The following is a 57,671-nucleotide window of genomic DNA, read 5'->3' on the forward strand; positions in this document are numbered from 1 at the left end:
GTGACGGGGGCCATGGGCGGATGCTACCCCCGGTTCGTGGTGCTGCCGCCACTCGTCGTGACCGGCCCGGGCCGGTGGCGTTTGGCCGGGACGGGCGCGGGTACCCGCCGGGGCCGACCGTTGTGGGCGTGGTGCCCACCGGCGGCGGCGAGGGGAGGATGGGATGCGGTTCCCCCTGTTCGTCGAGGCGGTGGCGCGGCGGGCCGAGTTGCCCGCCGACGAGGCCGCCACCGTCTCCCGGGCGGTGTTGCAGACCCTCGCCGACCGGATCACCGCGGACGAGGCGACGGACCTCGCCGCGCAGTTGCCGGACGACGTGGGCGGCTATCTGGAGCCCGGCGGCACCGCCGCCACCGGTGGCGCTGTGGACTTCCTGTACCGGGTGGCCGAGCGCGCGGCGGTGGACCCGGCGGTCGCCGAGGTGGGCGCCGTGGCGGTGCTCGCCACGCTGCGCGACACGGTGACGGTGGGGGAGTTCCACGATCTCGTCGCGCAGCTCCCGAAGGGCTTCGACGCCATGGTGGACCCCATTCCGCGACCGCCGTACGATGTCTGAGCAGGCTCCCCGTGATCCGGGTCGAGCTGCGGCACCGAGGCCGTCTGCGGCGAAGATTCCACGGCCTGGAAGTATTCTCTCCGTAAAATAGTTTGTCAGCGGTCACCTACGCTGCAAATCGTCTACGCGCTAGAGGGATGATCGGACGAATTCCTCCGTCCGAGGTTCCACGGTGCCGTCCCCTCTTCGGTTCGAGCCTCGTCGCTGCTCTTCCGGCGCACGGATCGAGCCATATTCTGCTTCCAATGTGAAGTCCTGGGGGGGATCAATGATCGCATTCGTCGATCGCTGCGTGCCTGTCCTCGGTGGAGCGCAACCCGTTTCCTGACATGGCAGAGACGATGATCATCAATCGTTTCGGCGCGATCGCGGCGGTACACGGCGGACGTCCGGCCCTTCTCGGTGAGACCCACGAGGTCACCTACACCGAGCTGGCCGGGGCGGCCGGCGGGCACGCTGCGGTGTTCGCCGCCGCGGGCCTGCGCGCCGGAGACCGGATCGCGCTGCTCACCGCGCACGGTGCGCCCACCGTGGCGGCGCTGCTCGGCGCGCTCGCGGCCGGGTGCGCGTACGTGCCGCTGGACCCGGGCTTCCCGGTCGCGCGGCTGCGCCACATGGTCGACGCTGCCGGTGTCATCGCCCTGGCCTGCGCCGCCGAGCACCGCGACCTGGCGTCCACGCTGGCCGGTGACCGGCCGGTGGTGCCGCTGGACGACGTGCCGCCGGCTCCGCTGCGCCCGGTACCGGCCGACCCGGACGCGCCGGCGTACGTGCTGTTCACCTCCGGCTCCACCGGCGTGCCGAAGGCGGTCGGACAGACCCACCGCAACCTGGCCCACGTCGTCGACAACCAGATCGCCGCGCTCGGTGTCGGCCCGGACGACCGGCTCAGCCTGCTCGCGTCGTTCAGCTTCGACGCCGCCATCCCCGACCTCTATCCGGCGCTGCTCACCGGCGCCGCAGTGGTCCCGGTCGACCTGCGCCGCCACGGGCTGGCGCACACCGTCGAGCAGCTCGACCGGCACCGCGCCACGGTGCTGCACTGCACGCCCACCGTCTACCGCTTCCTGCTCGACACACTCGGCGCGCGCCGGCTGCCCACGGTGCGGGCCGTGCTGCTCGGCGGCGAGCAGGCCACCTGGGCCGACGCAGCCCGCGGCCGGGACCGGTTCGCCCCCGACTGCCTGCTCGTCAACGGCTACGGCGCCACCGAGATGACGTTCGCCGCCCGGCACGTGCAGCCGCTGTCCGAGGTGGACCCGGGCGCCCGGGGGCCGCTGCCGGTGGGCGTCGCGTTCCCCGGCTACCGGCTGGACCTCGCCCCGGACACCGGCGAGATCGTGGTCCGCAGCCGCCACCTCGCCCCCGGCTACCTCAACCAGGACAGCGACCGGTTCGGCGCCGACGCCGACGGGGTGCCGTCGTACCGCACCGGTGACCTCGGCCGGCTGCTGCCCGGCGGGGAACTGGTCTGCCTCGGCCGGCTGGACCGGCAGGTCAAGGTGCGGGGGCACCGGGTCGAGCTGACCGAGATCGAGGCGGTGCTGTCCGCCCAGCCCGGCGTCGCGGGCGTCCGCGCCGTCGTCCGCGACGGCGAACTGCTCGCGTACGCCCGCCGGGCCGGTGCCCGCCCGGACCCGGCGGCGCTGCGCGCGGCGCTGACCGCCGCGCTGCCCGGCTACGCCGTGCCCCGTGCGGTGGTGGTGGTCGACGAGTTCCCGCTCACCGTCACCGGCAAGGTCGACGAGCGGGCGCTGCCCGACCCGGTGACCGAGGTGCCCGCCGAGCAGGCACCGGCCACCGACACCGAACGCGCCGTGCACGACATCTGGTGCGCGGTGCTGGACCGCGACGCGGTCGCCCGCACCGCCAGCTTCTTCGACGTGGGCGGGCAGTCGCTGCTGCTGGGTCAGGTGCAGCAGCGACTCGCCGAGCGCTTCGGCGTACGCCTGCCGATGCTGCGCCTGTTCGACCACCCGACCGTCGCCGCCCAGGCGGCGCTGCTGCTGGACGCCCCGCCCGAGGCGGTCCGCGCCCCGGTGCTGCCCGCGCCCGCCGCGCCGGTGCGCGCCGCCCGCGAGTACACCGGCGACGAGATCGCCGTGGTCGGCGTCGCCGGGCGGTTCCCCGGCGCGCCCGACGTGGCCACCTTCTGGTGGAACCTGTGCACCGGTGTCGACTCGGTGCACGACCACACCGACGAGGAGCTGGCCGCGCTCGGCGTCGGCCCCGCCCTGCGCGCCGACCCCCGGCACGTCCGCGCCACCGGCCGGCTCGACGGGGTGGCCGACTTCGACGCCGAGTTCTTCGGTCTCGGGGCCGACGAGGCCGACCGTACCGACCCGCAGCACCGGCTGTTCCTGGAGACCGCCTGGGAGGCGCTGGAGGACGCCGGGCACGATCCGGCGCGTTTCCCCGGGCTGGTCGGCGTCTACGCCGCCACCTCGGCCAACCGCTACTTCCTGTTCCACCTCATGGACAACCCGGCGGTGGTCGGCGACGTCGACCCGGACGACTGGGAGGCCCGGCTCGTCGGCCGCCAGTTCACCGACCACCTGCCCGGGCAGGTGGCCTACCGGCTCGGGCTGACCGGCCCGGCGATGGCCGTGCAGAGCGCCTGCTCCAGCTCACTCGTCGCGGTGTGCGTCGCCGCGCAGAGCCTCGCCGACTACCAGTGCGACCTGGCGCTGGCCGGCGGGTCCACAGTGATGTGGCCCCGGCACCGGGCGGGCGGGCTCGCCTCGCCCGACGGCCGGTGCCGCGCCTTCGACGAGGCCGCCGCCGGCTCCGGGTTCGGCTCCGGCGCGGGCGTGGTGGCCCTGCGCCGGCTCGCCGACGCACAGGCCGACGGTGACCGCATCTACGCGGTCCTGCCCGGCTGGGCGGTCACCAACGACGGCCCGGACCGGGCCGGTTTCGCCGTGCCCGGCCCGGCCGGACAGGCCGCCGCCGTCGCGAACGCGCTCGCCACCGCCGAGGTCGCGCCCGGCGAGGTCCGCCTCGTCGAGGGCCACGGCAGCGGCACCCCGCTGGGCGACGCCATCGAGGTCGCCGCGCTGCACGAGGTGTACGCGGGCGCCGCGCCCGCCGAGTCCACCGCGCTCGGCTCGGTGAAGACCAACATCGGCCACCTCGACGCCGCGGCCGGCATCGCCGGGCTGATCAAGACGGTGCTGGCGGTACGGCACGGCGTGATCCCGCCGAACCTGCACTTCACCCGCCCGCACCCGGAGATCGACCTGGCCGCCGGACCGTTCTACGTGCCCACCAAGGCGCGGGACTGGCCGGACGACGCGCGCCGGGTCGCCGGAGTGAGCGCGTTCGGCCTGGGCGGCACCAACGCGCACGTCGTGGTGGAACAGCCGCCGCCCGCCGAGCCGGCCGATCCACCCGGAGAGGGACCGTGGCTGCTGCCGGTCTCCGCGCGTACCCCGGTGGCGCTGCGGGCCGCGCTGGCCCGCCTGCGCAGCCACCTCGCCGGAGCGGCCCCGGCACTGCCCGATGTGGCCGCCACGCTGGCGCTGGGCCGGCGCGCGTTCGCCCACCGGGCGGTGGTGGTCGCCGCCGACCTGCCGGCCGCGCTGTCCGCGCTGGACGTGCTGCTGGACACCGACGCCCGCGTCGCCGGTGACGGCGGCCCGCTGCGTGAGACGGCGGCCGAGTGGGTCGCCGGGCGCGACGTCGACTGGCACGAGCTGCATCCCGAGGGCACGGTCCGGCGCACCGGGCTGCCCACCTACCCGTTCCAGCGCCGCCGGCACTGGATCGACCCCGTGCAGAAAGGTCCGCGGTGAACTGGTTCGTCTCCGCCGGAAGCCGACCCGAGGCGCCGGTGCGGTTGTTCTGCCTGCCCTACGCCGGAGCGGGCGCCAGCGCGTTCCGGCGCTGGGCCGCCGAGTTCGGTCCGGGCGTCGACGTGGTGCCGGTGCAACTGCCCGGCCGGGAGAACCGGATCACCGAGGATCCGCGCTTCGGCGTGGCCGAGGTGGCCGACGCCATTGCCTCCCGCGCCGACCGCCCGTACGCGATCTACGGCCACTCGATGGGCGGACGGCTCGGCTTCGACGTGGTCCGCGAGCTGCGCCGCACCGGCCGCCCGCTGCCGCTGCGGCTCTACGTCGGCGGCGCCCGCGCGCCGCACGTCGCCACGCCCGGCCCGTTCGACGGGTTGTCCCGGGCCGGCGACGACGAGCTGCTGCGCCGCCTCGGCGAGGGCGGCGGCCTCCCCGCCGAACTGCTCGACCACCCCGAGCTGGTGGAACTGCTGCTGCCGCTGCTGCGCGCCGACTTCGGCCGGGTCGACGACTACCGCCATGTGCCGGGCGAGCCGCTGCCGGTGCCGATCGTCGTGTTCGCCGGCCGCACCGACCGGGCGGTCAGCCGGGAGCAGAGCGCCGCCTGGGCCGAGCACACCGCGGCCGGGTTCACCCTGCACGAGCTGGACGGCGGGCACTTCTTCCTGCACGACCGGCTGACCGAGCTGGCCGCGCTGATCCGGGCCGACCTGACCGCCGCGCCCACCGACACCCGCGCCGCCACGCCGGACGCGGGTCCGGACCCGGTGCGCGCCGCCGGTCGCGGGACCGCCGGCGCCGCGCACCGGGTCCCCCTCGGCGACACCGGCTGGTCGGTGTGGCGCGACGCGATGCTGCGGACCACCGGATTCCCGGCCGACGGGCTGGAGCTGTTCACCGCGCCCCGGGCCGCCGCGGCGGCCGACGAGCTGCTGGCCACCGGCGCCGGTGCGGACCGGTTCACCAAGGAGTTCGAGGAGGCGCTGCGCGCCGGCGCGCAGCGGTTCAGCGAGCTGGCCGCCGACCCGCTGCTGCGCGAGGCGGTCACCTGGCAGAACCGGGGCGCGCTCGTCGCGTTCGACGGGCTGGTGCGCGGCGGGGCCGACGCGGCCCGCAACGTGCGCCGCCGGGACCGGGAACGGGCGTTGCTGAAGTACTGGCAGCGCTACTGCGGCAAGAACGAGACGGTCGGCTTCTTCGGTCCCGGCTGCTGGGTCACAGTCGATCCCGCGCAGCCGGACGTTGCCCGGGTCGACCCCGGCGAGCGCCTGACCCGGCGGCGCTGGGTGTGGTTCGAGTCGTGGACGCTGTCCGCGTACGCCGCACGGATCGGCGCGGACCTGGCGGTGCGCCGGTGGTGGCCGCCGATGCTGCGGGCCCACCTGGCGGTCCGGGACCGCGACGTGCTGCGGCCCGGCCGCCCGCCGCTGACGCTGACCCCGGTCGAGGCCGCGCTGCTGCGCGCGGCGGACGGCCGGCGCGCCGCCGCCGACCTGGTCGCCGATCCGGCGATCGGACTGCGCCGCCCCGAGGACGGGTACGCGCTGCTCGACCGGCTGGTCGAGCGGGAACTGATCACCTGGGACGCGGCCCTGCCGGTGAGTCCGGACGCCGAGCGGGTGCTGGCCGACCGCATCGACGCGATCGGCGACGAGCCGGCCCGCGCCGCCGCCCGCGCCGGGTTCGACCGGCTGCGCGCCGCCCGCGACGACGTCGCCGCCGCAGCGGGCGACGCGGACCGGCTGCGGGCCGCCCTGGACGCGCTGGACACCACGTTCACCGAGCTGACCGGCGTGCCCGCGGTACGCCGAGCCGGGCAGATGTACGCCGGCCGCACGGTCTGCTACGAGGACAGCGCCCGGGATCTGGACGTGGTGTTCGGCGCGCCGCTGCTGGCCGAGCTGGCCGCCCCGCTGGACGTGCTGCTGCGCGCCGCCCGCTGGCTGGCCAACGCGCTCGCCCGCGCCTACCTCGACGTGCTGCGCGGCCTGTACGACGAACTGCGCGCCGAGTCCGGCGCCCCGGTGCCGCTGGCCGACCTGTGGTTCCTCGCCCAGGGGATGTTCTGGGGCGACGGGGAGCGGCCGGTCGACGCGGTGGCGGCGGACTTCGCGGCCCGCTGGGCCGGGCTGTTCGGCCTGGACACGCTGCCCGCCGGCACCACCGACGTGCGGCTGCGCGCGACCGACCTCGCCGGCCGCATCGACGCGGCGTTCCCCGGCGACGGTCCCGAATGGTCGAACGCCGCCATCCACAGCCCCGACCTGCAGATCTGCGCCACCGACGCGGACGCGCTGCGGCGCGGCGACTACACGGTGGTGCTCGGCGAGCTGCACGCCGCCTGGTCGTCGTTCGACTGCGCGGTCTTCACCCCGTCGCACCCGGACGTGGAGCGGCTGCGCGACGCGCTCGCGGCGGACATGGGGCAGCGGCGGGTCCGGCTGCTGTTCCCGGCCGACTGGCCGCGGCGTACCAGCCGTACCGCCGAGTCGCTGACCGGCCCGGCCGACCGGCACCTGGCGTTCCTCGACGCGCCGGGCGCCGACCCGGCCCGCGTGCTGCCCACCGTCGGCCTGGTCGTCGACGAGGTGGACGGCGAACTGGTCGCCACCGCCTCGGACGGTCAGCGCTGGCCGCTCGTCGAGATCTTCGCCGAGCCGCTCAGCGCGCACGCCGTGGACGGGTTCAAACTGGTCGCCGCCGCGCCGTACACGCCCCGGGTCACGGTGGACCGGCTGGTGCTGGCCCGGCAGACGTGGCGGACCACAGTCGGCGAGAGCGGCCTGGCCGTGCCGAACGGCGAACCGGACCGGTTCCTCGCCGTCCGGGACTGGCGCCGCCGCCTCGGCCTGCCCGAGCGGGTGTACGTCAAGCTCGGCACCGAGACCAAGCCCTGCTTCGTGGACCTGTCCGCGCCGGCGTTCGCCACCACGCTCTGCGCGATGGTGCGCGCCGCCCGGGTCGACGGCGGCGACGACGTGTCGTTCACGGTCAGCGAGATGCTGCCCGCGCCGGAGCAGGCATGGGTGCCCGACGGGCAGGGCCGCCGCTACTTCAGCGAGCTGCGCCTGCACATCACCGACGCCCGGCGGGAGGAGTACCGGTGAGCCACCTGCTGCCCCTGGGCGAGACCGGCTGGTCGGTGTGGCGGGACGTGGTCCTGCGTACCGCCGGTTTCCCGGCCGCCGGGCTGGACCGGTTCGCCGCGCCGGACTGCGCCGCCGCCGCGGACGCGCTGCTCGCCGGCGACACCGGCCCCGAGGTGTTCGGCAAGGCCCTGGCCGAGGCGTTCGCCGAGTCCTCGGCGGTGGCCGGCGAGCTGGCCGCCGACCCGCTGCTGCGCGAGGCGGTGACCTGGCAGAACCCGGACATGCTGATCGCGCTGGACGGGCTGCTGCGCACCGACCCGCAGGTCCGCAACGTGCGCCGCCGCAAGCGCGAGCTGAGCCTGCTGCGCTACTGGCAGCGCTACTGCGGCAAGGCCGAGACGATCGGCTTCTTCGGCCCGGTCTGCTGGGGCACGTTCGACACCACCCGGCCCGGGGTGCACACCGTGCCCGGTGACGCGCTCGTGCACCGGCGGCGGGTGTACTTCGAGGCGTGGGCGCTCATCGCGTACGCCGACCGGCTCGCCGACGACCTGGCGGTGCGCCGGTGGTGGGCGCCGGCCCTGCAACCGCACCTGACCGTCGCCGGGCGGGAGCTGCGCGCCCCGCTGCACCCGCCGATCGCGCTGACCCCGGTCGAGGCGCTGGTGCTCGGCGCCTGCGACGGGCGCACGCCGGCGGTGGAGCTGGCGGAGCGGCTGTGCGACGCCGGAGAGGTGCACAGCGCCGACGACGTCTACCTGTTGCTGGACCGCTGGGTCGAGCACGGCCGGCTCAACTGGGGTGCGAACCTGCCGATCGCACCGGACGCCGAGCGCGTGCTCGAAGCGCGGATCGCCGCGATCGGCGACGATGCGGTCCGCGCCGCGACGGCGGCCGAGTTCGGCCGGCTGTGCGCCGCCCGCGACGAGGTGGCCGCCGCGGCCGGCGACCCGGACCGGCTCGGCGCCGCGCTCGCCGCGCTCAACGCCGGCTTCACCGCCGTCACCGGCCGCCCGGCCACCCGGCGCAGCGGGCAGATGTACGCCGCCCGCACGGTCTGCTACGAGGAGACCGCCCGCGACCTGGAGTTCCGGATCGGTTCGGCGGTGATCGACGCGCTCGCCGAGCCGATGGCGGTGGTGCTGCGTACCGCCCGCTGGTTCACCGGCGAGGTGGCCGGCCTCTGCGGCGACCTCTTCACCGAGCTGCACGAGGAACTGGCCGCCGACGGCGGACCGGTACGGCTGGCCGACCTGTGGCTGCTCGCCCAGGGCACGCTCGTCGCCCCGGACGGCCCGATCGGCCGGGCCGGCGCCACGCTCACCGCCCGCTGGGCCGAGCTGTTCGGCCTGGCGGACCTGCCCGCCGGGCAGGCGGAACTGCGGCTGCGCGCCGCGGACCTGACCGAGCGGGCCCGGGAACTGTTCCCGGCGACGCGGCCCGGCTGGCCGTCGGCCCGGCTGCACAACCCGGACGTGCAGCTCAGTGCCGCCTCGCCGGAGGCCGTGGAGCGCGGCGACTTCCTGCTGGTGCTCGGCGAGCTGCACCCGGCCTCGGTCGCCTTCGACAGCGCGGTGCTCAGCCCGTTCCACCCGGACCCGGCCGCGTTGCGCGCCGACCTCGACGCCGACCTGGGTCCGGTCCGGCTGCGGGTGCTGTGGCCGGACAGCTTCCCCCGCCGCACCACCCGCACCACGTACGCGCTGACCGGCCCGGCGGACCGCCAGCTCGGCATCGACACCGCGCACGGCGCCGACGTGGACCGCCTGGTCCCGGCCACCGCCGTGCTGGTCGAGCGCACCGGCGACCAGCTCACCGCGGTCTTCCCCGACGGCGCCCGCTGGCCGCTGATGGAGGTGTTCGCCACGCTGCTCGGCTCGCTGCTGCTCGACGCGTTCAAGCTGCTCGGCGCCGCCGCGTACACGCCCCGCATCACCATCGACCGGCTGGTCGTGGCGCGGCGCACCTGGCGCACCACGGCCGGGGCGTGCGGGCTGGGCGGCCACTCCGACGAGTCCGCCCGCTACCTGGCGGTACGCCGCTGGCACGCCGAGACCGGCCTGCCCGAGCGGGTCTTCGTCAAGGTCGGCACCGAGATCAAACCCTGCTACGTGGACCTGACCGGGCCGCTGTACGCGCAGTCGCTGTGCGCCATGGTCGACGCCGCGCTGCGTACCGGGCCGGACGTGCCGGTGGTGGTCTCCGAACTGCTGCCCGCGCCCACCGAAGCCTGGGTGCCCGACGCCCGGGGCCGCGGCTACGTCAGCGAACTCCGCCTCCAGATCACCGACCCGGCCGAACCCCTTGGAGCACTCCGGTGACCGACACCCTTACCGTCAGCGCCGTCCACGGCCCGGATCTGCCCTGGCCGGACGCCACCCTCGCGGACCTGATCACCGAGCAGGCCGCCCGCACGCCGGACGCGGTGGCGGTGCGCCAGTGGGACACCCGCCTCACCTACCGCCAGCTCGTCGACCGGGCCGCCGGGGTGGCCGCCGCGCTGCGCGGGCACGGCGTCGGCCGGGGCGACCGGGTCGGTGTGTGCGGCGCGCGTACCCCCGACCTGGTGGCCACAGTGGTCGGCGTGCTGCTGTCCGGCGCCGCGTACGTGCCGCTGGAGCCGGGCGGCCCCCGGGCGCGGCTGCGCGGCATCGCCCGCGACGCGGGCGTACGGGTGGTGGTCGGCGACGCGGCAGCGGCCGAGTTCGGCGACGAACCCGGCGTGACGACGCTCGGACCGCCCGGGCCGGCCCCGCTCGCGCCCTGCCCGGCCCGCCCCGGCGACCCGGCGTACGTGCTGTTCACCTCCGGTTCCACCGGCCGCCCGAAGGGCGTGCTGAACACCCACCGCAACCTGGTCGAGTTCGTCACCGGCGTGACCGCGCTGACCGGCGCCGACGCCTCGGTGCGCAGCCTCGGCATCGCCTCGCTCGGCTTCGACGTGGTCGTCATGGACCTGTTCGTGCCGCTGACGCTCGGCGGGTCGGTGCAGCTGCTCGGCGCCGAGGACCGGGCCGACCCGGCGCGGATCGCCCGGTTCGCCGCCGCGCACGAGGTGACCTGGGGCTTCATCACCCCCACCGTGCTGTCGCTGCTGGACCCGGCCGGGTTTCCGTCGTGGCGGGTGCTGATCTGCGGCGGCGAGGCGGTCCCGGCCGAGCTGGTCGCCCGCTGGTCGCCCGGCCGGCGCTTCGTCAACGGCTACGGCCCGACCGAGACCAGCGTCCTGGCGGTCACCTGCGACCTCACCGACGCCGACACCGACCCGATGCCGATCGGCCGGCCACTGCCCAACCACCGGGCGTACGTGGTCGACTCCGACCTGCGGCCGGTGCCGGCGGGCCAGACCGGCGAGCTGCTCATCGGCGGGCCGGGCCTGGCCGACGGCTACCTCAACCGGCCCGGCCTGACCGCCGAGCGGTTCGTGCCCGACCCGTTCGGCGACGTGCCCGGCGAGCGGCTCTACCGCACCGGTGACCTGGTCCGGCAGGGCCCGGACGGCCGGATCGTCTACCTCGGCCGCGCCGACCGGCAGGTGAAGGTACGCGGCCAGCGCATCGAGCTGGGCGAGATCGAGGCCGTGCTGGCCGCCTGCCCCGGCGTCGAGCGCGTCGCGGTGGAGGCGGTACCCGGCCCGGCCGGCCCCGAGCTGGTCGCGTTCCTCACCCCGGCCGGCGCGCCGGACGACGACGAGCTGCGGGCGTACGCGGCGACACGGCTGACCACCGCGATGCTGCCGGCCCGGACGGTGCGGCTGGACGCGCTGCCGGTCAGCGCGACCACCGGAAAGCTGGACCGGCCGGCGCTGCGCGAGCTGGCGGCGGCCACCCCGGCCACCGTGGACGACGCGCCCGCCGGCGACGACCCGGTGACGGCCGCGGTCCGGCGCGCCTGGACCCGGCTGCTCGGCGCCGCGCCCGCCCCGGACAGCGACTTCCTCGCCGCCGGCGGCAACTCCATCGCCGCGATGCGGCTGGTCGCCGCGCTGCGCGCGGAGCTGGGCCGACAGGTGGACACGCGGGTGCTGTTCGCCGACCGCACGTTCGCCGCGCTCGTGGACCGGGTCCGCGCCGCCGACCCCGCCGACGCCGACGGGCTCACCACCGGCAACCCGCCGACGCTGTCGCCGCCGCAGCGGCGGCTGTGGTTCATGGACCATCTCGCCCCGTCCAGCGCGCCGTACAACATCGCCGTCGCGCACCGGCTGCGCGGGCCGCTGGACGTCACCGCGCTCGGCGCCGCGCTGCGGGCCGTCGCGGAACGCCACGACGTGCTGCGCTGGCGCATCCCGCACAACGGCGGCGTGCCGTACGCGGTCCGCGAGGAACCCACCGACGTGGCCGTGCCGGTGGTCGACCTGACCGGTGCGCCCGACCCGGACGCCGAGCTGGCGGGCATGCTCGCGGCCGGCGCCGGGCACGCGTTCGACCTGGCCACCGGGCCGCCCTGGCAGGTGACCGTGTACCGGCTCGACGCCGATGAGCACGTGCTCGCGGTGACTGTGCACCACGCGGTCTTCGACGGCTGGTCCGAGGCGTTGCTCTACGACGAGCTGGCGCTCGCGTACGCCCGCGCGCTCGGCCGGTCGGTGCCGGGCCGCCCGCCGCTGCCCGCCGCGTACGCCGACTACGCGGTGTGGCGCGCCGACCGGGACGGGCGCCGCGGCGAGACGGACCTGGCCTGGTGGACCGCGCACCTGGCCGGCGCTCCCACGGTGCTGGACCTGCCCCGCGACCGTCCCCGACCGGCTGTGCAGACGTACGCCGGCGCGGAGGCCGCGGTGCGGCTGGACGAGACCGCCGACCGGGCCGTGCGCGACCTGGCGGCCCGGCGCGGCACCACTGTCGCGGCGGTGCTGCTGGCCGCGTTCGGCGAGCTGCTGCGCCGGGTCACCGGCGGTGACGAGCACGTGCTCGGCGCGATCGTCGCGGATCGGCGGCTGGCCGCGTTCGACGAGGTGATCGGGTTCTTCATCGACACCGTGCCGGTGCGGGTCCGCTCCGGCGGCGCGAGCTTCGCCGAGCAGGTCGACCGGGCCGCCGCCGAACTGCACGAGGTCACCGCCCGCCCGGGCGCCCCACTGGAACGTATCGTCGAGGCGCTCGGCGTGGGCCGGGACACCTCCCGCGCCCCGCTGGTGCAGGTGCTGTTCAACGTGCTCAACTTCGTCGCGCCCCGGTTGGCGCTGACCGGCCTGACCGCCGAGCCGGTGCCGGTGCCCAAGCCCGGGTCGCCGTTCGACCTGACCGTCTACGTGGTGGAACGCGACGGGCGGGTCGGTGTCGAGGTGGTGCACAACCCGGACCTGTTCACCGCCGAGCGGATCACCGCGCTTCTGACCGACCTGGCCGCCCTGGTCGGCGCGCTCGCCGCCGACCCGGACGCCCCGGCCGCCGAGGTCGCGCCCGACCTGCCCCGCCCGGCGGTACGGGTCGCCGCGCTCGGCGCGATGACGGTGGCCACCGCCGAACCGGCCCGCGCGCCGCTGCCCGCCGGCTCGGACGCGCTCACCGCCACCGAGGAGCTGATCGCCGGGATCTGGCGGGACGTGCTCGGCCGCGACGCGGTCGGGGTCAGCGACAACTTCTTCGACATCGGCGGCCACTCGATGGCCCTCGCCGCGGTGCACGCCCGGCTCACCGAGGCCACCGGCCGCTCGATCACCATGCTCGACCTGTTCCGCCACCCGACCGTGCGGGCGCTCGCCGCCAGCCTCGACGGGGCCGCCGACCGGCCGGAACTGGCCCGCGCCGCGATGCGCGCCGCCGCCCGGCGGGGCCGCGCCCGCCGTACCCCGCCACCTCGCCGACCCCACCCGTGACGCGATCCCTTGTGAATGAGAGAACCCCCATGCAGAACGACATGCCCGCCGACGACGGCGTCGAGCCCATCGCCATCGTCGGGCTCGCCGCCCGCCTGCCCGGCGCGGCCGACGTCGACGAGTTCTGGCGCAACCTGGTCGACGGCGTGGAGTCGACGACCGAGCTGACCCGCGAGGAGCAGCTCGCCCGCGGGGCCCAGCCGCAGGAGGTCGACGACCCGGGCTGGGTCAACCGTGCCCCGCTGGTGGACGGCTACGACGAGTTCGACGCCGGCCTGTTCGGGATGACCGCCCGCGAGGCCGAGATCACCGATCCGCAGCACCGGCTGTTCCTGGAGACCTGCTACACCGCGTTGCAGAACGCCGGCTACGACCCGGGCCGCTACGACGGCGCGGTGGGCGTGTACGCCGGGACCGGCGGCAACACGTACCTGCACCGCAACGTGCTGCGCAACAAGCGGGTCGGCGGGAACCCGCACAGCACCGTCTCGCTGGCCACCGGAAACTCGCCGAACTACGTGGCCACCAACGTGTCGTACCGGCTGGACCTGCGCGGGCCCAGCATGACCGTGCACACCGCCTGCTCCACCTCCCTGGTGGCGTTCCACCTGGCCTGCGAGGCGCTGCGCAACGGCGAGTGCGACATGGCCCTGGCCGGCGGCGTCAACATCGAGCTGCCGCACGTCGGCTACCTCGGCATGGACGGCTTCACCTCGCCGGACGGGCGGTGCCGGCCGTTCGACGCCGGAGCGAACGGCACGGTGTGGGGCAGCGGCGTCGGCGTGACGCTGCTCAAGCGGCTCTCCGACGCGATCGCCGACGGCGACACCATCCGCGCGGTCGTGCTCGGCAACGCCATCAACAACGACGGCGCCGGGAAGGTCGGCTTCACCGCCCCCAGCATCGACGGGCAGATGGAGGCCGTCGCCCAGGCCGTCGAGCTGGCCGGCGTCGACCCGCGCAGCATCAGCTACGTCGAGGCGCACGGCACCGGCACCGCGCTCGGCGACCCGATCGAGGTCGCCGCGCTGTCCGCCGTCTACACCAAGGACACCGACGAGCGCGGCTGGTGCGGCATCGGCTCGGTGAAGTCGAACATCGGCCACCTCAGCCAGCCCTCCGGCATCGTCAGCGTGATCAAGACGGTGCTGGCGATGGAGCACGGGCTGATCCCGCCGACCATCAACTACGAGACGCCGAACCCGGCCATCGACTTCGCCGACACCCCGTTCTACGTGGCGAACACGCTGACCAAGTGGGACGCCGACGGCGGTCCGCGCCGGGCCGGCGTCAGCTCCTTCGGCATCGGCGGCACCAACGCGCACGTGGTGCTGGAGGAGGCACCGGCCGCCGGCCGGTCCGAGCCGCCGGCCCGCCCGGCGCACCTGCTCCAGGTGTCGGCGAAGACCCCGACCGCGCTGGACACCGCCGTGCGGCGGCTCGCCGACCACCTGGACAGCGGCAGCGACGTGGCGCTGGCCGACGTGGCGCACACGCTGCGCGTCGGCCGCCAGGTGTACCCCCACCGCGCCGCCGTCGTCGCCGGTGACCCGGCGTCCGCCGCCGCCGCGCTGCGCGAGCGGCGCAAGGGCCACCGGGGTGCCGCCGAGGGCTCCGCGCCCCGGGTGGCGTTCCTGTTCAGCGGCCAGGGCTCGCAGTACGCCGGCATGGGCGCCGAACTGTACGCGCAGGACAGCGCGTACGCCGCCGCCGTCGACGAGTGCGCGGAGCTGCTCCGCCCCGAGCTGGGCCTGGACATCCGCGACCTGATCCTGGGCCGCGACCCGGAGGCGGCGGACAAGCTCACGCAGACCCGCTGGACCCAGCCCGCCCTGTTCACGGTCGAGTACGCGCTCGCCGCCGCCTGGCGGGCCGCCGGGGTGACCCCGGCCGCGATGATCGGCCATTCCATCGGCGAGTACGTCGCCGCGACCGTCGCCGGGGTGATCGACCTCGCCGACGCGCTGCGCGTGGTGGCCGCCCGGGGTCGGCTCATGCACTCCCTGCCGGCCGGTTCGATGCTGGCGGTCACGCTCGACGAGTCGGAGGTGACCGGCCGGCTGCCCGAGGGCCTGTCGGTGGCCACCGTCAACGGCCCCGGCACCTGCGTGGTCGCGGGCGAGACGGCGCTGGTGGAGGAGTTCGCGGCGAGCCTCGGTGGCAAGAACAAGTCGAAGCTGCTGCGCACCTCGCACGCGTTCCACTCGCCGATGATGGACCCGCTCCTGGACGAGTTCACCGTGCTGATGGCCACGGTGCCGCTGCGGGCACCCGCGGTGCCGTTCGTGTCGAACGTGACCGGCACCTGGATCACCGAGGCGCAGGCCACCGACCCGGCGTACTGGGCGGCGCACCTGCGCCGCCCGGTCCGCTTCGGCGCGTGCGTCGCCACCCTGCTCGCCGAGGGCACCTGGGCGCTGGTCGAGTGCGGGCCCGGCCGGCAGCTGGCCAACCTGGCCCGGATGCAGGTCGCCAAGGCCGGTGCGGCGCAGCGGGCGCTGACCCCGCTGGGCAGCCTGCCCGGTCCCGGTGAGCAGACCGGTGACGTGGCCGCGTTGCTCGGCACCGCCGGCGCGCTCTGGTGCGCCGGGGTGCCGGTGAGCGTCCCCGCCGACCCGCACGCGCGACGGGTGCCGCTGCCCACGTACCCGTTCGAGCGGCGCCGCTACTGGATCGACCCGGAGCCGGAGCAGGAGCCCGCCGCGGCGCCGGTGGAGACCGGTCCCCGCCTGCTGCCGGAGTGGTTCGCGGTGCCGGTGTGGCGGCAGGCCGCCCCGACCCGGACGGCCGAGCCGCTGGGCCGCTGCCTGGTGCTGGCCGACGGCCCGCGCGGCGAGGCGCTCGTGGCCGCGTTGCGCGCCGCCGGCGACGACCCGGTCGAGGTACGCGCCGGCGAGGCGTTCACCGCGACCGCCAACGGTTTCCGGCTGCGCCCCGGCGTACGCGCCGACGCCGAGGAACTGGTCGCCGCGCTCGGCGCCGACCTGCCCCGGCGGATCGTGCACGCGTTCGCGCTCGACGGCGAGCCGGTCGGCACCGACGCGGCGGCTGCCTGGGCGGCGCAGGAGCGCGGCTTCTTCGGCGCGCTGCACCTGGTGCAGGCCCTCGCCGGCGCCGGTGTGACGGTCGACGAGGCGGGCGTACGCCTGGACCTGGTCACCGCCGGCATCGGCGACGTACGCGGCGACGACCTGACCCGCCCGGAGCACGCCACGCTGGCCGGCCTGGCCCGGGTGCTCCCGGCCGAGCTGCCCGGCCTGACCGTGCGGCTGCTCGACACCGACCCGGCCGCGCGTGGCGTCGCCGCCCTGGTGGCCGAGCTGCGCAGCCCGGTAGACGCCGAGCACCCGGAGGTGGCGCTGCGCGGCGACCGCCGCTGGCTGGGCGGCTACGAGCAGGTGAGCGTGGCCGCCGAGGACGTGCCGGGCGTGCTGCGCGAGGAGGGCCGCTACCTGATCACCGGCGGTCTCGGCGGCATCGGCGTCACCCTCGCCGAGGACTTCGCCGGCCGGGTCCGCGCCAAGCTGGTGCTGCTGGCCCGGTCCGGGCTGCCCGAGCGGGACGCCTGGGACGCGCACCTCGCGGTGCACGGCGGTACCGACCGGGCCGGGCGGGCCATCGCGGCGATCCGCCGGATGGAGGCCGCGGGCGCCGAGGTGCTGGTGCTCGCCGCCGACGTCACCGACGCCGACGACCTGCGCCGGGTCCGCGACGAGGTGGAGCGCCGGTTTGGCGGGCTGGACGGCATCGTGCACGCCGCCGGTCTGCCCGGCGGCGGCATGGCCGAGGTGAAGGAGCGCGACGAGGCGCGGCGTGTGCTGGCCCCGAAGCTGGCCGGCACCCTGGCGCTGGCCCGGGTCTTCGGTGACCTGCCGCTGGACTTCGTCGTGCTGTGCTCCTCGATCACCGCGGTGATCGGCGGGTTCGGCCAGGTCGACTACTGCGCCGCGAACAACTTCCTGGACGCGTTCGCGCGTTCCGGCACCGGGTTCCGCGCGCCTGTGGTGTCGCAGAACTGGGGTGGCTGGGCCGAGGTCGGCATGGCGGTGGAGACCGCCGCGCCGGCCGGGTTCCGGGCCGCCGGGCGGGACACCGTGACCACGGCGGTCGCCCACCCGGTGCTCACCACGATGGTCGCCGGCCCGGACGGCACGGTGCTGCACGGCCTGGTCTCGGCCGGCACCCACTGGCTGCTCGACGAGCACCGGATCGGCGGGGTGCCGGTGGTGCCGGGCACCGCCCACCTGGAGTCGGTGCGCGCGGCGGTGGTCGCGGCGCTGCCCGCGCCGGGGCCGGATGCCGCGGTGGAGCTGCGTGACGTGGTGTTCCTGGAGCCGTTCTCGGTGCCGGACGGCACCGTGGCCCAGTACCGGGTCGAGCTGACCCCGGCCGAGGACGGCACCGACTTCACAGTCGCCAGCCTCGCCGCCGGTCAGGCGCGCACCCACGTCCGCGGCACCGCCGGCTGGACCACCGACGCGGCCCCGCCGGCCGCCGTGCCCACGGTGACCGGGCGGCGGGTCGACGACGACGCGTCGTTCGGCAGGGGACGTACCAGCATGCTCACGTTCGGGCCGCGTTGGGCGGCGCTGGCCGAGCACCACCTCGCCGACGGCGAGGAACTGGCCCGGGTGCAGGCACCCGCCGCCGCGCTCGGTGACCTGCCCTCCTGGGGCATGCACCCGGCGCTGCTGGACGTGGCCACCGCGTTCGGCCGGGGACAGGGCTCCGGCACCTACCTGCCGCTGTCGTACGGCCGGATCGTGGTGCGCGGGCCGCTGCCCGCGACGTTCCACAGTCACCTGCGGCACCGGCCCGCCGCCACCGACGAGGTGGTCGCCGCCGACCTGTCGCTGCGCGACCCGGACGGGCGGGAACTGGTCGCGATCGGCGACTTCGTGCTGCGTCGGGTCGACCGGGACGCGGTCACCGGCAACCTGGCCGAGTCCCCGGCGGCGGGCGGTGACGCCCCGGCGGCGGTCACCGAGGACATCCGGCCGGTCGACGGCGCGGAGGCGTTCCGCCGCAGCCTCGCCGCCGGCCTCGGCGCCCAGGTGGTGATCACCACCCGCACCGTCGCCGACATCCGGCGCCGGGCGGCCCGGGTCACCACCGACAGCCTCGCCGAGGAGACCGACGCGCCGACCGGCCCGACGACGGCCGCCGGCGGCTCGGCGGCGCCCGGCACCGAGCTGGAGAAGACGATCGCCCAGGTGTGGCGCGACGGCCTCGGCGTCACCGACGTCGGCGTGGACGACGACTTCTTCGCCCTCGGCGGCAACTCGCTGGTCGCCGTGCAGCTCATCGCCGCCATGCGCAAGGCGACCGGCGTACGGCTGCCGATGCGCAGCCTCTTCGAGACCCCCACGGTGGCCGGACTGGCCGCCCGGATCGAGGAGCTGCGCGCCGGGGCACCGGCCGCCCCGGCGGCGATCCCGGCCATCCCGCGGCTGCCCCGCGGCTGACCTCCCGACGCAGAACCAGGAGACAAGCACCATGAGCGAGACAACCACGACGCTTCCGGTGGTCGTCGAGAGCGACGGCCGGGCGCTGACCGACCTGATCACGGCCCGGCGCGCCGAGCTGCGCGACACCCTCGTCGCCAGCGGAGGGCTGCTGTTCCGCGGCTTCGACGTGGGCGGCGTGGACGGCTTCGACCAGGCCGTCCGCGCGCTCGCCGGGGAGCCGCTGACCTACACCGAGCGCTCCTCGCCCCGGCACTCGATCAAGGGCCGGGTCTACACCTCGACCGACTACCCGCCGGACGAGGAGATCTTCCTGCACAACGAGAACTCGTACCAGGCGCGCTGGCCGCTGACGCTGTTCTTCTACTGCGTCACGCCGCCGGACAGCCGGGGCGCCACGCCGCTGGCCGACGTGCGCCGGGTGTACGAGCTGGTCGACCCCGCGGTCCGCGAGGAGTTCGTCCGCCGCCGGTGGATGCTGGTGCGCAACTTCCACGGCGACTTCGGCACCCGCTGGCAGGAGGTGTTCGACACCGAGAGCCGCGCCGAGGTCGAGGCGTACGCGGCGGACAACGGGATCAGCGTGGAGTGGGTCGGCGAGGACGGCCTGCGTACCCGCGCGGTCCGCGACGTGGTGCACCACCGGCCCGGGTCGGACACCCCGCGCTGGTTCAACCACGCCACCTTCTTCCACCTCAGCACGCTGCCGGCTGACTACCAGGAGGGGCTGCTGGCCATGTTCGGCGCCGACGGGCTGCCGGCGAACACCTACTACGGCGACGGCGGCGAGATCCCCACCGACGTCATGGACCACCTCCGCGCCGCCTACCGGGCCGCCACCGTCCGCTTCGACTACCAGCGCGACGACGTGCTGGTGGTGGACAACATGACCGCCGCGCACGGCCGGGAACCGTTCACCGGTCCCCGCAAGATCGCCGTGGCGATGGCCGAGCCGTACACCCCCGAGAACGCAGGAGCGAACTGACATGGCCGAACTCCGATTCCTGGTCGTCCGCAACGACGAGGAGCAGTACTCGATCTGGGCGGCCGACCGGGACCTGCCCGCCGGCTGGCACGACACCGGCTTCGCCGGCAGCCGCGAGGAGTGCCTGGCCCACGTGGACGAGGTCTGGACCGACATGCGTCCCCGCTCCGTGCGCGAGGCCCTCTCATGAGCGCGAGCCAGGAGTGGACCTTCCCGGCCTCCTACGCCCAGGAGCGGGTGTGGATGGCCAACCAGCTCGACGCCGCCTCGCCGGTGTTCAACGTGTCCTTCCCGTGGCTGTTCCCCGCCGGCGTGGACGCCGGCACGGCGAGTGACGTGGTCAACCGGGTGATCGCCCGGCACGAGGCGCTGCGTACCCACCTGCGGACCGACGACGGCGTGCTGGTGCAGGTCGTGCGCGCCCACGAGCCGTCGCCGCTGCCCGTCACCGACATCACCCACCTGCCGGCCGGCGAGCAGCGGGCCGAGTTCGAGCGCATCCGCGGCGAGGTGGCGCGCCTGCCGATCCCGCTGGACGCGGCGCCGCTGTGGCGGGCCCGGCTGATCCGCATGACCGAAGGACTGGCGCTGGCGTTCGTGGTGCACCACGCCGTCTTCGACAGCCACTCGGCGGTGCTGTTCCACGCCGAGCTGGTCGCGTTCTGCGAGGCCGCGCGCACCGGCGCCGAGCCCGCCGTGCCCGAGCTGCCCATCCAGTACGCCGACTTCGCGGTCTGGCAGCGCCAGCAGCTCACCGGCGAGGACCTGGACCGGCAGCTCGCGTTCTGGACCGGTCACCTGGCCGGCACGCCGCCGGTCACCGGCCTGCCGCTGGACCGGCCCCGCCCGGCCCAGCTCGGCTTCGCCGGTGACGAGGTGCGCTTCACGCTGCCCGACGGGCTGCTGGACCGCGTCGGCGCGCTGGCCACCGGCGCGCAGGCCACCCCGTACATGGTGCTGCTGGCCGGTTTCGCGGCGCTGCTGTCGCGGATCTCCGGCGACGCCGACGTGGTGGTCGGCGTCTCCACCGCGGGCCGGGACAACCCGGAGCTGGCGTCGCTGATCGGCATGTTCGTCAACCCGGTGGCGCTGCGCTGCGACGTCTCCGGCGACCCGACGTTCGCGGCGCTGCTCGGCCGGGTCCGCAACGGCCTGATCGACGCCATGGAGCACGGGCAGACACCGTTCCAGAAGATCGTCGAGGCGGTCGACCCGCAGCGTGACCCGTCGGTGCAGCCGATCTTCCAGACCGCGCTGAACTGGATCCCGGACTCCGGCCTCGACCCGGTCGAGCTGGGCACCACGAAGGACGACCTGGCCTTCGACATCACCACTGGCGACTGCCGCCTGGTCTACCGCACCGACCTGTTCGACCGGTCCACGGCCGAGACGGTGGTCAGCCGCTACGTACGCCTGCTCGCCGCCGCCGTCGCCGAGCCGGAACGTCCGGTGGGCGCGCTGCCGCTGCTCACCGACACCGAGCGGGACCAGGTGCTCGGCGCCTGGAACGACACCGCCCACGACGTGCCGGTGACCACTGTGGTCGACGAGGTGCAACGGCGGGCCGCCGCCACCCCGGACGCGGCGGCGCTGGTCTGCGACGGCGTGACGCTCGGCTACGGCGAGCTGAACACCGCCGCGAACCGGCTGGCCCGGCTGCTGGTGGCCCGCGGCGCCGGCCCGGAGACCCGGGTCGCGCTGGCGCTGCCCCGCTCCTGCGACCTCGTCGTGGCGATGCTGGCGGTGCTCAAGGCCGGCGCCGCGTACGTGCCGGTGGACACCGCGTACCCGGCCGGCCGGATCGCGTACCTGTTGACCGACGCCGCGCCCGCGCTGGTGGTGACCGCGCCGGACACCGCCGCCCTGGTGCCCGGTGACGCGCTGGTGCTCGACGGCGAGGTCGGCTCGGACCAGTCCGGCGACGACCTCACCGACGCCGACCGGGTCGCGCCGCTGCGCCCGGAGCACCCGGCGTACGTGCTCTACACCTCCGGCTCCACCGGCCGCCCGAAGGGCGTGGTGGTCGAGCACCGGGCGGTGACCGCGTACCTGGCCTGGGCCCGCGCCACCTACCCGGGGCTTTCCGGGGTGGCGCTGCTGCACTCGCCGGTGTCGTTCGACCTGACCGTCACCGGCCTGCTCGGCACGCTCACCGCCGGCGGCACGGTGCGGCTCGCCGCGATCGACTCCCCGGCCGCCCGCGCCGGTGGCCGGCCGGCCTTCCTCAAGGTCACGCCGAGCCACCTGCCGCTGCTCGACGGCGAGCTTTCGCCGACGGCCGACCTGGTGATCGGCGGCGAGGCGCTGACCGGAGAGCAGCTCGCCGCCTGGCGGGCCGCACACCCCGACGTGGCGATGATCAACGAGTACGGCCCGACGGAGGCCACAGTGGGTTGCGTCGCGGCCCGGGTCGCACCCGGCGAGCCGGTCCCGGCCGGTCCGGTGCCGATCGGCAGGCCCACCTGGAACACCCGGGCGCTGCTGCTCGACGCCGCGCTGCGGCCGGTGCCCCCGGGGATGGTGGGGGAGCTGTACGTCACCGGCACCCAGCTCGCCCGCGGCTACCACGACCGGCCCGGCCTGACCGCCGAGCGGTTCCTGCCGTGCCCGTACGGCCCGCCCGGCGCCCGGATGTACGCCACCGGCGACCTGGCCTGCTGGCGTGCCGACGGCACGCTCGACTACCTGGGCCGCCGCGACGACCAGGTCAAGGTGCGCGGTATGCGCATCGAGCTGGGTGAGGTCGAGGCCGCGTTGCTGGCCCACCCGGACGTGCGCGCCGCCGCCGCGGCGGTCCGCACCGACGGCGGCGAGCCGATGCTCGTCGGCTACCTGGTGGGCCCGGCCCACGAGGACTCGGTCCGCGCCGAACTGGCCCGCGAGCTGCCCGCGCACCTGGTGCCGGCCGCCCTGGTCCGGCTGGACGCGCTGCCGCTGACGCCCAACGGCAAGCTGGACCGCGCCGCGCTGCCCGCCCCGGCGGCGGCCGAGCAGGCCCAGGACAGCTACGTCGCGCCCCGCACCGAGGCCGAGGGTCTGGTCGCCGAGGTGTACGCCGAGATCCTCCAGGTGGAGAAGGTCGGCGCCCACGACGACTTCTTCGCCCTCGGCGGCAACTCGCTGCGCGGCATGCGGGCGATGGCCCGGATCCGCGCCGAGGTGGACGTCGACCTGCCCATGCGGGCGCTGTTCGGCAGCCCTGTGGTGGCGGACCTGGCGGCCCAGATCGAACAGCGGATCGCCGCCGAACTCGACGGGCTCTCCGACACCGAGGTCGCCGCGTTGCTCGCGGCGGAAGAGGGAACCGACTGATGACCGACCTGAAGGATCCGGCCCGCGAGGCGGCCCGGCAGGCGCTGATCGCCAAGCGGCTACGCGCCCGCCAGGCCGCCCCCGCGGCCCGGATCACCCCCCGCCCGTCCGGCGCCCAGGTGCCGCTGTCCTACGCCCAGGAGCGGGTCTGGTTCATGGACCAGCTCGCCCCGGGCGAGGCGGCGTACCACATCGCGGTGCCGCTGCGGGTACGCGGACCACTCGACGTGGACGCGCTGCGCGCCGCCCTGACCGCGCTCGCCGACCGGCACGAGTCGCAGCGCACCCGCTTCCCGGCCGACGCCGACGGCCGTCCCACGGTGGTCGTCGCGGACACGGCCGACGTGCCGCTGACAGTGGTGGAGGCGCCCGACGAGGCCGCCGCGCAGGCGCTCGTCGACGCGGCGGCGGCCGAGCCGTTCGACCTGGCGAACGGGCCGCTGCTGCGGGCCCTGCTGGTCCGGCTCGCCGCCGACGACCACGTGCTGTTCCTCGCCCAGCACCACATCGTCGGCGACGGCTGGTCGGTGGACGTGCTGCTGCGTGACCTGATCACGCTCTACCGGGGCGGCGAGCCGCCCGCCCTGCCGATCCAGTACGGCGACTTCGCCGTCTGGGAGGCCCAGGAGCTGGACGGCCCGCAGGCGCGGACGCACGTCGACTACTGGAAGCAGCGGCTGGCCGGCGTCACCCCGCTGGAACTGCCGCTGGACCGGCCCCGCCCGGCCACCCAGACCTACCGCGGGGACTTCGTCGAGTTCCAGCTCGACCCGGCCGCCACCGGGGCGCTCAACATGCTCACCCGCGACAGCGGCGGCACGCTGTTCATGACGCTGCTGGCCGCGTACCAGGTGCTGCTGGCCCGCCACGCCGGCCAGGACGACTTCGCGATCGGCGCGTCGGTGGCCGGCCGGTCCGCGCCGGAGCTGGAGAACGTCGTCGGCATGTTCATCAACATGCTGCCGCTGCGCGCCGACCTGGGCGACGATCCGACGTTCGCCGAGCTGCTGGAGCGCACCCGCCGTACCGTGCTCGACGGGTTCGAGCACGCCGAGGTGCCGTTCGCCAAGGTGGTCCACGAGCTGGGCCTGCCGCGCGACGTCAGCCGCTCCCCGGTGTTCCAGACGATGTTCGTGCTGCAGAACTACGAGATGGGCCGCTTCCGCGGCGTGTCCCGTACCGACGAGGTCACGTTCTCCTGGACCCCGATGGAGTTGCAGGCCACCCGGTTCGACTTCGAGCTGCACGCGGTGGAGACCGTCGACGGGCTCTGGGGCAAGCTGGTCTTCAACACCGACCTGTTCGACCGGGCCACCGTGGAACGCGTGGCGCAGCGGTGGACCGCGCTGCTGGACGCGGTCGTCGCCGCGCCGGACACCCCGGTGTCCCGGCTGCCGCTGCTGCCCACCGCCGAGCGGGAACTGCTGGCCGCCTGGAACGACACCACAGCCGACTTCCCGCGCGCCGAGACGCTGCACGGCCCGATCGAGGAGCGCGCAGAGGCCACCCCGGACGCGGTAGCGGTCACCATCGACGGGCACAGCCGCACGTACGCCGAGCTGAACGCGCAGGCCAACCGCGTCGCGCACCGGCTGCGCGCGGCGGGCGTCGGCCCGGAGACCCTCGTCGGGGTCTGCGCGGAACGCTCGGTGGAACTGGTCGCCGGCCTGCTCGGCGTGCTCAAGGCCGGCGGCGCGTACCTCCCGCTGGACCCGGAGTACCCGGCCGACCGGCTCGCGTTCATGGTCGCCGACGCGGACGCGCCGGTCGTGCTGGTCCAGTCGCACCTGCGCGACGTGCTGCCCGGCACCGGCGCCACGGTGCTCGAACTGGACGACGCCACGGTCTGGGCCGACCGGCCCGACACCGACCCGGCGCCCACCGCCGGGCCGGAGCACCTGGCGTACGTCATCTACACCTCCGGCTCCACCGGCCGCCCGAAGGGCGTGCCGAACACGCACCGGGGCATCGTGAACCGGCTCGACTGGATGCAGAAGACGTACGGCCTCGGCACCGACGACGCGGTGCTGCAGAAGACCCCGGCGAGCTTCGACGTGTCGGTGTGGGAGTTCTTCTGGCCATTGCGCACCGGCGCCCGCCTGGTGCTGGCGAAGCCGGGCGGCCACAAGGACGCGGGTTACCTGCGTGACCTGCTGGTGTCCGAGCGGATCACCACCGCCCACTTCGTCCCGTCGATGCTCACCGTCTTCCTCGCCGAGGACGGCGTGGAGGCGGCGACCGCGCTGCGCCGGGTGATCTGCTCCGGCGAGGAGCTGCCGCTGGCCTCGGCGGCCGACTTCACCGCCCGGCTGCCGTGGTGCGGCCTGCACAACCTGTACGGCCCGACCGAGGCGGCCATCGACGTGACCGCCTGGGCGTGCGAGCCGGACCGGCTGGCGCAGGTGACCAGTGTGCCGATCGGCGCGCCGATCGCCAACCTGCGGCTGCACGTGCTCGACCCGTCCGGCGGGCAGTGCCCGGTCGGGGTGGCCGGTGAGCTGCACATCGGCGGCGTCGGACTGGCCCGCGGCTACCACCGCCGGCCCGCGCTGACCGCGGAGAAGTTCGTCCCCGACCCGTTCTCCGGTGAGCCTGGCACCCGCCTGTACCGCACCGGTGACCTGGCCCGCTGGGTGGCCGGCCCGGACGGCGCCGGGGTGATCGAGTTCCTGGGCCGCATCGACCACCAGGTGAAGCTGCGCGGCCTGCGCATCGAGCTGGGCGAGATCGAGAGCGCGCTGCGCGAGCAGCCGGGCGTCACCGAGGCCACTGTGATCGTCCGCGAGGACAGCCCGGGCGACAAGCGGCTCACCGCGTACCTGGTCGGGGAGGCCGAGCACGTCGCGCTGAAGGCGGCGCTGAAGGACACGCTGCCGGAGTACATGGTGCCGGCCGCGTTCGTCACGCTCGACGCGCTGCCGCTGACCCCCAACGGCAAGCTGGACCGCAAGGCGCTGCCCGCGCCGGTGGTCACCCGCGAGGCGTCGGTGGCGCTGGTCGAGCCGCGCGACGACACCGAGCGGGCGCTCGCCGCGATCTGGTCCGAGGTGCTGGGCGTGGACACGCTCGGCATCGACGACGACTTCTTCGACCTGGGCGGGCACTCGATGCTCGCCACCCAGGTGGTCGCGAAGATCCGCAAGGCGGAGCTGGGCGGCCGGGCGGTCGGCGTGATGGACCTGTTCCAGCAGCGCACCATCCGCGACCTCGCCGCGTTCATCTCCGGCGACGCCGCGCAGGAGGGGCCGCGCCGGCTGCTCTACGAGCTGACCAGGCCGATCCCGGCGGGCAAGCGGGTGCTGACGTACGTCTGCGTCCCGTACGGCGGCGGCAGCGCCATCGTCTACCAGCCGCTGGCCGACGCGTTGCCCGCCGGGTACGGGCTGTGGTCGCTGGCGATCCCCGGCCACGACGTGGGTCTCAGCGAGGACGCGCTGCCGTTCGACGAGCTGACCGGCCGGGTCGCCGACGAGATCCTGGAGCGGGTCGAGGGACCGATCGCCCTGTACGGCCACTGCGGCGTGGGCAGCGCCATCCTCGCCGACGTGGCCCGCAAGGTCGAGGCGGCCGGCCGGGACCTGGAGGCCGTCTACATCGGCGCCATGTTCCCGTTCGCCCGCCCGAAGGGCGTGATCGCGGCGCTGCGCGACCGCCTGGAGCGGCTCAGCAGCAACAGGCACTCCGCGAGCTGGCTCAAGTCGATGGGTGTGGACACCGAGGAGCTGGACCCGGAGCAGGCCGACCGGATCATCAGTAACATGCGGGCCGACTCCCGCGCCTCGGAGGAGTACTTCACCCGGCTGCTGGACCAGCGGGCGGCGAAGCTCCGGGCGCCGATCATCTCGGTGGTCGGCTCCGAGGACCCGGTTACCGACTACTACCGCGAGCGGTACGCCGAGTGGCAGTTCCTCAGCGACACGCTCGGCCTCGTCGTGCTCGACCAGGCCGGGCACTTCTTCCTCAAGTACCGGGCCGAGGAACTGGCCGAGATCGTCACGCGGGTGCACCCGGCGGTGGCCGCCGGGGACGTCGGCGCCCTGACGCCGCAGGCCCGGGGTGCGGACGCCGGTTGGGTGGTCGCCGACACACTGCGGGTGGGGGAGGACCGCAAGCCCACCACGACGATCAAGCCGAGCATGGGCCGGTTCATGGCCGTCACGACCGGCCAGCTCATCTCCAGCACCGGTTCCGCGCTGACCGCGTTCGCGCTCCCGATCTGGCTGTTCAACCGCACCGGCTCGGTGGCGAACCTCGGCCTGCTCTGGGCGCTCGCGCTGATCTGCGGCGTGCTCATGCTGCCGGTGGCCGGCGCGCTGGTCGACCGGGTCAGCCGGCGGCGGATCATGATGGCTGCCAGCTGCTTCGCCGGTTCCGTCCAGCTGGTGCTGGCCGCCCTGTTGTGGACCGACAACCTGGTGCTCTGGCACATCTACATGCTGGTGGCGCTGAGTTCGGTGGCCGGTTCGTTCCAGCGGATCGCGTTCCAGTCGGCGGTGCCGCAGCTGGTGCCCAAGCGCTACCTCGGGCACGCCATGGGCATCACCCAGCTCTCCACGGGCGTGGCGACGCTGCTCATGCCGGCGTTCGCGGCCGGGCTGCTCGCCACCATCGAGCTGAAGGGCATCCTGCTGGTCGACGTGGCCAGCTACGTGTTCGCGGTGCTCACCCTCGCCGTGGTCCGGTTCCCGGACGCGCTCGGCTGGCGGCCCCGGGAACGGCTGCTGGTGGCCATCGCAAACGGCATGCGCTACTCGTGGCGGCACCGCGGGTTCCGGCTGATGCTCGGCTACTTCGCGCTGGGCAACATCTTCCTTGCGCCCGCGCTGGTGCTCATCACCCCGCTGGTGCTGTCGTTCGGCAGCCCCACCCAGGTGGCGCAGGTGGCGCTGGCCGAGGCGGTCGGCGCGGTGCTCGGCGGCGTGCTCATGTCGCTGTGGGGCGGTCCGCGCAAGCGCCGGATGATCGGCGTGCTGATCGGCAACCTGGGCACCGCGATCGGCTGCGTGCTGATCGGCCTGGACGCGTCGGTGGCGATGATCTGCGTCGGCTTCTGCTGGCTGGCCATGTCGATGACCACCGCGCAGTCGATCTACGCGACGATCGTCCAGGTGAAGGTGCCGCAGCGCTTCCACGGCCGGGTCTTCAGCCTCAACCAGACCATCTCCTGGTCGACGCTGCCGATCGGGTTCGCGCTGCTCGCGCCGGGCGCCACCGCACTGTTCGAGCCGATGCTCGCCCCCGGCGGTGCGCTCGCCGACACGGTGGGCGCGGTCATCGGCACCGGACCGGGCCGGGGCATCGGCTTCGCGTACATCTGCTTCGGCGTGGCGCTGATCCTCATCACGCTCGGCGGTTTCGCGATCCGGCTGCTGCGCCGGTTCGACATCGAGGTGGAGGACTCCCTGCCGGACGACCTGATCGGCGCCCAGGAGCGCGAGAAGCGCCTGGCCGCCAAGGCCGAAAAGAAGGAAATCGTCTCCGTCTGACCCCGCCTCCACCCGGTTGATCAAGGAGTTCGTGTCCGTTCCGGGCCCCCCGGCCGGCACGAACTCCTTGATCACCGGGGCCAGCATCGGTGCGATGAGCGAGGACGTCACCGACGAGCTGTTCCGGGAGGTCGGCCTCGATCCGTGTGCGGCTGTGGTCGAGGTCGGTGAGCAGGACGCCGACGGGCTCACCGACCACAGCCCGGACGGTCACCAGGCCCGCGCCGACCTCGCCGCGCACGCCCTGCGCCGGATCGAGGCGCTGCCCGCGACCCCGCTGCACGCCCACGTCGGCGCGCGCCAGGCCGCGATCCCGGCCGCACTCGACGGGTACGCCCGCAGCCTCCTGCTCGCCGCCGCACGCGGTCACCTGCCGGCGTTCCCCGGCGACCGGCGGGTGTTCCACCACCGGGCCCTGGAACTCGGCTCGCTGGGGCTGGGCCAGCTCACGAGCGCGCTCGCCGCCTATCCGGCCTCGTCGGCGGGCAGCTCCTCCGGATCGGCGACCCAGGCGGAGTACACCGGCAGCGCGTGCCACGGCCCACCGGCCGGGTCGGTGGTCACCGCAACCACCGCGTACGGGTGACCGAACCGCAGCTCGGCGACGCGGGCGACTCCCTCCGGCGGCAGGCCGGCCGCCATGCCGAACGCGGTCACCGCGGCGGCCTCGAAACCGTAGCGGCCGAACCGGGCCACCGCGGACTGCGCGGCGTCGAATCCCGGCCCGGTCAGGCCCAGCAGCCCGCCGAGCGCCCGCGCCGCCGCGTCGAAGCCGAACCCGGGCGCGGTCAGGTCGTGCCGGCTGCTCGCCGACCAGCAGGGCAGCACCGCTGTGGCACGTTCCTCCCGGCCGCCCGGCGCGAACGTGTTGACCGGCTCCTCCCGCAGCGTCCACAGCGGCGTCTCGCCAAGTGGCAGGTCGAACAGCGACAGGTGGCCCGGCAGGGAGCTGCCCGGGCTGAGGGCGGCGGCGCCCGCCAGTTCCTGGGCGGCGGCCAGCACGTCGGCGGCCGGCACCTCGGGTGCGGCGGCCACCGACACCACGAGCATCCCGGCGCCGTCGTCGCCGGTCCGGGCCGGCGCCGCGTGCACCGCCACGGCACCGGCCCGGTCGGTGGCGGCCAGCCAGCAGCGGTGCCCGAACGGTGGCGTCCGCAGCACCCACCGCAGGCGGCTCGACCAGGCGCTACCAGCGCCCAGCTCCGTGCCCGGGGCGGTGTCGAACGGGTCGGCCCAGGACACCCGCGTCGCGAGCGCGCTGGCCAGGACCAGCAGGGTGTCCGGGGCGACATCGACCGGGAAGCGATCGAGCAGCCCGCCGGTACGCTCCCGGGCCCAGGCGTCCAGGGCCGCCTGTTCCGGCAGCGGACCGCGCTCGGTTGCCTCCGGCAGGGTGGCCCGCCAGGCGGCCAGCTCCGCCGCCGGGGTGCGCTCCCACAGCGCGGTGGCGGCGGCGACCATCGGGTGCGGCGCGGCGAGCAGCGCCCGGGCCTCGGCGGCGGCGTCGTCCGGGTCGGCGCCGAGCGTCTCGGCCAGCGCCGCGCGGGCGTCGCCGGTGGCGGCCGGGCCGGTCAGCGCCAGCAGCAACCAGGCGCCCAACGGGGAGGCGACGTGGTGGGTGTCACCGGCGGCACGGTGCAGCCGCTCGGCGTAACGGGCCAGGGGTGCGCGCAGAGGAGTCACGGCTCCACTCTGCCCGCCGGCGCGGCCGTCGGCACGCCGCGTGCCAGGACCACAGGTCGATCGTCGGACAACTCCACGCCCCAAGCGTAAGGAAGGGCCCCCTGTTAACGCCTCCGGTAGTAGAGGGGCCCCTTATTAACATCGCGCCCGGCGCCCGGCGCCCGGCGCCGGGACGCCTCGCGTCGGCGTACTCGTGCAGCTCGCATCGATGACGCGGGCCACCTCGTCCGGCAGCGGGTACGGCCGTTCCACCGGCAGCAGCGCCGACGCCCCCGCCTCGTCGCCGTCGGTGAGCCGGTGGTGCACCGACCGGGCCAGCGCGGTGACGTCGGTGAGTCCGACCACCCACTCGTCGACGTACCGGCGTACCGCCTCGCCGGCCAGTCCGACCTGAAGCGAGCGGTACGGCAGCGGCGCCTGCCGCAGCGAGCGTTCCGGGTCCCACTGCACCCGCACCGGGCTGACCCGCAGTCCGCGTCGCCATGCCTTCCGGTCCGGGTGCAGGCGCGGGTCGTAGCTGCTGAGGCAGGCGTGCCGCAGGGCCCACTCGAAGCCGGCCCGGCTGATGTCGATCGCGAGCACCCGTTCCTGGCCCGGCTTGAGCGCCCAGCCGCAGCGGTACATCATCCAGCGGAACGAGGGCTTGATCCAGGTCATCCGCTCCCGCTTGAACGGCGGCACGAACCGGCCCGCGCGCAAGGCCGCGCCGGCGATCTCCGGCGGGTACGCCTGGTAGACCGTGACGGCGGTGTCGGTGAACGCGGCACGGATCTGGTGGCGGGGCGCTGTCACCGGGGCATGATGGCACCGCCCTCCCGGCCCGGGCGACCCGATTCCGGGGCCGGCTCACACCGAGCGATAGGCTGCCCGCCGTGGCAGGTCTGTTGAGGAACGTGGCGTCGCGGCTCGGCCGGATCACCCGGGGTGTGCCCGCCCCCACCCGCCCCGGCGGGCCGATCCCGGCGCAGGTCGCGCGCCGCCGTCAGGTCAGCGCGTTGCAGCGCCGCGAGCTGTCGTACGCCCCGGAGCCGGACGGGCAGGCCGACCCGGGCGAGATCGTCTGGACCTGGGTGCCGTACGAGGACGATCCCCGCCAGGGCAAGGACCGCCCGGTGCTGGTGGTGGGCCGGCACAGCCGCACGCTGTTCGGGTTGATGCTGTCCAGCCAGAGCGACCGGGACGGCCAGCGGCACTGGCTGGCGCTCGGCCCGGGGGAGTGGGACCGGGACGAGCGGCCGAGCTGGGTACGCCTGGACCGGGTGCTCACCATGCGCGAGGACAGCATCCGCCGCGAGGGCGCGGTGCTGGACCGGTCCCGGTTCGACCGGGTCGGGCAGGCGTTGCGCGCCGGCTACGGCTGGCGCTGACCCGCCGGGTACGCCGAGACGCGGCACGCGTGCCGGCCGAACCGAGCGCGGTCAGCACTCCGCGACGAGTTGGCGGGCCGGGCGGGCGGCGCCGAGCGTCTTCGCCTCGTACATGGCCGCGTCGGCGCGGCAGAGCGCGTCGGTGAGCTGGGTGGGGCAGTGCACCGGCGCGAGCCCGACCGAGGCGGTGACCTGGATGCTGCGCGCACCCAGCGGGATCGGCGCGGCGAGCGCCTCGCAGAGCCGCCGGGTGGCGTGTTCGATCCACCGGCGGTCCGGCGTGGGACTGGCCAGCAGGCCGGCGAACTCGTCGCCGCCGAGCCGGGCCACCAGGTTGGGGCCGGCGAACGCGGCCAGCCGTTGCGCCACGCTGACCAGCACCTGGTCCCCGGCGGCGTGCCCGTAGCGGTCGTTTACCTGCTTGAAGTCGTCCAGGTCGAGCACGACTGCGACGAGCGGCTGACCGGCGGGGTCGGTGAGCAGGGCGGCGGCCAGCCGGAAGAACGCGCGGCGGTTCGGCAGCCCGGTGAGCGGGTCGTGGCTGGCGGCGTGCCGCTCGGCGGCCAGCTCGGCCTGGAGCAGCTCGATCTCGGCTTCGGCGCGCAGCGCGCGGCGGCGCAACTGCCAGGCGGAGACGAGGGCGCCCGCGGCGGAGATGCCGGAGGCGATGGTCATCGGATCCGCCAACGCGTCCTCCTCACCGCAGTCCCGAAGCCGCGCGGAGCGGCGTCCCGGGGCCGGGCTCGGGTCACCGTGCGTGAACGAACCGGCACACCGTATTTCGGCTATCATGCTCTCTGTCCATTGCAGATGCAATAGCAGATGCACGTGCATCTCACTCCTCAGTCGACAGACGTCGCCACCCACCGCTCCTCCCCGCGGCCTCGGCTGGCTCATCCCGAAGGACGCCCATGCAGCAACCGCCGAACGGCGTGCCCGTGACCGAGTTGCCACCGATGCGCTGGCTGAAGAGCCGCCGCAGCAACCCCAGCGGCAATTGCGTCGAACTGGCCGAGCTGCCCGGTGGCGGCATCGCGGTCCGCAACTCCCGGCACCCCGAGGGACCGGCGCTCATCTACACGGTGGACGAAATCGCCGCGTTCGTGCTCGGCGCCCGCGACGGCGACTTCGACCATCTGATCCCGCCGTCCCGTATACGGGACTGACTCCGTCCGTCCGGGGGAGTTCACCTCACTGTCGGTTCATGGCATGCTTACTCGTCGGTTCGGGAGGGTGCCCGGCCGGGGCGGTCGGGATGCGAGGGCGGTCAGGTGGCGACGGTGCCCGTCGAGGGTGGTCCGACAAGCGGTCCGACGGTGCTGCGCATGCTGCTCGGCGGGCAGCTGCGCCGGCTGCGGGAGAGCGCCGGGGTCAGCCGCGAGACCGCCGGGTGGGAGATCCGCTCGTCCGAGTCGAAGATCAGCCGGATGGAGCTGGGTCGGGTCGGCTTCAAGGAACGCGACGTGGCCGACCTGCTCACGCTCTACGGCGTCACCGCGACCCAGGACCGCGACGCGCTGCTCAAGCTGGCCCGGGACGCGAACAGCCCGGGCTGGTGGCACCGCTACGGCGATGTGCTCCCCGCCTGGTTCCAGTCCTACCTTGGCCTGGAGGCGGCCGCCGCGCTGATCCGCACGTACGAGGTGCAGTTCGTGCCCGGTCTGCTGCAGACCGCGGCGTACGCCCGGGAGGTGATCCTGCTCGGCCATCGCAGCGCGTCGGGCGCGGAGCTGGACCGGCGGGTGGAGCTGCGGATGCAGCGCAGGGAACTGCTGCGGCGGGCCGACCCGCCGCAGCTGTGGGCGGTGCTCGACGAGGCGGTGCTGCGCCGCCCGATCGGGGGCGCGGCGGTGATGCGGGAGCAGATGGACGCGCTGATCGAGGCGACCTCCGGCCCGCACGTGCGGCTGCAGATCGTCCCGTTCGCCGCCGGTGGGCACGCCGCGGCCAGCGGCGCGTTCAGCATCCTGCGCTTCGGTGACGCCGACCTGCCCGACATCGTCTACATCGAGCAGCTCACCAGTGCGATCTACCTCGACAAGCGCGACGACCTGGACTTCTACGCCGAGGCGATGGAGCGGTTGTGCGTGGAGGCCGCCCCGCCGGAGCGGACCCCGGAACTGCTGGCCCGCCTGCGCGACGAGCTGTACCCGGCCTGACCGGAACGGCGCCGGGCAGTAGCATGACGGCGACCGGGGACAGTGGACGGTGGTACGCGAGTCGTGGAGGCGGCCTTGACCAGCGACGCAACAGGTACGGCACCCGATTCCGGATCGCTCGCCGACCGGATCGACACCAGCGTGGCGCACCCGGCCCGCCGGTACAACTACTGGCTCGGCGGCAAGGACAACTTCCAGGCCGACCGTGACTCCGGCGACGCGATGGCCGAGCGGTTCCCGACCATCCGGATCAGCGCGTTGGAGAACCGGCGGTTCCTGCGCCGCGCCGTGCGCCACCTGACGGGCGAGGCGGGCGTCCGGCAGTTCCTGGACATCGGCACCGGCATCCCCACCGCCGACAACACGCACGAGGTGGCGCAGTCGACCGACCCGCGGGCCCGGGTGGTCTACGTCGACAACGACCCGATCGTGCTTGCGCACGCCCGTGCGCTGCTCACCAGTTCGGCCGAGGGTGCCACCGCGTACCTCGACGCGGACCTGCGTGACCCGGAGCGCATCCTCGCCCACCCCGACCTGCGCCGCACGCTCGACCTGTCCCAGCCGGTCGCGTTGATGCTACTGGCGGTGCTGCACTTCGTGCCCGACCGCGATGATCCGTACGCGATCGTCGGTCACCTGCTGGACGCGTTGCCCGCCGGCAGCTACCTGGCCGCCTCGCACGCCACCCACGACTACCTGCCCGCCGAGTTGGCCGCCGAGGCGAAGGCGGCGGCCCGCGGCGGCGGCCCGCACGGCGTGATCAACCTGCGCAGCCGGGAGGAGGTCGTGCGTTTCTTCGACGGCCTGGAACCGGTCGAGCCGGGCGTCTGCTCGGTCGCCGAGTGGCGTGCCGACGGCGAGCCCGAGCCGCGCCCGTCGGTGGTCGAGGTCAGCATGTACGGCGGGGTCGCCCGCAAGCCCTGACCGGGGCCGCGCGCCGGGCGGTTGACGGGCACGGGGACCGGACGGGCAGACTGGAGGCATCATGTCGCCGTTCACGCCCGCCCTGCGCCTGCACGACCGATACGTCCTGCGCGAACGCATCGGCCTCGGTGGGATGTCCGAGGTGTGGCGTGCCGACGACGAGGTCCTGCACCGGCCCGTCGCGGTCAAGGCCCTCGCCGGGCAGCTCGCCGCCGATCCGCAACTGCGGGCGGTCATCCAGCGCGAGGCCCGCGCGGCGGCACGGCTCACCCACCCGCACGTGACCCAGGTGTACGACTACGGCGAGGCGACGCTGGACAGCGGCGTCGTGGTCCCGTACCTGGTGATGGAGCTGGTGGAGGGGCAGACGCTCGCCGACCGGCTGGTCGGCGGTCCGCTGGCCTGGCCGGACGCGGTCCGCACGGCCGGGCAGGTCGCCGGGGCGCTGGCCGCGGCGCACCGGATCGGTGTGGTGCACCGCGACATCAAGCCGGCGAACGTGATGCTCACCGAGACCGGCGCGAAGGTGCTCGACTTCGGCATCGCCGCACCCGCCGGCCCGCACCCGGTGACCGGGCAGACCGGCGCGCTGCTGATGGGCACCCCCGCGTACTTCGCCCCGGAGCGCCTGGATCCCGGCCCGGCGAACCCGGCCGGCGACGTGTACGCGCTCGGCGTCCTGCTCTACCGCAGCCTCACCGGTCGGGCACCGCTCCCGGTGCGCAGCTGGGACGACGTGGTGGACGTGCGGCGCGACCGGCCGCCGGTGCCGCCGCCGCGGGTGCCGGGCCTGCCGCCGGAGATCACCGACCTGGTCCTGGCCTGCCTGGCGGTGGACCCGGCGCGGCGGCCCGCCGCGGCCCGGCTCGCCGACCGGCTGGGCGCGGGCCGCCCGGTGGACCCGCCGACCGCGATCCTGCCCACCGTGGCTCCGGTGGCGCACCCGCCCACCCTCGTCGAACGGTCCCCGGCCGCCGCGTACCGCCCGGCCCCGCCGGCACGTTCCGTCGCGCCGCCGCGCCCGGCCGTCTCGTCGAACCGGCTGTTCGGGCTGCTGGTGGCCGGTGCGGTAGTTCTGCTGCTCGCCGTGGTCGGCTCGCTGGTGCGGGGCGACGGCTCCGGCACGCCGCCTGCGGCCGCGCCCGCCACGGGCCCCACGACCGGCGCCGCCGAGCCGCCCGCCCCGAAGCCCAGCCGCGCCGCGCCGCCGTCGACGGCACCCGAACCGGTGACGCTGCGGCAGCTCGGCGACCGGTTCGACGAGCTGCTCGACCGGGCCGAGGCGATCGGGCTGATCGACCCCAAGACCGCCGACGACCTGCGGAAGAAGGCCGCCGAGCTGGACCCGGGCAAGGCGAGGGACAGGGGCAAGCGGGTCGAGGACCTCCGCGAGAAAATCGAGGACGCGGCCGAGGACGACAAGATCGACCCGATCACCGCCGCCGCGCTGCGCAGGTTGATCGACGGCTACGAGCGGCTGCGCGGCGGCGCCGACGAGGGCTGAGCCGCGGTCGGCGCGACAGCGCGGATCGTCTCCGTCACCAGGGCGGCCGCCTCGGGCAGCCGTTCCGGGTCGGACGCGTGACCGGCAGCGCGGTGCCGGACCGCCTCCGCCAACTGGTCGAGCGGCCCGGACGCGGCGACGTACGCGGACAGCAACTCACCGGCCGCCGCCGCCAGCGGGTGATCCGGAGCCACTGCGACCTCCGCGAGGATCAGCGCGGTCGTCGTCCGGTCCAGTGCCGGCGGGCCCTCGGCGCTGTCGGTCCAGTCGATCACCACCGGGCCTGCCGCCGTCAGCAGCACGTTGTACGGGTGCAGGTCGAGGTGCAGCAGGCGGACCGCCGGATCGGCCGACCGCAGGGCCGGAAGCGCGTGCAGCCGGGCGTGCAGGTCGGCCAGTATGCGGGCGACCGCTTGCGCGCCGACGGTGCCCGCGTGAAGCGCCTCGACCAGCGTCGGGCCGGTGACCCGGTCGAGCACCAGGTCGGCGCCTTCGGCCTGGTGCACCCGGGGCACCGGGAATCCGGCGCGGTGCAGGTACCGCATCACCTCGGCCTCGGCCCGCACGTCGCCGCCGTCGCGGTAGCGGCGCAGCACCCGCTCGCCGGACAGCAGCCACACGTCTGCGGTGCGGCCGGTGGCGAGCGGGCCGTGCTCCGTGGCCGGATGATCCGGGCCGGCGCGCTCCGACTGTGCCATCGGCCCAGCGTAGGGGATCCGTCCTCAGCGCAGCGTCCCCGTGGCCACCTCGCCTGCGTCCGCGCCGGCGCGGATCACCGGCTCACCCGCCGGTGACCAGATGCCGGAGCCACCAGCGGCCCGCGTGTACCCGCCTCCGGTCGACCCGGCGAAACTCGCCGTCACGACCCACGCGCCGTGCGTGGCGGCGACCCGGCGTGCGCGTTCGTCCGGCACGGCCGCGTCGTCTGCCGACTCCAGCACCCCGGCCAGGTAGGCGTCCGCGCCCAGGGCCACCGTCGCCGCCGCGTGCTCCGGTGTCCCGGTGTCCTTGCACACCGCCAGGCCCAGCCGCCAGCCGTCCACATCGAGCACCGCCGGCTCCCGGCCCGGTCGCATGTGCCGCGGCTCCGCGCCACCCAGAAACATCTTCCGGTACGCCACCCGCACGCCCTCGGGGTCGACGGCGAGCACCCCGATGTGCGGCCCGGGCACCGGCGCCCCGGCCAGCGCCAGCGTGCCGGTCTCGGCGCACGCGGCCCGCAGCGGCGCGAGCCGGGGATCGTCCGGTTCCAGTGGCGCGGCGGTCAGTTCGTACCCGGTCAGCGACATCTCCGGGAAGACCACCACCCGGGCCGCGGCGGCGCGCACCGCGTCGGCGTGCCGGGCGGCGTTGCCCTCGACGTCGTGGGAGCGGGTCAGCGGCTGGGCGACGGCGATCCGCAACGGTGTACGCACGACGTACACGATAATGGTTTCCATGCCGCGTGGCCGTTCGCAGCTTCGCCCCGTAACGTTTGACGGATGATCGGAAACGCACAGCTGCTCGCCGTCCCCCGGGTGAGCGCCGCGCGGGCCGCGGAACCGGCCGGCGACGGAGTGACCGGCTGGGTCACCGGCCTGATGGAACGCCTCGGTGGGCCGGGCGCCGGGCTCGCGGTGGCCCTGGAGAACCTGTTCCCGCCCATCCCCAGCGAGGTGATCCTGCCGCTGGCCGGCTTCACCGCGAGCCAGGGCAAGATGAGCCTGGTCGGCGCCATCGTCTGGACCACGCTCGGGTCGATCGTGGGCGCGTTGGCGCTCTACTACATCGGCGCGGCCCTCGGGCGGGACCGGATGCGCGCCCTGGCCGCGCGGCTGCCGCTGATCAAGCTGGAGGACGTGGACCGCACCGAGGCGTGGTTCCTGCGCCACGGCGTCAAGGCGGTGTTCTTCGGCCGGATGATTCCGATCTTCCGCAGTCTCATCTCCATCCCGGCCGGAGTGGAACGGATGCCGGTTCCGGTCTTCCTGCTCTACACGGCGCTGGGCAGCCTGATCTGGAACACCACGTTCGTCCTCGCCGGTTACCTCCTCGGCGAGCAGTGGCACGTGGTCGAGGCGTACGCGGGCACGTTCCAGAAGTTCGTCATCGTGGCCGTGGTGGCCGGTGTCTGCTGGTTCGTGGTCAGCCGCGTCCGCCGCTCCCGCCGTACCGCCGGCGACGTGCCGCCGCAGCCGGAGCCGCAGCTGGAGCCGGAACCGGAGACGGCCCCGCCGGGCACCGTCTACCGCGGCGGCTGGTACGGCCGCGCGGAGGACTGAGCCCCCGGCTCAGCAGGGCGGGTAGAGCGGGCGGGTGCCGGCGCCGGCGGCCCGGGGCGGCCCGGTCGCTGAACCGGCAGCCGAAGTCCGGCGCCGCCACCGCGCGCCGGTCGGTGACCGCGTCACCGGCCGGGCGCTTGCCGGTGCGCACCCAGCGGGTCAGGTCGTCCCGGGCGGCGCCGGCCTCGGCCGGGCGAACAGCCTCCTGGTCGCCGATCGCCCCGCACATCGGCGGCGCCCCGGCGTAGTAGCCCGGGTACTTCTCCAGCGACCGGCCGATGACGTGACCGCCGATCGACGGACCGGCGATCAGCACCCGGTGCGGGCGCCGGGCGGTACGGCCGAACAGATCGGCAGCTCGGTGCCCTGACCGCGGTGGCCGTGCGCCCACATCACCAGCTCGCCGTTGCAGCGCGCCGGGATCTCGATGATGTGACCGGCGTTGGGCGCTCGACCACCTCGGCGTACTCCGCGAACGGTGTGCGGGTGCGGTTCACTGGTCCGCGTGGACGCCACCATCTGGACGACGGCGCGGGACGCGCGTGCCTGGCTCGACGCCGCGAACGGCCGCGGCGACACCGAACTGACCTGTCGCATCCTCAAGATCGGCGAGGAGGCCGGTGAGGTCGCCGCGGCCTGGATCGGCCTGCTCGGGCAGAACCCACGCAAGGGGGTGACGCACACCCGGGAGGAGGTCGCCGCCGAACTCGCCGACGTGGCGTTCACCGCGCTTGTCGCCATCGAGAGTCTCGGGCTGGACGCGCACGCCGTGCTGGCCGCGTGTGCCGGCAAGGTGCGTTCGCGTACCGGAGGGGGAATGAACCGGGACGACGACGCGGACGTATGACCGGTGGGGACCGGCGAGAGGGGACGACCATGACCGCATCCGAGGACGACCCCTACCTGACCCGGCCCCGCTGGTCCGGCGGAGCCCGGCTGCTGGCGGCTGCCGCGGTGCTGGTGGTGTTGCTCGGCGCGGTGGCGGTGGCGGTGACGCTGTCCAACCCGGCCCGTCTCGGTGTGGTCTTCTCCGGCGGCGCGCCCCCGTCACCGGTCACCGAGGGCGGCGGTTCGGGCGGGGCGGGCACCGCCGAGGTGGCCGGCGCCCAGACGCTCACCGAACCTCGCGGCGACCGGCAGCGCGCCCGGTTCGAGCTGGTCGACGGGCTGACCCGGTTCACGCTGCGGGCCGCCGACCTCGGCGACGACCTCTACCGGATCGGCGCGCCGGACGGCTCGGGTGTGACCCCGCGCCCGCAGCTTGAGGGGGACCGGGTCCGGCTGCGGATCGAGGAGAACGGCCGCCCCGGCCCGGCCGCCGTCGAGGTGGTGCTCAACTCGCGGGTCACCTGGCGGCTGCGGCTGATCGGCGGCGTCAGCGAGCAGCGCCTCGACCTGAGCGAGGCCCGGCTCGCCGGGGTCGACCTGGTCGGCGGCGCGGCGGTGACCCGGCTGCTGCTGCCGCGGCTCGACGGCTCGCTCACCGTCCGGATGACCGGCGGAGTCAGCGAACTCACAGTCACGGTGCCCGACGCGCCGCCGGCCCGGGTGCGGGTGGCCTCCGGTGCCGGTTCCCTGACCCTGTACGACGAGCGCCGCGGCGGGATCGCCGCCGGTGACCTCATCAGCTCACCGGGTTGGGACCGGGCCGCCGACCGGCTCTACCTCGACCTGGTCGGGGGCGCGAACGCGGTGAGCGTCACCGCGTACTGAGCGTACAGTCGGGGCGGTGGACCGCACCGAATCCCTGCCCGCGCAGACGCTCCCACCGGGCACCGGCCCGACCGACCCGGGCAGCGTGCTGCTGCCCGGCCACGACGTCCCGCTCGGCCGCTACACCACGGTGCGCCGGCTGCTGCCGCAGCGGCAGCGCCGGATGGTCGGCGCCTGGTGCTTCGTCGACCACTTCGGGCCCGACGACGTGGCCGACCGGCCCGGCATGGAGGTGCCGCCGCACCCGCACACCGGGCTCCAGACCGTCACGTGGCTGCTCGACGGGGAGATCCTGCACCGCGACAGCCTCGGCAACGTGCAGCCCATCCGGCCGGGTCAGCTCAACGTGATGACCTCCGGGCGCGGCATCGCCCACTCCGAGCGCTCCCCGCTCGTGCACCCGCCGCTGATACACGGCGTGCAGTTGTGGGTGGCGCTGCCCGACCCGGCCCGCGCCGGTGACCCGGCCTTCGCCCACCACGCCGACCTGCCCCGCTTCCGTGCCGGCGACCTGGACGTCACGCTGCTCGTCGGCGACCTCGGCGGGGAACGCTCGCCGGCGGTCGTGCACACCCCGCTGGTCGGCGCGCAGATCGAGGTTCGCGGGCCGGCGCCGGCCGCGCTGCCGCTGCGTCCGGACTTCGAGTACGGGCTGCTGGCCATGTCCGGGGCCGCCGAGTGCGACGGCACGGCGCTGGCTCCCGGCGCGCTGCTCTACCTGGGCCTCGGGCGGAGCACGCTGACACTGCGCGCCGAGCCGGGCACCCGGCTGCTGCTGCTCGGCGGCACCCCGTTCGAGGAGCCACTGGTGATGTGGTGGAACTTCGTCGGCCGCTCGCACGATGAGGTGGTGACCGCCCGGGAGGACTGGACGGCCGGCCGCCGCTTCGGCGTGGTCGCCGACGACGCGGCACCGCCGCTGCCCGCGCCCGCGCTGCCCACCACCCGGCTCAAGGCCCGGGACCGCGGCGGAGACGTGCGCGGCTGACCGCCGAATGCCGCGCCGTCGCCGGGGTAGTCGGCGGCATGCCGACACAGAACGCCCCGCGCGACGTCGCGGACCGCAAGCGGCTCGCCCGCCGGCTCGCCGGAGACGGCCGCGGGTTCGCCGAGTGCTTCGGGTTCCGGGTGACGAACAACCCGGCCCAGTTGTTCCAGGTGCTGTACCTGGCCGTCCTGCTGGCCCGCCGGGGCGACTTCCACCGGGCCGTCGACGCGGCCACCGCGCTGCGCGACGCGGGGTGGGACACCTCGGCCCGGATGGCCCGCTCCCGGCACGAGGACCGGGTACGCGTGCTGCGCGCCGCCGGGCTGCGCGGTGACCTGGCCGCGATCGCCGACACCCTCGGCGACCTGGCCCGCACCGTCGTCGAGGCGTACCGGGGCGACCTGCGCCGGCTGCGGACCGCCGCGCACCAGGACCCGGGTGCGGAGCGACGGCTGCTGACCGCGCTGCCCGGAGTGGACGACGAGGTGTGCGACCTGTTCCTGCGCGAGGCGCAGGCGCTGTGGCGCGAGGCGGCGCCGGTGGCCGACCGGCGGGCGCTCGCGGCGGCCCGGCGGCTCGGGCTGGGCCGTACCGAGCGTGACCTCGCCGGACTGACCGGCAGCGGCGAGTCGGAGCAACTGTCGTGGCTGGTCGGAGCGCTGGCGCGGGTGGACCTGGAGCGGCGGTACGCCGAGGTGACCGCTTGAGCGCGGACGTGCGCCCGGCCACAATTCCGCGATTCTCACCCGTTCGGCTGATGCCGCGTCGTATGATGATGGTGGCAGCGATGCCCGCCCGGTTCGGGCGAACATCTTACCGCTGCGCGGTCGCGACCCGGTTCGGGCGTGAACCGCGGGGACAGGTGCTGCGTGGCGCCCCAGGTCGCGGTTCGTGACCCGGGGCGCTCGCCTGTCCGGGGCGCGTCCACAGGGAGCGCCCACGCGCCACAGTCGTACGCCGGCCCTCCTCCGCACGCGCGGCGGCCGGCGGCCGTGTCGCCCGCCGGCCCGCCGCAGTGCTCAGATGCCGCGCAGGTGCTGCGACACGCGCGGGTGGTTGTCCCGCGCCTGCGCCGCGCGCTGCGACCGGCTCACCTCGGGCGCCGCGTCGATGCCGGCCGACCGGGCCACCTCGGTGCCGTTGGCGTAGTCCACCGGGGGCAGCGCGCGCAGCGCCCGCAACACGTCCGGCGGCGCGCCCTCCCGTTCCGCCTCGCGGATGACGTCGTCCTTGCCGGCCGGATAGTCCAGCGCGGACAGGTAATCAAGGACATCCGTGTAACTCGCCATGGGTCGGGCTCCTCGTGGCAGTAGTCGGGGTCATGACCGGGCGGCGGTTACCCGCCGCGCCGCCCCTCACGCCCGCGGGCGCGGAAATCCCTACGCCGTCTCGCGCCGGCGACCGGCGCCGTTTCCGGCGCGCCGTCGCGGGTAGCCGCGGTGGGCGCACCGAAGGGGGTACCACGCATGCACTACCTGACCTTCGTGAGCCGGGTCGCCCGGCTCACCGGCACCGGCGAGGACCGGGCCGCCACGCTCACCGGGGCCACGCTGGAGACGTTCGCCGAGCGGCTGACCGGCGGCGAGGTGCTGGACCTGGCCGCGCAGCTGCCGAAGCCGCTGCAGGGGCTGCTCAGCCCGTATCCGCGCGACGAGGCTGCGGAACGGTTCGGCGCGGCCGAGTTCGTCGCCCGGGTCGCCCGCCGGGCCGACTGCGACGAGAACACCGCCCGGGACGCCGTACGCGCGGTCTTCGTCACGATGCGCGAGGCGATCCGCGGCGGAGAGTTCCAGGACGTCGTGGTCCGGTTCCCCCGCGACTACCGGGACATGGTGGAACCGGCGTTGGCCCCGGCGGCGAACCGCCGCTGAGCGGATGGGCGGGCGGTCAGCCGAGCACGCCCGCGGCGCGCAGCGCGGCGATCCGGCCGGTGTCGATCCCGGCGTCGGCCAGTACCTCGTCGGTGTGCTCGCCCGGTGACGGCGGCGGGCGCCGGACAGAGGTCGGGGTGGCCGAGAAGCGCGGCGCGGGAGCGGGCTGGGTGACGCCGTCCGGCGCCACGAAGACCTCCCGGGCGCGCAGGTGCGGATGCGCCGGTGCCTCGGCCCAGTCGAGCACCGGCGCCACGCAGGCGTCGGTGCCGGCCAGCAGCGCCGTCCACTCGTCCCGGGTCCGGGTGCGGAACAGCCGCGCCCAGGCGGCCCGCAGCGCAGGCCAGTTCGCCGGGTCGTCCCGGTCCAGCGCGTCGCCCGGCGCGTCCTCGCCGGCCGGCGCGTCGGCGTCGAGCGGGAAGCCGGTGAGCCGGACCAGTTCGGCGTAGAACTGCGGCTCCAGCGCGCCCACCGCGACGTACCGCCCGTCGGCGCACTCGTACGTGTCGTAGAACGGCGCACCGCCGTCGAGCAGATTCACCCCGCGCGGGTCCTGCCACAGGCCGATGCCGCGCAGCGCGTGGATCTGGGTTGCCAGTACCGACACGCCGTCCACGATGGCCGCGTCGACCACCTGGCCGGGCGCACCGCCGCGCACCGCGTACAGCGCCGCGACCACGCCGAGCGCCAGCATCATGCCCCCGCCGCCGTAGTCGCCGAGCAGGTTCATCGGCGGCACCGGACGTTCCCCGGCCCGGCCCACGCCGTGCAGCGCGCCGGTCAGCGCCAGGTAGTCGATGTCGTGCCCGGCGTGCTGCGCCAGCGGCCCGTCCTGCCCCCAGCCGGTCATCCGCCCGTACACCAGGCGGGGGTTGGCGGCGAGGCAGTCGTCCGGGCCGAGGCCGAGCCGTTCGGTCACCCCGGGCCGGAAGCCCTCCACCAGCGCGTCCGCGCCCGCAGCCAGGGCGAGCACCAGGTCACGCCCCGCGGGCTGCTTCAGGTCCACAGCGATCGAGCGGCGGTTGCGGTTCAGCAGGTCGCCCGGGAAGGCGCCGAACCCGCCGCCGGGCCGGTCGACGCGCACCACGTCGGCGCCGAGGTCGGCCAGCATCATCGCCGCGAACGGACCGGGGCCGATGCCGGCCAGTTCGATCACCCGTACGCCGGTCAACGGTCCCTGGTTGGTCACCCGCGTCACCATAGGGGCCCGGGTGACCTCGCGCCATGCCCTCCGCCGGCGCGCGGTGGTCGACCAGGGCAAGCATCCGTGTCCCGACTTGGCGTCCGGTCCGGCGGTGACCTAGCCTTGTGCAGGCGAGGGGAGTACTTCCCACGAATCATTCCGGTCAGTACGGCGAGCCGCCGAGGCGAGCCCCGGGTGGTTGCCCACGAAAAAGTGGGTGAAGGAGACCTCGAACATGACACGGTGTTCGAGGAGGTTCCATGCCCGAATTGTTCCCCCTGGCTGCGGCCGAGTTGTCCTCGATCGGCACGCCCACGCTGTGGGCGGTGACGATCGTCGGCGTGCTCGTGCTGCTGGTGCTGGATTTCCTGGTCACCCGTAAGCCGCACGAGGTCTCCATCCGCGAGGCGCTGGGCTGGTCGGCCTTCTACATCGCCCTGCCGCTGGCCTTCGGCGCCTGGATCTGGTCCCGTTGGGGCAGCCAGCAGGGCATCGAGTACCTCACCGGTTACCTGGTCGAGAAGTCGCTGTCGGTCGACAACCTGTTCGTCTTCATGCTGCTGCTCGCCGCGTTCGCGGTGCCCTCCGTGCTGGCCCAGCGGGTGCTGCTCTACGGCATCGCGGGCGCCCTGGTGCTGCGCGGCGTGTTCATCGCGCTCGGCGCCGCCGCGCTCCAGACGCTCGACTTCGCCTTCCTGCTCTTCGCGCTCATCCTCATCGCCACCGCGGTGAAGCTGCTGCGCGACGCCCTCTCCGGGCACGAGCAGGAGGTCGACATCAACAAGATGCGGTCGGTGCGTCTGCTGCGCAAGTTCATGCCGGTGGTCGACGAGTACCACGGCACCCGGATGACGATCCGGCAGGACGGCCGCCGGGCGCTCACCCCGTTCGCGCTCGTCGTGGTCGCCGTGCTGGCCACCGACATCGTGTTCGCCGTCGACTCGGTGCCCGCCGTCTTCGGCATCACCGAGGACCCGTACCTGGTCTTCGCCACAAACGCCTTCGCGCTGCTGGGCCTGCGTGCGCTCTACTTCGTGCTGCACGCCGCGCTGAGCCGGCTGGTGCACCTCAGCTACGGCCTGGCCGTCATCCTCGCGTTCATCGGCCTCAAGCTCGGCCTGCACTGGGCGCACGGCATCTGGGAGGGCGTGCCGGAGATCCCGACGCTGGCCTCGCTCGGCGTGATCGTCGGCGTCCTGGTGGTCGTCACCATCACCAGCCTCCGGGCCACCCGGGACAGCGGCGACGGCGAGCGCACGGTCGTGCAGGAGGTGTCGGGCGGCGGCTCGTCCTGACTCGGTGGGAACCGCTGCCCCGGTGTGTGCGGCGGTGGTACGACTGACGGGTGGGAATCGTCTCGCCGGGCTTCCAGGGCCGGCCCCGTTCGTCCGCCTCCGACCTGCCGCCGGGGCAGTACCTCACCGAGGACTTCCCGGTGCTCTCCGCCGGCCCGACGCCGCGGGTGCCGCTGGACACCTGGGAGTTCGTGCTGACCAGTGAGACGGGCACGGAGTACCGCTGGTCCTGGGACGAGATGATGGGCCTGCCGCAGGACACCCCGACGGTGGACCTGCACTGCGTCACCCGCTGGTCCAAGTTCGGCACCACCTGGCAGGGCGTCTCCCTGGACACGCTGCTCGACGGCGTCGACACCGACGCCCGGTACGCCCTGGCGCACTCCTACGGCGGCTACACCACGAACCTGCCGCTGGACGACCTGCGCGGCGGCCGGGCATGGGTGGTGCACACGTACGACGGGGGGCCGCTGCCGGCCGAGCACGGCGGGCCGGCGCGGCTGCTCGTACCGCACCTGTACCTGTGGAAGTCGGCGAAGTGGGTGCACGGCATCCGGCTGCTCGTCGAGGACCGCCCCGGCTTCTGGGAGACCGCCGGCTACCACGACTACGGCGACCCGTGGCGCGAGCAGCGCTACCAGGGCGACTGAGATGACGGCGCAGGCGCAGGGCCGCCGCGTCGCGCCGCTGATGTGGCGGGTTGCCCGGCTGGTCGAGCGGCGGATCGAGACGCCCACCGCGCAGACGCTGGTGCTGGACGTGCCCGGCTGGCCCGGGCACCTGCCCGGGCAGCACGTCGACCTGCGCCTGACCGCCGAGGACGGCTACCAGGCCGCCCGGTCGTACTCGCTGGCCGGGCCCGCCGACGGCGAGCGGATCGAGGTGACCGTGCAGCGGGTGACCGACGGCGAGGTGTCGCCGTACCTGACCGACACCTACGCCGAGGGCGACCCGCTGGAGGTACGCGGGCCGGTCGGCGGCTGGTTCGTCTGGCGTACCGACGGCACCGCGCCGGTGCTGCTGGTCGGCGGTGGATCGGGGGTGGTGCCGCTGATGGCGATGATCCGCGCACGCCGCGCCGCGGGCAGCCGCACCCCGTTCCGGCTCGTCTACTCGGTGCGCACCCCGGACGACGTCATCTACGCCGACGAGCTGCGCCGCCGCGCGCGCGACGACCAGGGCCTGGACGTCGCGTACGTCTACACCCGGTCTGCGCCCGAGGGCTGGCGCGGCGAGCCGCACCGGATCGGCCTCGCCGACGTGAACAGCCACGGCTGGCCGCCCGACCTGGAGCCGCTGTGCTACGTGTGCGGCCCCACCGGATTCGTGGAGACCGTGGCCGACCTGCTGGTGGGGCTGGGTCACCCGACCCGGCGCGTACGGACCGAACGGTTCGGCCCGACCGGCTGAGACCCGAGGAGGGCGTATGACCGACCTGTCCTGCCTGGATGGCAACATGCTCGACGGACCGCTGCGCGAGTTGTTCGCCGTCGACCTGAGCGCCACCACCGGCCGCTGCGACACCTGCGGGACGACCGGACCGATGGCCGGGCTACACGTCTACTCGCACGCCCCGGGCCTGGTAGGGCGCTGCCCTGCCTGCTCCGGAGTGATGGTGCGGCTGGTCCGCGCGCCGCAGCGGGCCTGGCTGGACCTGCGCGGCACCACGTACCTCCAGGTGCCCATGGCGGCCGAGCCGGCCTTCCGGCCCGCGTCCTGACACCTGCGCGCGGGCCGCACCGCGCCGACGCAGCCGCCCGACGAGCTGCGCCACCGTCACCGGCACCACCGACAGCACGAGCTGGCCGTTGCGTGGGTCGACGGTCGCCGCCACCCCGTACAGCCGGGCGCCGTGCCGCAGCAGCCGGGGCCGCCCGGCGGCGAGCCGAGGCGCGCGCACCGCGGCGCCGCCGCGCCCGTGACCGCCGTCCACCTCGGCACGGACCGGGTGGCGCTGCCCGCTGGCGGACCCGGCGGCCAGGAGCCGGTCGAGGGCGAAGTCCGTGCGGAGCGTGCGGCCGGTCGGATCACCGGCGTCCATCCGGGTCGCGCCCACGACCGGACCGGCCAGCATCCGCACCGGCCCGGCCTCCGTGGCGAACCGGGGGTACGGGCTGCGCGTGGTCACCGTCAGCGTGTGCCCGTCGGCCCAGCTGACGTCGACGGTGTCCAGCCGTGCCAGCCAGTCGGCGCGCACGTCGGTGACGTCGGTCCAGGGGGCCGGGGCGCCCGGATAGCCCGCGTGCCAGCGGTCACCGGCGAACACCGTCGCCGGCACGCCCCGGCCACAGTCCTGCTCGATGACCGCCAGCAGGTCGTCCACCCCGCCCGCCGTCACCGCGCCCAGGCGCAGCCGGGCCTCGATGCCGAGCCGGTCCCGCAGGCTGTCGGTGACGTGCCGCCGCACCAGCTGCGCGACTGTCGCGTGCACCCGCTCCTGCGCGGCCCGGTCCAGGTGCCGGAAGTCGTCGCCGACCAGGTTCGCCAGCTCCAGCCCGACGTGGCGGCGCAGTACCGCGTCCCGGCGCGCTCCGGCGGGGATCAGGTCGGCCACGTACGCGAACAGCCGCTCCACGCTGACCAGGCGCTGCTCGATCCGGCTGTGGTAGGTGATGTTGCGGGCGTCCAGCCGGCGTACCGCGTGGTAGTAGTCGTGGTCGGCGAGCACCGAGATCCGCCGGGCGTGGTAGCAGGCGGTGAGCGTGAACGGCTGGTCGCTGAGCACCGGCATGTCCTCCGGGAACCGCAGCCCCAGCCGGTCCACCAGGTCGCGCCGGAACAGCTTCGTGTTCGCCAGCGACCAGGGCAGCGCCGAGTCGAACAGGCTCACGTCGACCACGTTGCCGTCGGCGAACACGTCGGAGAAGACGTGCCGGCCGTTGACCCCCACCACCTTGCCGAGAACCACGTCCGACCCGTACCGGTCGGCGGCGGCGACCATACGTTCGAGGGCTTCCGGGCCGAGCCGGTCGTCCGAGCCGAGGAAGAACACGTACCGGCCGGTGGCCAGGTCGAGTCCCCGGTTGCAGGGCGCCGCAGGGCCACCGGAGTTGGCCTGGTGCACGACCCGCACCGTGCCGGGATGCTTCGCGGTGTACCGGTCCAGCAGGCGGCCGCTGCCGTCGGTGGACCCGTCGTCCACCGCCACGATCTCCATCCGGTCCGGGCCGATCGTCTGCCGCAGCACCGAGTCGAGGCAGGACCGCAGGTAGCGCAGCGTGTTGTAGACCGGCACGACGACGCTCACGTCGGGGCGGCTCGTCGCGGCCGGGCGGTGCGTGGTCGGTGGGCGGTGCGTCGCCTCCTCGGCTGCCACAGCTTCTCCTTCGCGGTCGCCCGGACGATCCGGCGCCACCCAGCGTGGTGGGGCGAGCCGTCCGGGTGACGACGGCAGCGTGACGGCAAGGTGACCGGCAGGCAGCCGTTGGATACGCGCGGCAGGGCCCGACCCTGTGGTGGGGTCGGGCCCTGTCGGTGTGTGTTCTTGCTGTGCAGCTATGGGTGCGGTGGTGTGGCTTAGCTGGTGCTGTAGCCGCGGGTGGCGATCCAGTCGGCGAGGTTGTCGATGCTCATGCGGTAGGTGGCGGTGTTCGGGTCGGCGCTGTCGGCGATGGTGACGGTGTCGCCGTTGTCGCGGTAGCCGGTGACGCTGATGTAGTGGCCGCCTTCGAAGGAGTGGGTGGTGCCGTCGGTGTCGGTGGCGGTGCCGGCGATGTTGGCGACCACGGCCCGGCCGGCGTCGACGGTCTTGATCACGTCGGCGCGCAGGGTGTCGGTCTGCTTGTCGTCGGCCTTGGGGGTGCTGATCTCGACCGACTTGTAGGCGTCCTTGGTGCCGGTCTGCTTGTTCAGCACGGGGGTGATGTCGTTGATGCTGTCGGTGCCGGCCTCGGTGGTGCCCATCTCGCGGGCCATGGCGTGCACGTCGATGTTCTTGCCCTGCACGGACAGGGCGTTGCGGGCGGCGGCGGGGCCGCAGAAGTAGAAGTTGGGCTGGGCCTCGTAGCGGACGTCCAGCTCGCGCTCACCGTGGTTCTTGCGGTCGGTCACCATCGCGGTGGTGCCGGTGGGGGCGGCGTGGGCGGCGATCGCGGGGCCGGCGATGCCTCCGGCGGTGGCGGCGATACCGGCAGCGGTCAGCACGGTCTTACGCAGCAGAGTGGTAGCCATGATGGTGGCCTCCCTGAAGTGGGGGATGACGCGGCGGGGGTGCCGCGCGAGGGGGAGCGTCTTCGGGGGTGCCCGTCGGAGGGCCGGCGCGCGGGCGGCCGGGGGGCCTGCTGTCCGCGGCTCAAGGGGATGTAACGACGACCGGGCCGGGATGATTCCCTGACCTGCCTCACGGCCGGTGGGCCGGTGGTCGGCGCTCGACCCGGTGCCTCGGCGGTCAGCCATGTACAACACCCCTGGTCCGGCCCGGATTCCGCCACGGCAGTGGCACCCGCCACCACAACGCGGCACCGAACCGGGCAAACGCCCCGGAACTCCCGCCGATGCCCAGCGAACGACCCCCTGGGCTCGTCCGCTGCCGGCCGGTCGCGCCTGCTGTCCAGCGTGTGCCGTCCGTCTTGCCGGCACATCACCACCGACCCGTGCCCGGGTGGAACGCCATGGGTGTCTCGGTCGGCGTTTGACACCCATGGCGTTCCAGCTGCGGGTCCGGTCCCGATGGACGAAACCGCCGTCCCACCTCCCGGGAGGGGCCAACCACCCTCTCGCGCGATCTTGCAGTTTGGTGCCCGGCAAACCTCGCGAAGCGGGCATCCTGCGGGCCCGAAGTGCAAGATCGCGTGGGGCGACGGCGGCAGCGGAGGAGGAGGCGGTGAGGAAGGTGCGCCGGCTGGACCTCGCGGGCCGACCCTCGGCGGTCGCGTGGTTTCCCATCCCGGCATCCTCGCGCCGATCACGAGGAATGCCCACATAGTTGCTGATGGATGAATCGTGGGCACGTTTGTCGCAGGTCTGCCCGGGAACGGCAGAAGGCATGACGAAACCACGGGTGGTGATCGTGGGGGCCGGGTTCGCCGGGTACCACGCGGCCAAGACGTTGCGCCGACTGGCCCGCGACCGGGCCGAGATCGTCCTGCTGAACACGACCGACTACTTCCTCTATCTGCCGCTGCTGCCCGAGGTGGCGGCCGGCGTGGTGGAGCCGACCCGGATCGCGGTGCCGCTCGCCGGCACGCTCGACGGCGTCCGTGTGGTGGTCGGCGAGGCCGACCGGGTCGACCTGCAGAACCGGTGGGTCGGCTACCGCTCGATCGAGGGCGACCACGGGCAGCTCGCCTACGACCGGCTGGTGCTCAGCGTCGGCAGCGTCAACAAGCTGCTGCCGATCCCCGGCGTGACCGAGTACGCCCACGGCTTCCGCGGCCTGCCCGAGGCGCTGTTCCTGCACGACCACGTGGTCCGGCAGGTGGAGCTGGCCGAGCTGACCGACGACCCGGCCGAGCAGCGGGCCCGCACCACGTTCGTGGTGGTCGGTGCCGGCTACACCGGCACCGAAGTGGCCGCGCACGGGCAGCTGTTCACCGACCGGCTGACGGCCCAGCGCCCGCACCTGAAGGTCCGGCCGCGCTGGATGCTGCTGGACGTGGCACCCCGGGCGCTGCCCGAACTGGACCGGCGGATGTCCGTCACCGCGGACCGGGTGCTGCGCAAACGCGGCGTGGACGTGCGGATGGGCACCTCGGTCGCCGAGGCCACCCCGGACGGGGTGATGCTCACCGACGGCGAGTACGTCCCGACGTGCAGCCTCATCTGGTGCGTCGGGGTACGCCCCGACCCGTTCGTGGCCGAGCTGGGCCTGCGGACCGAGAAGGGCCGGCTCGTGGTCGACGAGTTCCTCAACGTCCCCGGCTACCCGGAGGTGTTCGCCTGCGGCGACGCCGCCGCCGTGCCCGACCCGACCCGGCCGGGGCAGGTGTGCGCGATGACCGCGCAGCACGCCCAGCGGCAGGGCAAGCTGGCCGCGCACAACATCGCCGCGTCGTACGGCCAGGGCGTGCGCAAGTCGTACAAGCACCACGACCTGGGCTGGGTTGTGGACCTGGGCGGCAAGGACGCGGCGGCGAACCCGCTCAAGGTGCCGCTGGCCGGGCTGCCGGCCAAGGCAGTCACCCGCGGATACCACCTGCTGGCCATGCCCGGCAACCGTTCCCGGGTCGCGGCCGACTGGGCGCTGGACGCGACGCTGCCCCGGCCCGCCGTACAGCTCGGCCTGGTCCCCGCCAACGCGGTGCCGCTGGAGAGCGAGTCGCCGGAGCTGGCCCGCCGCCACTGATCGCCGCGAACGCGGCCAGGAACAGGCGAGGACCAGACCGATCACGATCAGCGTCCGGCGCCCGGTCGACCGGTCCTCGGCGGCGCTCACCGGCGCGGCTACCCGCGCCGGGGACACGAAGACCCGGGTCAGCCCGGCTCGGCGTCGGTGACCGGGTGGGCACCTGCGGCGAACGCGTCGAGCGGCGCGGCGTGCAGCACGGTCCCGGGCACCGGGTCCGCCGCGACGCGGGCGGCGAGCCTGCGTACCGGCAGCCGGCCCGGCTCGGGCGAGGCGGCGAGCACCACGTTGCCGTACCGGCGGCCGCGCAGCATCCGCCGGTCGGCGACCAGGCACACGTCGGCGAACACCGCGCGCAGCGTGGCCACCTGCGCCCGGGTGTGCGCCAGCGGCGGGAGATCGGTGAGGTTGATCAGATAGAGGCCGTCCGGGCGCAGCACCCGCGCCACCTGCGCCGCGAACTCCACCGCCGCCACGTGCGGCGGCATCCGGGCCGCCCGGTACACGTCGGCCACCACCACGTCGTACGCCCCGGACGGCTCCTCGGCGACCGTCGCCCGGGCGTCGCCGAGCGCCACCACCACCTCCGGCGGCAGCCGCGGCAGCTTCCGCCGGACCAGCTCGACCACGCCCGGGTGACGTTCGACCACCCGTTGCGCCGAACCGGGCCGGGTGCTCGCGAGCCAGCGCGGCAGCGTCAGCGCGCCGCCGCCGAGGTGCAGGGTGGTCAGGGCCGCGCCGCGCGGGGCGGCCAGGTCGATCGCGGCGGCGATCCGCCGCACGTACTCGAAGTGCAGGTACCGGGCGTCGGCCACGTCCACGTACGACTGCTCGACCCCGTCCGCGAGCAGCGTGCGCCCGGACGGGCGGGCCGGGTCCACCACGATCTCCAGGGTCTCGGTGTCGTCGTGATCCACGGCGGGACACGGTACCGCCCGGCCACGGGCGGCCCCGGCCCGCGTGGGGCCGGGGCCGCCCCGCCGCCGGCTCAGCCGGCCGCCATCCCGGCACCGGCCTCGTCGACTGCCGCGTCCACCCGGTGCGCGAGGTCCACGTCCGCCGCCGTCACGCCGTCGACCTGCTGGGTGCGGACCGTCAGCACGGCGTTGTCCGGGTCCGGCCGCCCGATCTGCGGCGACCGCCCGACGTCGGACTTGAGCCGGTCCAGCCGGTCGAGCACCCGGTCCAGGTTGCCGCCGGGCAGCTCGATCGTGCGCACGAGCGACCGCCGGTCGCTGGACCAGTAGGGCAGCGTGGCGAGCGCCTCGCGCAGCTCCGCCCCGGTCAGCGGCGCGGTGGCCGAGGACGCGCCCACCAGGCCGCCGCCGAAGTCGGTCGGCCCGAGCAGGTCACGCAACTCGTCGGGTACGCGCAGCGACTCGACCAGCTCCGCGTCGGCCTCGGTGAGCGCGGCGAGCGTGGCCTCGGCCTGGTACCGCGCCTGCTCCGGGGTGAGCCGGCCGTACCGGCCCACCTCGGCCAGGAAGCCGGGCAGGTCCCGGCGGGGTGCCAGGCCGTACACCGGCACCACGTCGTGCAGGGTCAGCGGCACCGCCTCCAGCAGCCGCTCCCGTTCCGCCTCGTCCAGCGCCTGGGCCAGGGCCAGCACGGTGCCCTCCGCCGCGACCCTGGCCGTGGTGAAGTCCACCCCGGCGCGCCGGCTCACGTCGTCGACGAGATCCCGGTAGCGCATCGAGAGCCCGGGTGACGGCGCCGGGTCCGGCAGCGGGCGCGGGCGCTCCGCGACGGCGACCGGCGGCGGCGCGGGACCACCACGGGTGCTGTCCGGCTTGTGCGGGCCGGCCGGCGGCGGGCCGGACCGGTCGTGCTCGTCCAGCGAGGTGACCTGCTTGGACGCGCTCAGGCTGGCACCGATCTGGCTCGGCCGCAGCCCTCGCTCACGGGCCTCGCGGGCCAGGGCCCGGCGGCGCTGGTTGTCGCCCTCCATCTGCTTGCGCATCGTCGCACCTCGTTCCTGGGTCGGTTCGCGCTTGCGTCGACCGCGTTCCCGGCGCTGCCGGGAAGGTAACGGCGGACCGCCCGGCGGACGCTTCATTCGCTGCGGGTGAGGAGCGCTCACCCCGGCGGGCGGCAGGCTCGGACGGACCGGACAACTTCCGACGCACGCGGAAGGGCAGGTCGACATGAAACGGATCGTGGAGATCGTCCCCGCCCGTCCCGGCTGGTACGCCCGTTGGCGGATCGGCCCGGACGCCACCCGCTCCTACCCGGTGACCCTCTGGGCCCTGCTGGAGCACCACGACGGCAGCGGACGCGAGGTGGTCGGCGTCGACTGCGTCGGGCAGTGGCCCGGCGCGGACGACGACGACATGAGCGGTGACTTCGTCCGTTATCTGTTCCAGACGCCCGATTCCGGCGCGCCGGAGGACATCGAACCGCCATCCGCGGGCCGGTCACGCGACGAGGCACCGCACCGGCAGGCCGCGCCGGCCGCCTGAGCCATCCTCCCGGCCCCCGGCCCCTGGTCCCAGGGCCGGGGGTCACCCCTGTCCGCCGGGTCGGGTCAGCCCGCCTCGCGGGCCCCGCCGCCGGTCAGGTCACGCGGCGGGGCGGCCAGCAGCTCGGCCAGGCCGGTGCGGTCCAGCAGGTGCCGCACCTGCGGGTTCAGGTTCAGCAGGCGGATGGCCCCGGTGCCGGCCCGGTGGATCACCACGAGCGCGCTCAGCCCGGAGGAGTCGCAGAGGCCCACCCCGGCGAAGTCGAGTTCCAGCTCCTGACGGCCGTCGCGGCGCAGACCGGCCACGGCCTCGACGAGTTCCGGCGCGGTGTCGAAGTCCAGCTCCCCGGCCAGCCGGACCCGGGCGGAACCGGCGTCGAGCCGGTCCACCGAGATGGTCAGCATCTGGGCGGGCACGCCTCCATGTTCCCAGCCGGGCGCGGCCGGGAAACCCCCGGGGTCACGCGGACGCGGTCGAACCCGGCGCGGGGTGGCCGGCGGTGTCGTCGACCGGCGCGCGGTCGAGCAGGCCGGTGACGCCGGTCAGGTCGAGGATGGTCTCCAGGAAGCGCGGGACCGCGCGCAGTTCGATGGCGGTGCCGGCCTGCTGGCCCTCCCGCCAGGTGTGCACGATCACGGACAGGCCGGTGCTGTCCATGAACTGCAGGTCGCCGAAGTCGAACACCAGCGCCGTCGGGCGCCCGGCGAGCAGTCGGTCGATCTCGGCGCGCAGCGGGCCCGCGGTGGCGTACGCCAGGTCACCGCCGACGACGACCACCGGGACAGCCGGATCGGATCGATCCACGGAGATGCTCAGCGGACTCGCCTCGGGCCTTCTCCGTTGAGGGACCACGTCACGCCTTTCCGCGAGGTTGCCGGTCGGGCCGGAATGACAGGATCGTAACAACAGCACCATCACCTCGCTGGACGCGCGATCCGGCCGGCAGCGCCGTGGGGTGGCGGTCGCGGCATACCGGCGTAGGGTGGACGTCGAGACGTGACCACAGGCGCCGTGTCCGGCGCCCTCGGGTGTCGACGAGGAGAGTGGGGCTCAGCTGGTGACTGCTGCCGACGTCAGGGGTGCCGACCCGGGCGACGGACGGATCTCCACGCCGAGTGCCGCACGGGCTCCGGTGTGGTCCGCCGTCGCGCCGGCGCCGTCCGCCCTGCCGCCGCTGGCAGCCGACCGCGACCTCACCGTCGCGAACTGGTCCGAGGTGGTCGAGCACTTCCGTGAGGGCCTGGTCGTGTGCGACGCCGACGGTGTCGTCCAGCACGTGAGCCCGGTCGCGGAGCGGCTGATCCCCGAGGTGACGCCCGGCGAGCCGCTGGCCGCCGCCGGCCCGGCCCCGCTGCGCGGCGACGGCCCGGCCGAGTTCGCCCACCACGGGCGGCGGCTGCGCGTACGCCCGGTCGCGTTGTCCCACCGCCGGCGCTGCTGGTACGTCGACGACGTCACCGAGAGTTTCAGCCGGGCCGACGCGGTGCTCGCCGAGCGGGCCCGTTCGGCGTTCCTCGCCGTGGTCGGCGAGAAGCTCGGCAACCCCCTGCACCCGGACCGGGCCGCCGCCGCCGTGGTGCGGCTGGCCGTGCCCACGGCGGCCGACGTGGCGGTCCTCGTACTCGCCCCCCGCTCCGGCCGCGCCCGCTGGTGGCGGGCGGTCCGCGCGGACGACCGGCCGCCGGTGGTGGACAGCGGGATGCTGCCCGCCACGGCGCTCCCCGCGGCCATCGAGGCCGGCCTCGCCGGTGCCGAGCCGCACGAGCTGGACTGGCTGGTCGAGCAGGCCGCCGAAGCGGGCTGGCTGCCCGGCCTGGACGCCGCCGGCGCCACCGCGCGGGTGGTGCCGCTGCCCGGCCGGGAGGCGCCGGCCGGTGCGCTGCTGGTGGCCCGGCGCGCCGACCGCTGGTACGACGAGGCCGACGTGGACCTGGTCCGCGCGTTCGCGGCCCGGGCCGGCGCGGCGCTGACCACCGCCATGCTCTACCGCGACCAGGCCGAGGTCGCCGACACGTTGCAGGCCAGTCTGCTGCCGGTCGAGCCGGCCTCGGCGACGGGCGTGCAGTGGGGCACCGCGTACCGGCCGGCGCAGGCCGGTCTGCGCATCGGCGGTGACTTCTACGGTTCGCACCGGCTCGCCGACGGCGGCTCCGTCTTCTTCCTCGGTGACGTGTCCGGCAAGGGTGTGGAGGCGGCCGTGTTCACCGGCCAGCTGCGCCAGTGCCTCCAGGCGTTGCACCGGGTCGAGACCCGGCCGGGGCGGCTGCTGAAGCTGCTCAACGACGCCTTGCTGGAGACCACGCAGGCGCACGGGCAGGGCCGGTTCGCCACCATGGTGCTCGGCGTGGCCCGGCCGCACCGCGACGGCGGCCTGACGCTGACCCTGGCCGGCGGCGGCCACCTGCCGCCGCTGGTGCTGCGGGAGTCCGGCGAGGTCGAGGTGGTGCCGCTGCGTGGCATGCTGATCGGCGTGGTGCCCGATCCCCGCATCGGCGAGGAGACGGTGCACCTGGCGGCGGGGGAGACCTGCCTGTTCTACAGCGACGGGGTGACCGAGGCCCGGGGCGGCCGGCGTGGTGACGAGCAGTTCGGCGCCGAGCGGCTGCTCCACGCGGTGACCGGCTGTCACCGGATGCCCGCGCCGGCGCTCGCGGAACGGATCGAGCAGGTGACCTGCGACTGGCTCGCCCACGGCGACCACGACGACATCGCCGTGCTGGCGCTGCGGGCCACCGGCCCGGCGGGGCGGTCGCCGCGGCACCTGCACGCGGTGCCGGATCCCGAGACCGAGCGATCGAGGGAGTTGTCCGCGTGACCGTGCCGACCGTCGATGCCGACCCGGGCCACGCCTTCTCCCGCTATCTGAAGTGCCTGGCCGACGCCGACGAGTCCGCCGCCGTGGCGACGGCCCGGGGGCTGCTGGAGGCGGGTGTGCCGGCCGAGCGGGTGCTGCTGGAACTGGTCGCCCCGGCCCAGGCGGAGGTGGGCGAGCGCTGGGCCCGCAATGAGTGGAGCGTGGCCGAGGAGCACGCCGCCACCCACATCAGCGAGCGGGTGGTGGCCGCGGTGGCCGCGTACGCCGATCCTCGCCCGACCCGGGGGCGGATCGTGATGGCCTGCATGGACGGTGAGTGGCACGCGCTGCCGGCCCGGCTGGTGGCCGAGGTGCTGCGGCTGCGCGGCTGGCAGGTCGTCTTCCTCGGCGCCAGCGTCCCCGCCGCGCACCTGGTGTCGTACCTGCACCGCTACGACGCGGAGGCGGTGGCGCTCGCCTGCGCCCTGCCGATGCGGCTGCCGCACGCCCACCGGATGGTGGAGGCGTGCCGCCGCTCCGACGTGCCGGTGCTGGTCGGCGGCCGGGGCTTCGGCGACGACGGCCGATGGGCCCGCGTGCTCGGTGTGCCGTGGGCGCCCGACGCGCCGGCGGCGGCGGACCTGGTCGCCGACGAGCGGGCGTTGCGCGAGACGCCGCC

General features: G+C 74.9%; 42 protein-coding genes and 1 pseudogene (2 of these 43 running past the window's edge). 29 read left to right on the plus strand and 14 right to left on the minus strand.

From position 1 onward, the window contains the following. Positions 1–14 carry the beginning of a molybdopterin-dependent oxidoreductase gene (locus C569_RS0118220; RefSeq protein WP_018787215.1) on the minus strand. It extends 2,086 nt beyond the left edge of the window, so 14 of the gene's 2,100 nt are visible here — the first part of the coding sequence; the start codon lies at positions 12–14; the stop codon falls past the left edge of the window. 149 nt (positions 15–163) lie between these two features. Between C569_RS0118220 and C569_RS0118225 the strand changes: the two genes are divergently transcribed. The 10 genes from C569_RS0118225 to C569_RS0118270 all read left to right on the plus strand — a co-directional run bounded on the left by C569_RS0118225 (position 164) and on the right by C569_RS0118270 (position 28,508). Beyond that, the gene (locus tag C569_RS0118225; RefSeq protein WP_018787216.1) at positions 164–556 is read left to right on the plus strand and encodes a DUF2267 domain-containing protein; all 393 of its coding nucleotides are present in this window, start codon (positions 164–166) and stop codon (positions 554–556) included. A gap of 341 nt (positions 557–897) precedes the next feature. Then, positions 898–4,350, plus strand: coding sequence for an AMP-binding protein (locus C569_RS0118230; RefSeq protein WP_231394830.1), 3,453 nt, complete (start codon positions 898–900; stop codon positions 4,348–4,350). Further along, positions 4,347–7,457, plus strand: coding sequence for a thioesterase domain-containing protein (locus C569_RS0118235; protein WP_018787218.1), 3,111 nt, complete (start codon positions 4,347–4,349; stop codon positions 7,455–7,457). The genes C569_RS0118230 and C569_RS0118235 overlap by 4 nt, the downstream gene beginning before the upstream one ends. Beyond that, positions 7,454–9,760 (plus strand): lantibiotic dehydratase, encoded by a 2,307-nt coding sequence (locus C569_RS0118240; RefSeq protein ID WP_018787219.1) that lies wholly within the window; start codon positions 7,454–7,456, stop codon positions 9,758–9,760. Before C569_RS0118235 ends, C569_RS0118240 begins: the two co-directional genes overlap by 4 nt. Then, positions 9,757–13,260, plus strand: coding sequence for a non-ribosomal peptide synthetase (locus C569_RS0118245; RefSeq protein WP_018787220.1), 3,504 nt, complete (start codon positions 9,757–9,759; stop codon positions 13,258–13,260). Before C569_RS0118240 ends, C569_RS0118245 begins: the two co-directional genes overlap by 4 nt. Before the next feature lie 29 nt (positions 13,261–13,289). Next, positions 13,290–18,725 (plus strand): type I polyketide synthase, encoded by a 5,436-nt coding sequence (locus C569_RS0118250; protein ID WP_018787221.1) that lies wholly within the window; start codon positions 13,290–13,292, stop codon positions 18,723–18,725. 31 nt (positions 18,726–18,756) lie between these two features. Further along, entirely contained in the window at positions 18,757–19,710 is a 954-nt protein-coding gene (locus tag C569_RS0118255) for a TauD/TfdA family dioxygenase (RefSeq protein WP_026268317.1), read from the plus strand. Position 19,711: 1 nt separating this feature from the next. Further along, positions 19,712–19,900, plus strand: coding sequence for an MbtH family NRPS accessory protein (locus C569_RS0118260; protein WP_018787223.1), 189 nt, complete (start codon positions 19,712–19,714; stop codon positions 19,898–19,900). After that, positions 19,897–23,022, plus strand: a complete 3,126-nt coding sequence (locus C569_RS0118265; RefSeq protein WP_018787224.1) for a non-ribosomal peptide synthetase — start codon at positions 19,897–19,899, stop codon at positions 23,020–23,022. Before C569_RS0118260 ends, C569_RS0118265 begins: the two co-directional genes overlap by 4 nt. Beyond that, positions 23,022–28,508 (plus strand): non-ribosomal peptide synthetase/MFS transporter, encoded by a 5,487-nt coding sequence (locus tag C569_RS0118270; RefSeq protein WP_018787225.1) that lies wholly within the window; start codon positions 23,022–23,024, stop codon positions 28,506–28,508. Before C569_RS0118265 ends, C569_RS0118270 begins: the two co-directional genes overlap by 1 nt. Before the next feature lie 465 nt (positions 28,509–28,973). On the opposite strand, the gene C569_RS0118280 is transcribed toward C569_RS0118270, so the two are convergent. Both C569_RS0118280 and C569_RS0118285 read right to left on the minus strand, forming a co-directional pair. Continuing rightward, positions 28,974–30,191, minus strand: coding sequence for a hypothetical protein (locus C569_RS0118280; protein WP_018787226.1), 1,218 nt, complete (start codon positions 30,189–30,191; stop codon positions 28,974–28,976). 135 nt (positions 30,192–30,326) lie between these two features. Beyond that, positions 30,327–30,983: a DUF4291 domain-containing protein gene (locus C569_RS0118285; RefSeq protein ID WP_018787227.1), complete on the minus strand. Its 657-nt coding sequence runs from the start codon at positions 30,981–30,983 to the stop codon at positions 30,327–30,329. Between the two features lie 80 nt (positions 30,984–31,063). On the opposite strand from C569_RS0118285, the gene C569_RS0118290 reads away from it, so the two are divergent. Further along, complete coding sequence (locus tag C569_RS0118290; protein WP_026268318.1) at positions 31,064–31,558, plus strand: type II toxin-antitoxin system PemK/MazF family toxin; 495 nt, start codon at positions 31,064–31,066, stop codon at positions 31,556–31,558. Between the two features lie 51 nt (positions 31,559–31,609). Here the strand turns inward: C569_RS0118290 and C569_RS0118295 are convergent, their stop codons facing one another. Further along, positions 31,610–32,245 (minus strand): GGDEF domain-containing protein, encoded by a 636-nt coding sequence (locus C569_RS0118295; RefSeq protein WP_026268319.1) that lies wholly within the window; start codon positions 32,243–32,245, stop codon positions 31,610–31,612. 224 nt (positions 32,246–32,469) lie between these two features. On the opposite strand from C569_RS0118295, the gene C569_RS0118300 reads away from it, so the two are divergent. The 4 genes from C569_RS0118300 (at position 32,470) to C569_RS0118315 (ending at position 36,145) form a co-directional block, all read left to right on the plus strand. Continuing rightward, positions 32,470–32,724, plus strand: a complete 255-nt coding sequence (locus C569_RS0118300; protein ID WP_018787230.1) for a DUF397 domain-containing protein — start codon at positions 32,470–32,472, stop codon at positions 32,722–32,724. A gap of 105 nt (positions 32,725–32,829) precedes the next feature. Next, the gene (locus C569_RS0118305) at positions 32,830–33,717 is read left to right on the plus strand and encodes a helix-turn-helix transcriptional regulator (protein WP_018787231.1); all 888 of its coding nucleotides are present in this window, start codon (positions 32,830–32,832) and stop codon (positions 33,715–33,717) included. Positions 33,718–33,792: 75 nt separating this feature from the next. Beyond that, positions 33,793–34,641, plus strand: coding sequence for an SAM-dependent methyltransferase (locus tag C569_RS0118310; RefSeq protein WP_026268320.1), 849 nt, complete (start codon positions 33,793–33,795; stop codon positions 34,639–34,641). Between the two features lie 61 nt (positions 34,642–34,702). Next, complete coding sequence (locus C569_RS0118315) at positions 34,703–36,145, plus strand: serine/threonine-protein kinase (protein WP_018787233.1); 1,443 nt, start codon at positions 34,703–34,705, stop codon at positions 36,143–36,145. Here the strand turns inward: C569_RS0118315 and C569_RS30560 are convergent. After that, positions 36,109–36,843: a phosphotransferase gene (locus C569_RS30560; RefSeq protein WP_018787234.1), complete on the minus strand. Its 735-nt coding sequence runs from the start codon at positions 36,841–36,843 to the stop codon at positions 36,109–36,111. The two genes, C569_RS0118315 and C569_RS30560, sit on opposite strands and share 37 nt — an antisense overlap. A 24-nt stretch (positions 36,844–36,867) precedes the next feature. After that, positions 36,868–37,584: a carbon-nitrogen hydrolase family protein gene (locus C569_RS0118325; protein ID WP_026268321.1), complete on the minus strand. Its 717-nt coding sequence runs from the start codon at positions 37,582–37,584 to the stop codon at positions 36,868–36,870. A gap of 42 nt (positions 37,585–37,626) precedes the next feature. On the opposite strand from C569_RS0118325, the gene C569_RS0118330 reads away from it, so the two are divergent. From C569_RS0118330 to C569_RS0118355, 5 genes are all read left to right on the plus strand, one after another. Further along, entirely contained in the window at positions 37,627–38,406 is a 780-nt protein-coding gene (locus tag C569_RS0118330; protein ID WP_018787236.1) for a DedA family protein, read from the plus strand. Positions 38,407–38,911: 505 nt separating this feature from the next. After that, complete coding sequence (locus C569_RS0118340) at positions 38,912–39,253, plus strand: MazG-like family protein (RefSeq protein ID WP_018787238.1); 342 nt, start codon at positions 38,912–38,914, stop codon at positions 39,251–39,253. 29 nt (positions 39,254–39,282) lie between these two features. Further along, positions 39,283–40,119, plus strand: coding sequence for a hypothetical protein (locus C569_RS0118345; RefSeq protein WP_018787239.1), 837 nt, complete (start codon positions 39,283–39,285; stop codon positions 40,117–40,119). Between the two features lie 16 nt (positions 40,120–40,135). Beyond that, positions 40,136–41,107: a pirin family protein gene (locus tag C569_RS0118350; RefSeq protein ID WP_018787240.1), complete on the plus strand. Its 972-nt coding sequence runs from the start codon at positions 40,136–40,138 to the stop codon at positions 41,105–41,107. 38 nt (positions 41,108–41,145) lie between these two features. After that, positions 41,146–41,814, plus strand: a complete 669-nt coding sequence (locus C569_RS0118355) for a hypothetical protein (protein ID WP_018787241.1) — start codon at positions 41,146–41,148, stop codon at positions 41,812–41,814. Positions 41,815–42,126: 312 nt separating this feature from the next. Here the strand turns inward: C569_RS0118355 and C569_RS0118360 are convergent, their stop codons facing one another. Further along, positions 42,127–42,396 carry a DUF2795 domain-containing protein gene (locus C569_RS0118360; RefSeq protein ID WP_013285970.1) on the minus strand — a complete coding sequence of 90 codons (270 nt, stop codon included), beginning with the start codon at positions 42,394–42,396 and terminating at the stop codon, positions 42,127–42,129. A gap of 177 nt (positions 42,397–42,573) precedes the next feature. Between C569_RS0118360 and C569_RS0118365 the strand changes: the two genes are divergently transcribed. Beyond that, positions 42,574–42,978, plus strand: a complete 405-nt coding sequence (locus C569_RS0118365) for a DUF2267 domain-containing protein (protein WP_018787242.1) — start codon at positions 42,574–42,576, stop codon at positions 42,976–42,978. Positions 42,979–42,994: 16 nt separating this feature from the next. Here the strand turns inward: C569_RS0118365 and C569_RS0118370 are convergent, their stop codons facing one another. After that, a complete protein-coding gene (locus C569_RS0118370) occupies positions 42,995–44,179 on the minus strand; it encodes a CaiB/BaiF CoA-transferase family protein (protein ID WP_018787243.1) in 1,185 nt (394 codons plus the stop codon). A 242-nt stretch (positions 44,180–44,421) separates the two neighbouring features. On the opposite strand from C569_RS0118370, the gene C569_RS0118375 reads away from it, so the two are divergent. The 4 genes and pseudogenes from C569_RS0118375 to C569_RS34385 form a co-directional block, all read left to right on the plus strand. Then, the gene (locus tag C569_RS0118375; protein ID WP_026268322.1) at positions 44,422–45,456 is read left to right on the plus strand and encodes a TerC/Alx family metal homeostasis membrane protein; all 1,035 of its coding nucleotides are present in this window, start codon (positions 44,422–44,424) and stop codon (positions 45,454–45,456) included. A 50-nt stretch (positions 45,457–45,506) separates the two neighbouring features. Then, positions 45,507–46,106 (plus strand): sulfite oxidase-like oxidoreductase, encoded by a 600-nt coding sequence (locus C569_RS0118380; protein WP_018787245.1) that lies wholly within the window; start codon positions 45,507–45,509, stop codon positions 46,104–46,106. 1 nt (position 46,107) lies between these two features. Then, positions 46,108–46,866 carry a ferredoxin reductase gene (locus C569_RS0118385; protein WP_018787246.1) on the plus strand — a complete coding sequence of 253 codons (759 nt, stop codon included), beginning with the start codon at positions 46,108–46,110 and terminating at the stop codon, positions 46,864–46,866. A 46-nt stretch (positions 46,867–46,912) separates the two neighbouring features. Continuing rightward, a pseudogene (locus tag C569_RS34385) lies at positions 46,913–47,083 on the plus strand (DUF6510 family protein); the annotation flags it as partial. Here the strand turns inward: C569_RS34385 and C569_RS0118390 are convergent. Next, positions 47,009–48,772 (minus strand): glycosyltransferase family 2 protein, encoded by a 1,764-nt coding sequence (locus C569_RS0118390; protein WP_018787247.1) that lies wholly within the window; start codon positions 48,770–48,772, stop codon positions 47,009–47,011. The pseudogene C569_RS34385 and the gene C569_RS0118390 sit on opposite strands and share 75 nt — an antisense overlap. Positions 48,773–48,972: 200 nt before the next feature. Continuing rightward, on the minus strand, positions 48,973–49,626 hold the full coding sequence (locus C569_RS0118395; RefSeq protein WP_018787248.1) for a C39 family peptidase: 654 nt from the start codon (positions 49,624–49,626) through the stop codon (positions 48,973–48,975). 814 nt (positions 49,627–50,440) lie between these two features. On the opposite strand from C569_RS0118395, the gene C569_RS0118400 reads away from it, so the two are divergent. Beyond that, positions 50,441–51,739 carry an NAD(P)/FAD-dependent oxidoreductase gene (locus C569_RS0118400; RefSeq protein WP_026268323.1) on the plus strand — a complete coding sequence of 433 codons (1,299 nt, stop codon included), beginning with the start codon at positions 50,441–50,443 and terminating at the stop codon, positions 51,737–51,739. Positions 51,740–51,867: 128 nt separating this feature from the next. Here C569_RS0118400 and C569_RS0118405 read toward each other — a convergent pair whose 3' ends face one another. Continuing rightward, positions 51,868–52,656 carry a spermidine synthase gene (locus tag C569_RS0118405; protein ID WP_018787250.1) on the minus strand — a complete coding sequence of 263 codons (789 nt, stop codon included), beginning with the start codon at positions 52,654–52,656 and terminating at the stop codon, positions 51,868–51,870. A gap of 71 nt (positions 52,657–52,727) precedes the next feature. Next, positions 52,728–53,699 carry a DUF2267 domain-containing protein gene (locus tag C569_RS0118410; protein WP_018787251.1) on the minus strand — a complete coding sequence of 324 codons (972 nt, stop codon included), beginning with the start codon at positions 53,697–53,699 and terminating at the stop codon, positions 52,728–52,730. Between the two features lie 184 nt (positions 53,700–53,883). Between C569_RS0118410 and C569_RS0118415 the strand changes: the two genes are divergently transcribed. Beyond that, positions 53,884–54,198: a hypothetical protein gene (locus tag C569_RS0118415; protein ID WP_018787252.1), complete on the plus strand. Its 315-nt coding sequence runs from the start codon at positions 53,884–53,886 to the stop codon at positions 54,196–54,198. A 65-nt stretch (positions 54,199–54,263) separates the two neighbouring features. On the opposite strand, the gene C569_RS0118420 is transcribed toward C569_RS0118415, so the two are convergent. Next, entirely contained in the window at positions 54,264–54,614 is a 351-nt protein-coding gene (locus tag C569_RS0118420) for an STAS domain-containing protein (protein ID WP_018787253.1), read from the minus strand. 43 nt (positions 54,615–54,657) lie between these two features. Next, positions 54,658–55,002: an STAS domain-containing protein gene (locus C569_RS0118425; protein ID WP_026268324.1), complete on the minus strand. Its 345-nt coding sequence runs from the start codon at positions 55,000–55,002 to the stop codon at positions 54,658–54,660. A 253-nt stretch (positions 55,003–55,255) separates the two neighbouring features. Between C569_RS0118425 and C569_RS0118430 the strand changes: the two genes are divergently transcribed. Both C569_RS0118430 and C569_RS0118435 read left to right on the plus strand, forming a co-directional pair. Then, positions 55,256–57,013, plus strand: a complete 1,758-nt coding sequence (locus C569_RS0118430) for a PP2C family protein-serine/threonine phosphatase (protein ID WP_026268325.1) — start codon at positions 55,256–55,258, stop codon at positions 57,011–57,013. Continuing rightward, on the plus strand, positions 57,010–57,671 hold the 5' portion of the coding sequence (locus tag C569_RS0118435) for a B12-binding domain-containing protein (protein WP_018787256.1). The gene runs 385 nt beyond the window's last position; 662 of the gene's 1,047 nt are visible here — the first part of the coding sequence; the start codon lies at positions 57,010–57,012; the stop codon falls past the right edge of the window. The genes C569_RS0118430 and C569_RS0118435 overlap by 4 nt, the downstream gene beginning before the upstream one ends.

This window comes from Micromonospora sp. CNB394, from assembly GCF_000374985.1.
Taxonomy (GTDB): domain Bacteria; phylum Actinomycetota; class Actinomycetes; order Mycobacteriales; family Micromonosporaceae; genus Micromonospora; species Micromonospora marina.

Coding starts and splice junctions, on each gene's coding strand:
- C569_RS0118325 (WP_026268321.1), bottom strand. CDS start 37,584: ATGGAAACCATTATCGTGTACGTCGTGCGTACACCGTTGCGGATCGCC.
- C569_RS0118385 (WP_018787246.1), top strand. CDS start 46,108: ATGACGGCGCAGGCGCAGGGCCGCCGCGTCGCGCCGCTGATGTGGCGG.
- C569_RS0118370 (WP_018787243.1), bottom strand. CDS start 44,179: ATGGTGACGCGGGTGACCAACCAGGGACCGTTGACCGGCGTACGGGTG.
- C569_RS0118410 (WP_018787251.1), bottom strand. CDS start 53,699: ATGCGCAAGCAGATGGAGGGCGACAACCAGCGCCGCCGGGCCCTGGCC.
- C569_RS0118365 (WP_018787242.1), top strand. CDS start 42,574: ATGCACTACCTGACCTTCGTGAGCCGGGTCGCCCGGCTCACCGGCACC.
- C569_RS0118260 (WP_018787223.1), top strand. CDS start 19,712: ATGGCCGAACTCCGATTCCTGGTCGTCCGCAACGACGAGGAGCAGTAC.
- C569_RS0118270 (WP_018787225.1), top strand. CDS start 23,022: ATGACCGACCTGAAGGATCCGGCCCGCGAGGCGGCCCGGCAGGCGCTG.
- C569_RS0118355 (WP_018787241.1), top strand. CDS start 41,146: ATGCCGACACAGAACGCCCCGCGCGACGTCGCGGACCGCAAGCGGCTC.
- C569_RS0118315 (WP_018787233.1), top strand. CDS start 34,703: ATGTCGCCGTTCACGCCCGCCCTGCGCCTGCACGACCGATACGTCCTG.
- C569_RS0118225 (WP_018787216.1), top strand. CDS start 164: ATGCGGTTCCCCCTGTTCGTCGAGGCGGTGGCGCGGCGGGCCGAGTTG.
- C569_RS0118230 (WP_231394830.1), top strand. CDS start 898: ATGATCATCAATCGTTTCGGCGCGATCGCGGCGGTACACGGCGGACGT.
- C569_RS0118330 (WP_018787236.1), top strand. CDS start 37,627: ATGATCGGAAACGCACAGCTGCTCGCCGTCCCCCGGGTGAGCGCCGCG.
- C569_RS0118345 (WP_018787239.1), top strand. CDS start 39,283: ATGACCGCATCCGAGGACGACCCCTACCTGACCCGGCCCCGCTGGTCC.
- C569_RS0118375 (WP_026268322.1), top strand. CDS start 44,422: ATGCCCGAATTGTTCCCCCTGGCTGCGGCCGAGTTGTCCTCGATCGGC.
- C569_RS0118250 (WP_018787221.1), top strand. CDS start 13,290: ATGCAGAACGACATGCCCGCCGACGACGGCGTCGAGCCCATCGCCATC.
- C569_RS0118265 (WP_018787224.1), top strand. CDS start 19,897: ATGAGCGCGAGCCAGGAGTGGACCTTCCCGGCCTCCTACGCCCAGGAG.
- C569_RS0118300 (WP_018787230.1), top strand. CDS start 32,470: ATGCAGCAACCGCCGAACGGCGTGCCCGTGACCGAGTTGCCACCGATG.
- C569_RS0118415 (WP_018787252.1), top strand. CDS start 53,884: ATGAAACGGATCGTGGAGATCGTCCCCGCCCGTCCCGGCTGGTACGCC.
- C569_RS0118360 (WP_013285970.1), bottom strand. CDS start 42,396: ATGGCGAGTTACACGGATGTCCTTGATTACCTGTCCGCGCTGGACTAT.
- C569_RS30560 (WP_018787234.1), bottom strand. CDS start 36,843: ATGGCACAGTCGGAGCGCGCCGGCCCGGATCATCCGGCCACGGAGCAC.
- C569_RS0118395 (WP_018787248.1), bottom strand. CDS start 49,626: ATGGCTACCACTCTGCTGCGTAAGACCGTGCTGACCGCTGCCGGTATC.
- C569_RS0118400 (WP_026268323.1), top strand. CDS start 50,441: ATGACGAAACCACGGGTGGTGATCGTGGGGGCCGGGTTCGCCGGGTAC.
- C569_RS0118255 (WP_026268317.1), top strand. CDS start 18,757: ATGAGCGAGACAACCACGACGCTTCCGGTGGTCGTCGAGAGCGACGGC.